This window comes from Gemmatimonadetes bacterium SCN 70-22 (assembly GCA_001724275.1).
Lineage (GTDB): Bacteria > Gemmatimonadota > Gemmatimonadetes > Gemmatimonadales > Gemmatimonadaceae > SCN-70-22.
In genome coordinates this window covers 230,687-271,198 of the sequence record MEDZ01000004.1, presented here as the reverse complement: position 1 = coordinate 271,198, position 40,512 = coordinate 230,687, and the positions used below count along the sequence as shown (strand labels likewise).

The window sequence follows — 40,512 nt, the reverse complement described above, 5'->3', positions numbered from 1 at the left end:
TCGCGAGGGCTTGGCAGCGCGCGGCGGGGGAGGGGAGGAGCAACGTGCAGAGTAACGTGTACCCGGAGAATGCCACCAGGGGGGGCGTCGTGTCAACCGACACGTCTCCACCGCTCGGGGCGACGTCACGCGGCTCGGCCGCCTGGCGCGCCGCGAAACAAGCCGCGATGGCCGCCCTCGCCGACGCGGAGGCGCGGCGCGAGGTCGAGCGCGCGCACCTGTTCGAGGATGTCGCGACGCGCGTGCTGCACGCGGCGCGGGCGGCCATCGCGTGCGAGGAAGACCTCTACGTCCTCGCCTATCAGACCCTCCGCCGCTCGGGCCGGACGCTGTGGACGGCAGACTGTCACCGTCTGCGCGAGGCGACCCGGCGCGCGTGGCACACGTTCGACCCGGGGGAGGCGCAGGAGGAGGCGCAGGAGGAGGCGCGGGGGGACGAGTCGTCCGACGGGATCGAGGAGGCGGCAACGGCCACTCCCGCGCTAGGAACCGGCGCGGCATCTCCCGGTGGCTCCACTGTCGTCGTAAGCGACGCGGCGGATGGGACCGCGCGCTCGTCCTCTCCCGCCGGCGACGGCCCCCGCAGCCCCCGCGGCCCCGACGGCGCAATCGACTATTTCGCCATCGGGATCGCGCTCACGCGCGCGCAGCAGCGCACCCTCGACGGCGAGGTGGCCCGATGACCGCCCTCCCGACCTGGCTCACCGACGACGCCGACGAGCGGGCGGAGCTTGCCGCGTTGGGCATCTCGGCCGACGTGTCGGCGACGCCCGACGATCAGGCCGCGCGCGATGCGCAGGCCTCGACGCTCCTCCGCGCGCTGGGCCGTGTGGAGGCGGAGATCGCCGAGCGGCAGCGCGCCCTGCGACTCGAGCGCGAGCAGCTCGAGCGCATCTACGGCTCCGAGATCGAGCGCCTCGAACGGCGTCAGTCCTTCCTCGCGGGCGCGATCGAAGCGCTCGCCGTGGTGTCGGAGTTCGGCCCCAAGAAGAAGTCCCGCGCGGTGGGATTCGGCACCTACGGGCTGCGCCAGTCGCCGCTCAAGGTCGAGGTCCTCGACGAGGACGCCGTCCTCGACTGGGCCATGCAGGGACTGCCTGAGGCGGTGTCCGCCACGGTCACCCTCACCGGCTCCGAGGTCAACCAGATCGTGGATGCGGGACTCGGGGAATGCGTCGCGCCCGCACGTCTCCGCTGGGCGCTGGCGAAGTCGCTGCTCAAGGGGCACGTCGAGTCGACGGGCGAGACCGAGATCCCCGGCATTCACGTCGAGTTGCCCAAAGACAAGCCGTTCGCGAAGGCGATGGCCCCGAAGGACGGTGCCCGGTGACGGGACTCGCGTCCACCGTGGCGTCGGGGCTCCCCGGCGCCACCAGCCCCCCCAGCACCCCCTCCGCCGTCAGATCGGAGGAGTACGTCATCATCCGCCTCGGACCGTGGCCGGTGCCGTTGACCGACCAGCAGCGCGGCTGCCTGGATCGGCTGATCGCGCGGGCCCGGATCCGGCAGTTGCCGTTTCTCTCCATCCTCGATGACCAGCGGCGCGAGTGCGTCGCGTTCGTGGTCGAACCCTTGCCGACCGTCGCCGTCGTGGCGACAGGAGTGACTCCATGAGTGTCCCGGCCCTTGCTCCGGTTGAGCCGACGGCCAGTCCGAGCACCGCGGTTGCGGCGCGTCCCTCGTTAGGGCTGCTCAAGCCCGTGGCACCGCCGGCGCAGATCATCGCGCAGCAGAACGAGATGCGCGCGTTCATCAAGGAAGTGCTGGAAGAGGGCCGCGACTACGGGCTCATCCCCGGCGTCGACAAGCCGTCCCTCCTGCAGCCCGGCGCGCAACGCATCAACGTCGGGTTCGGGGTGATCCCGCACTACACGACGCTCGAGGCGCAGGTCGACCACGACCGGGTCATCGAGTGGAGCAAGCGCAAGAAGATCTACAAGAACCGGGAGTGGACCGGCGACTGGTCGATCGAGAGCGGGACCTCGATCGGCGTCTACCGGTACGTCGTGCGCTGTGAGCTGGTGCACCGCGAGACTGGGATCGTCGTCGGCGAGAGCCTCGGCGCCTGCTCGACGCTGGAGTCGAAGTACATCGACCGGCCGCGCGACAGTGAGAACACGTGCCTGAAGATGGCGCAGAAGCGCGCGTTCGTCGGGGCGACGCTCACCGCGTACGGCCTGAGCGACGAGTTCACCCAGGACGTGGAGGACACGGGCGTGAGCAGCGGCGGTGACGACGCGAATGGTCCAGCGAAGGTCGCGGCGCCGATCTGCCCCACGCACAACGTGCCGATGCGGGATAATCGGGCGAGCAAGAAGAACCCGAAGACGCCGGACTGGAGCTGCAACAAGAAGAACGACGACGGCAGCTGGTGCAAGGAAGGGAAGTGGCCGGGGCAATGGCCGCCCAAGGACGAGACGCCGAAGGAGGAGGCGAAGGGCGAGGCGGAGGCGCCGAAGGAGGAGACGCCCCGCGCCGGGCACGCGCGGGCCGAAGACAAGAAGATCAGGGGTGTGCGACTCGGGGATCTCACCGACGCCGAGCTGACCGCGGAGCTCAAGGCCGCGATCGAGGCCAATGACCCCAAGTACAAGCCGTTGATCGCGGCGATCGAGACGGTCCTCGAGAACCGCCAGTTCAGCGAGTTCCCCAAGAAGACGCTCGAGCCCGACCCCGACGAGCTCCCTTTTGACTGAGCGACAGTGGCCATGAAGCGATGCTTCAAGTGCGGTGAGGTGCAGCCGCTGTCGCAGTTCTACCGTCATCCTCGGATGGCTGACGGTCACCTCAACAAGTGCAGGCGGTGCACGCGGAGGGATGTGCAGGACAACCGAGAGCGCCGCCTGCAACAGTACCAGCGATACGACCGTGACCGATACCAGTTCGACACCGTGCGTGCACTCGTCGCCAATCTCAATGGACTGAAGCGTGATCCTGTGAAGCTGCGAGCCATGCGTACGGTGGCGAACGAACTGAAAGCGGGACGCATGTCGAAAGGGCCGTGCGAGGTGTGCGGCGCATCGAAGGTGGACGCCCACCATCCCGACTACAACGAGCCGTTCGTCGTGGTGTGGCTCTGCCGAAAACACCACATGCAACTGCACCGCATCGATCTCGACCGTCGCCCCAGCGTAGCACTTCTCCCACAACCAATCGAGCCATGACCAAGCGGACGCTGCGCCTCAACGGGCACCACAGTACCGACACGATGTTGAACGACGCCCTGGCAGAGGACGCGGCGAAGCTCACCGCGTTCGCCGCCGATCCCGGCGCCACACTGGAAGACCTCGAAGACCTCGAGGACCTCGAGGACGCGGGGCCGCCGGACGCCGACGCGTCCGACGCCCTCGGGGACGGCGCGACCCTCGACCCGGACCAGCGCGAGCTGTCCGAGGATCCCACGCTGTTGCAGGAGCCGCCGAAGGAGTTCTCGCCCACGCTGGAGCTTCCGACGCCGCACCATTGGCGCCTGGTGAAGGTCGCCATCGTGGATCGTATCAGCGCGCTCAAGTCGATCGCGAAGAAGGTCTCGGACGAGGGCTACACGCGTGAGGCGCGTACGATGGAGCACGATGCCCTGGCCCTCTCCGAGGACGTGGCGCCACAGCTGGAGACGCAGGCGGAGATCCCGCTCGCGACCTCCGACGAGGTGCAGTCGGGGATCGCCAACGAGCTGCGCGGCCTCGTGCGGCGCCACGTGCGGCGCGATCGCGAGGATGTGGACGACGAGGCGATCCTGCTGCGCGATCTCGCCGCGAAGGTCGAGCGTTACGCGCTCGACATCGCGGATCGCGCGTACGCGGCCGGGTTCGTGGCGCGCGAGGCGACGGGCGAAGTGTTCGCGCTCAAGTCCCTCAACGCGCTGCGGTAGTAGGGCCACGCCATGAGCGTCTACAAGCCGACGCCCGGCTCCGACTGGGTCATCGACCGTGAATTTCGTATGGACGGGCGGGCGCTCCGCATCAAGGCGTCGTCCTGGACGGGGCAGAAGCGCGAGGCGCTGGTGCGCGAGGCCCTCCTCGTGGAGCTGCATCGCGCCGGGCGCTTCGCGCTCATCCGCGCCCTCAAGGCGGGGGAGATCACGATCCTCGATCTTGTCGCGGCCAAGGAAGAACGGCGCCTGTACGTCCCGGACGCGCTGCGCGAGATCACCGACCGGCGCAGCCTCTGGGATGTGCTGGAGGCCTGCATCGCCATGGGGACGGCGGGCGAGAAGACGAAGAAGCGCTACCGGCTCTCGCTGGCGAAGCTCAAGGGCACCGGGGTGTTGGGCGAGCACGCGAGCATGCGCACCCTGCAGGCGGTCAACTGGTCCGCCCTGCGTACGCAGTGGGGCGGGAGCGCGAGCGACTGGAACCACCTCGTGCGCATGCTCTCGCACGCGCTGACGCTCTACTACGGCGACGTCTACGCCCCCGAGCGGCGCCAGCTGGTCGCGAAGATCCCGAAGGCGCGGGAGCCGCGCTCGCGGCTGGCCATGCTCTCGTTGCACCTCTTCCGGCAGATGGTGGCGAAGACGCCGGCACTCGTGCGCCCCACATACTGGACGTTGCTCCTCACGGGCATGCGGGCGGGTGACGGCGGGGAGTACTTCCGCTGTACGCCGGCGAACCTCGACAAGGCCGAGCACTTGATCCTCGTGCCCGGCACCAAGACCGTCGGCAGCCGAGCGGCCGTCGCGGTGCACGCGGACGACTGGCACTGGGTGGAGGCCGGGATCCCGGCGCCGCGGCAGTACAAGTGGGTCCGGGAGCACTGGAAGCGCGCGGCCGAGGCCTGCGGGCGCCCCGAGATCCGCTTGCACGACATCCGGCACCTGAGCATTCGCCTGGCGCTGGACGGCGGGGCCCCGTTGGCCGACGTGCAGGCGCACGCCCGCCACGAAGATCCGACGATGACGATGGACTACGCCCGAATCGAATCGAGCCGACGGGCGGCTGATGCGATCCGGAAAGCGCTGGTGGCGGAGTGAGCGATCACCCCACCACCAGCCCCACCATGGAGCCTAACGCGATGTCCAAGACACCGGAATTACCCAGTGGGCCCTCTGGGGCTCGAACCCAGGACCGACGGATTATGAGTCCGCTGCTCTAACCGGCTGAGCTAAGGGCCCGCGCCAGCAAGGATACTCGCCACGCCACGCCGCGAGAAGAGTCCCGCCCGGCCGGGGGAGGCCGGCGCGGGCGCGGCGTCACCCCTCGCGCGCGTTCAGGTCGTACGCGGCGAGGATCTCCTGCGGGGTGACGGTCGCCGCCCCCAGCTTCCCCACCTCGACCCCGGCGGCGAAGTTGGCGACCACCGCCGCCTCCATCGCGGTGGCCCCGGCGGCCAGCGAGGTCGCCAGGTAGGCGGTCACCGTGTCGCCGGCGCCGACCACGTCGTATACCTCGCGCGCCGTCGTCGGGATGCGTTGCACCTGGCCGTCCGGGGAGACGAGCGCCATGCCCCGCTCGCCCAGCGTCAGGAGGAGGTGCTGGGCCCCGAGGCGCTCGAGGGTGGCGGGGAGGGCGCCCGCGTCGTCGAGGTGCACGGCCGCGCCTAACGCCGATTCGAGCTCGCGGCGGTTGGGCTTGAAGACCGTCGCCCCGCGGTAGGCGAAGAAGTTGCGGAACTTGGGATCGACGATGATCGGGACCCCCCGCGCGCGGGCGCGAGCGATGGCGTGGGCGATGACGTCGGCCACCAGCACGCCCTTGTTGTAGTCCTCCAGGACCAGGGCGTCGGCCGAGGTGAGGACGTCGTCCAGCACCGCGACGACCCGCGCGATGTCGGCCGGGGTGAGGTCGCGGTCGTCTTCCTCGTCGAAGCGCACCACCTGCTGCGAGCGCGCCACCAGGCGCGTCTTGGTCGTGGTGGGACGGGCGATGGCGATCAGCGCGCTGTCGTCGGAGCCCATCTCGCGCAGCATGCGGCGCAGGCGCTCGCCCCCGTCGTCGTCGCCGACCACCGCGACCAGCGTGCCGTGCGCGCCCGCGGCCGCGACGTTCTGCGCGACGTTGGCGGCGCCCCCCAGCGCATACTTGCGGTCGCGCACGCGCACCACCGGGACGGGGGCCTCGGGGGAGATGCGCTCCACGTCGCCGCGGAGGTAGACGTCGAGCATGGCATCGCCGACCACGGCCACGCGCCGGCCGCGCATGCGGTCGAGGAGCACGGCCAGGCGTTCGCGCGAGAGATGCGAGGCGGGGGAGGAGGAGGACATGGCGGGGGAAGCTAGGGCGGGGCGTCCCGATGGGTCAACGGAGGGTGGCGTCCGGCCCAGATCGGCTCCGCCCCCGATTATCTTCCGCGCATCCGGTCCGCTTCGACCGCTCGTTCCTCGCACCTCCCAGGGATGCAGACCTACCAGCTCGACGTCATCGTGAGTCGTGGCCACTCCATCGAGTCGCGCCACCGCGTGCACGCGGCCGTCTGGGACGCGACGTCGGGGCTGGTCGGGAGCACGCGCGACCCGTTCCTCGTGGCGCCGTGGCGCTCGTGCGCCAAGCCGTTCCAGGTGATGCCGCTCCTCGAGACCGGAGGCTTCGATGAGCTGGTGTGGGAGGACGACGAGCTGGCCCTGGCGTGCGCCTCGCACGGCGGCGAGCCGGAGCACGTCGCCGTGGCCGCACGCATGCTGGCGTCGATCGGGATGGAGGAGGGCGACCTGGCGTGCGGCCCGCACGAGCCGCTAGCGCGTCGCGGCGTGAAGCTCCTGCGCGAGGCGGGGCACGCCCCGTCCCGGCTGCACAACAACTGCTCCGGCAAGCACGCCGCCATGCTGGCCCGCGCCCACGTGTCCGGGTGGTCGTCGCACGGCTACGAGCGCGAGGGGCACCAGGTGCAAGCCGCGGCACTCGAGTCGGTGTCGCGCTGGACGGGCGTGCCCGCCGACCGGATCGAGCGCGCCGTCGACGGGTGCGGGGTCGTCGTCTTCGGGCTCCCCCTCGCGCACATGGCGCGCGCCTACGCGATGCTGGCCGCGAGCGCGACGCGCGGCGACGAGCTGGCGTCGCGCATCGCACGGGCGGTGCGCACGCGCCCCTTCCTGTTCGGCGGGACCGACCGCTTCGACAGCGTCCTGGTGGAGGAGACCTCCGGGCGCATCATCTCCAAGGTCGGCGCCGAGGGGATCCACTCCGCCGCGCTGCTCGAGCAGGGGATGGGGATGGTGGTGAAGGTGGAGGATGGGGCCTCGCGCGCCCAGTACCCGGCGCTCCTGCGACTCCTGCAGCTGCACGGCGCCCTCCCCGATCCCCTCCCGCCCCGGCTGCAGGAGTTCGGGCGCACCCGGATCCGGAACACGCGCGGCGAGGTGGTGGGCGAGCTCCGGGTGATTGATGCCTGACGACGTGCGCTCGATGCAATGCGATGATCCCGTCGGGAATGCCATGATGACGAACGACGAACCGTCCCTCGATATCGTCCACGCGCTCGATGCCGCGCACGTCGCGCTCGTCCGGCTGGCGGCGGCGATCGCCGCCGCCGAAGAGCTCGTCGTGCGCGGCGCCCTCGCGCGCGCGGCCGAGTGTTGCCCTCACGAGTGGGTGGAGGAAGTCATCCTGCAATCGTACCTGTTCGCCGGCTTCCCCCGCACGCTCAATGCCGCCCGCGAGTGGCGGAAGGTGTCGGGGCGCCCCGCTCCGGGGGAGGACGCCGGGGAGCGCTTCGACGACGCACCCCGGTGGAGCGAGGAAGGCCAGCGGACCTGCCGCATCGTCTACGGCGCCACCTACGAGCGGCTCCGGCACAACATCCGCACCCTCCACCCCGCGCTTGACGCCTGGATGATCGTCGAGGGGTACGGCAAGGTGCTGTCGCGCCCCCAGCTCGACCTGCGGCGGCGCGAGCTGTGCATCGTCGCGGCGTGCGCGGCCGCGGGGCAGGACCGCCAGCTGCACTCACACCTTCGTGGCGCCCTCAATGCCGGCGCCCCGCTCGCGGAAGTGTCCGCCGTTCTCGACGCCATCGTCGACCTCATGGCGCCGCAGAATCCCGAGCGCTATCGCCTCCTCCTCGCCCGCGTGGCCCAGCACGATGTTCATTGATCATGTGGTCGTTCGCGTGACGGCAGGGACGGGCGGCTCCGGCTGCTCGTCGTTCCGCCGCGAGAAGTTCTACCCCATGGGCGGTCCGGACGGCGGCGACGGCGGGCGCGGCGGCGACGTCATCGTCCGCGGCGACCGCAACCTCGCCACCCTGCTCGACTACACCTATCGCGACCACTGGGAGGCGGAGCGCGGCGAGCATGGGATGGGGAGCAACAAGACCGGGCGTTCGGCGGACGACGTCGTCCTCCCCGTCCCCCCGGGGACCGTCATCCGCGATCACGACAGCGGCGCCTTCATCGGCGAGGTGCTCGCGCATGGCCAGCAGGTCGTCGTCGCGAAGGGGGGGCGAGGCGGCAAGGGGAACGCCTTCTTCGCCACCAGCACGCACCAATCCCCGCGCGAGTGGCAGCCGGGTGAGGAGGGAGAGGCGCGGACCCTCGACCTCGAGCTCAAGCTCATCGCCGACGTCGGGCTCGTCGGGCAGCCGAACGCCGGGAAGTCGACGCTCCTGTCGGTGCTCTCGGCGGCGCGTCCCAAGATTGCCGACTATCCCTTCACCACGCTGCAGCCCAACCTGGGGGTCGTGGCGCTCAGCGACCACCGGACCTTCGTGGTCGCCGACATCCCGGGCATCATCGAGGGGGCGCACGAGGGGAAGGGACTCGGGCTCCAGTTCCTCCGGCACATCGAGCGCACGCGCATCCTCGCCTTCCTGGTCCCGATCGACGCCATGGACTGGCAGGAGGAGTACGACAAGCTCCGGCACGAGATCGCGCAGTACTCCGGCGAACTCGCCGCCAAGCCGCACTGCGTCGTCTTCACCAAGCTCGACCTGCTGGGGGAGGACTACGTCCCCGAGATCGAGGCGCCGGGCGCCTTCGGGAAGTACTCGATCAGTGCCGCCGCCCGCACCGGGCTCGACGCGCTCACGGCCGCCTGGTGGAGCCAGCTGCTCGCGCTGCGCAAGGCGGTGGAACGCGCCGAGCGCGAGGCGGAGGATGCCCACACGGCGAGCGCCGGCGCGGGCGATCGCGAGCCGCGAAACGGTGACGACGACGCGGGCGCCTGACGAGTCGCTGCACACGCTCGCCCTGGCCTGCATTCCGGGGGTGGGGCCGGCGAGGGTCCGGAAGCTGCTCGAGCGGCATCCTGTCGCCTCCGAGGCGCTGGCGCGGCTCGGCCTGGGGGAGCGCGAGGTGCAGGCGGCCCTCGCCACGGCCCGCTCCCTGCGCGACCGCTGCGCGGCGCGTGGCGTCGACGTGGTCACCTGCACCGAGGCGCGCTATCCCCAGGGGCTGCACCTCCTCGAGGATCCCCCCGCCGCGATCTTCACGTTAGGCGAGCTGGCGTGCGCGCGGCCCCCCGCCGTGGCGCTGGTCGGGTCCCGCCACGCGACCTCCTACGGGCGCCACGTGGCGCGCGACTTCGCCCGGGGGCTCGCGGCCCGTGGCATCTGCGTGGTCAGCGGCCTCGCGGCCGGGATCGATGCCGAAGCGCACGCCGGCGCCCTCGACGAGGGAGGGCCCACGATCGCCGTGCAGGGGACCGGGGTCGACGTCCCGTACCCGCGCGCGCATGCCGCGCTCCACGCCGCCATCGCCCAGCGGGGGCTCGTGCTATCCGAGCTCCCGCCGGGACGGACCGCGCACCCGGGGGCCTTCCCGCGCCGGAACCGCCTCATCGCCGCGCTGGCCGACGTGATCGTCGTCGTCGAGGCGGGGCCCAGGTCGGGAGCGCTGATCACCGCGCAGCTCGGGCGCGACCTCGAGCGCTACGTCGCCGCCGTCCCGGGGCCGATCGGCGTCGAGTCGTCGCTCGGCGCCAACACCCTCGTGCGCGACGGCGCGCACATCATCACCGCGTTCGACGACGTCCTCGCCCTTCTCGCCCTCACGCACCGTGGCCGCGAGGCGATGCGAGGGGGCGTTGCGGCCGACGGGGAAGGGACGCCCGCCCTCGCCCCCATCGCCCCGGCGAGCGGATCGCCCGAAGGGGAGGTGCTCGCCCTCCTGGCACACGGCCCCAGGTTCCCCGACGAGCTGCTCCAGGCGCTTGCCCTCTCCCCGCGCGCGGTGGGCGTCGCCCTGTCGACGCTCGCGCTGGACGGCACGGTCACCATCGATCCGTCGGGGCTCGTCAGGCGGAGCGATGGCGCGTTGAGCCGCCGCGCCACATGACGGCCGGGGGGCATGCCGGGCGGGGCGGCGTCACCTATCGCCATGCGTACGTCCACGTCCCCTTCTGTGCGCGCCGCTGCTCGTACTGCGACTTCGCCATCGCGGTGCGGCGGGTCACGCCGGTGGAGCCGTTCCTGCGGTCGCTGGCGGGCGAGCTCTCGATCCGCCTTGGTGCGACGGTCGCGGCGATTCCCCTCGCCACGCTCTACTTCGGCGGCGGCACCCCGTCGCGCCTGGGCGGCGAGGGGATCGCCCGCGCCATCGCGCTCGTCAGGCGCCATTTCACGCTGGCGCCCGACGCGGAGGTGACGGTCGAGGCCAACCCGGAGGACGTGGGGGAGGAGGCGGCGGCGCGTTGGGTGGAGGCGGGGGTGAACCGCGTCTCCCTCGGTGTGCAGAGCTTCCATCCCGAGGTGCTGGCATGGATGCACCGCACGCACGACGTCGCCGCGGTCCATCGGGCGGCACGCGTGCTGGCCGACGCGGGAATCCGGAACTGGTCGCTCGACCTCATCTATGCCCTCCCGCCCGAGGTCCCGCGCAATTGGCAGCACGACCTGGAGGAGGCGGTCGCCCTGCACCCCACGCACGTCTCGGCCTACGGCCTCACGGTGGAAGGGGGGACCCCGCTGGCCCGGTGGCGCTCGCGCGGCGAGGTGCACGACGCGGAGGAGGAGCGCTACGAGTCCGACTTCCTCATGGCGCATGAGCGGCTGGCGCAGGCGGGCTATCGTCACTACGAGGTTTCCAACTGGGCCCTTCCGGGGCGAGAATCGCGCCACAACTCCGCCTACTGGCGCGAGGTCCCGTACCTCGGCATCGGCCCGGGCGCCCACGGATTCGACGGCGAGGTGCGGCGGTGGAACGCGCGCGAATTCGTCGCCTGGCAGGAGCGCGTCGACCGTGGGGAAGATCCCGTGGGCGGGAGTGAGCGGCTCACCGCGCCGCAGCGTGAGCTCGAGCGACTGTACGTTGCCCTGCGGACGCTGCGGGGGGTGACGCTGGATCCGCGCGACGCGCCGGTGGTCGATCGCTGGATCGCCTCGGGGTGGGGGAGGCGTGAGGGGGGTCGCCTCGTGTTGACGCCGACCGGATGGCTTCGGCTCGATGCGCTGGTCACCGCCTTGACGGAGCACCGAAGTCGTTACTAGCTTTAGACTTATGGCGCTCCCTGAGCTATCGGAACGCGAGCGGCGCGTCCTCGAGGCCGTGATCCAGAGCTACGTCGAAACGGCGGAGCCTGCCGGATCACGCACCATCTCGAAGCGGTTTGGCCTGGGCGTTTCGCCGGCCACCATCCGCAACACGATGAGTGACCTCGAGGAGAAGGGGTATCTGTACCACCCGCACACGTCGGCCGGGCGGATTCCCACCGACATCGCGTATCGTCTCTACGTCGACTCGTTGATGCGAGCGCGCGCCATTCCGCGCGCGGAGGCGGAACGGATTTCGGAGCACCTCGCCACGGGCGGGGCGTCGGCCATCGAGGCGATCCTGCGCAAGGCGGCGCAGAGCCTTTCGATCGTCACGCAGGAATTGGGGGTCGCGCTCGGTCCGCGTCTCGACAACGCGGTGCTGCAGCGCCTGGAGCTGATCCGCGTGTCCAACGAGCGCCTCCTCCTGGTGCTCACGCTCCAGGGCGGGGCGGTCCGGACCATCTTCGTCGAGGTCGACAGCCAGATCGCCGAGAGTGCGGTGGCCGAGGTGATGCTGGTGCTGAACGAGCGCCTCGGCGGGCTGCCGTTGCGGACCATCCGCACGACGCTGGGCGAGCGGCTGCGCGATACCGGGGGGGCGTCGGGAGTGAGCGAGCTGCTGAACGTCTTCGTTCAGGAAGGGGAGACGCTGTTCGACCTGCCGACGACGGGCGAGGAGGAGGGGGTGGTGTTGGGGCAGGCGTCCGTGCTGGCCGACCAGCCCGAATTCGCGAGCGGGGACGGGATGCGGCGCCTCCTTGCGCTGACGGAGACGCGCGCGCACCTGGGGCAGTTGCTGCGGGGGCGCTCGACGTCGCCCGGGATCTCGATCACGATCGGGAACGAGCACGGGGATCCGCGCCTCGACAACTTCACCATCGTGACGGCGGAATACCGGGCCGGCGCGCTCAACGGCGTGATCGGGGTGATTGGCCCGACGCGCATGCCGTACGACAAGGTGATCGCACTGGTGCGGCACACGTCGCTCCTGGTCTCCGACATCCTTCACTAGCAGCACGAGGCCCATGGCCGATTTCTACACGACGCTCGGCGTCGCGCGCGGCGCGTCCGACGACGAGATCAAGCAGGCCTACCGGAAGCTGGCCACGAAGTGGCACCCGGACCGGAACAACGGGTCGAAGGAGGCCGAGGAGAAGTTCAAGGAGATCACGGAGGCGTACGACGTCCTGCGGGATCCGGAGAAGCGCGCGGCCTACGACCGGTATGGCGAGGCGGGTCTGCGGGGCGCGGGGGGGGGCGGCGGGTTCCACCACGTGGACCTGTCGGAGGCGCTGAACATCTTCATGCGGGACTTCGGCGGCTTCGCCGGGTTCGGCGACTTCTTCCAGCAGGGCGGGCGTTCGCGGAGCGGGCCCCGTGCCGGGCAGGACGTGAAGATCTCGGTCGAGCTGACGCTGGCCGAGGTGGCGTCGGGGGTGACGAAGACGTTCACCATCAAGCTCCTCGACGCCTGCGACAAGTGCGAGGGGACGGGGGCGGAACCGGGGACGAAGCCCCAGGTGTGCCACAGCTGCAACGGCTCTGGCGAGGTGCGGCGGGCGCAGCGTTCCTTCTTCGGGCAGTTTGTCTCGGTGGTGCCGTGCCCGACCTGCTCGGGCGAGGGGATCGTCGTCACCGCGCCGTGCAAGAAGTGCCGCGGCGAGGGGCGCGTGCGCGGGGAGCACACCATCCCGGTGCAGATCCCGGCGGGGGTCTCGTCGGGGCAGTACATGACGCTGCGCGGGGTCGGCAACGCCGGGCCGCGGGGCGGGGGACGGGGCGACATTCTCGTGGTGTTCGAGGTGGCGGACGACCCGCGCTTCGAGCGGGACGGGGAGGACCTCTACACCGAGGTGCTCGTCTCGTACCCGCAACTGGTCCTCGGGGCCGACGTGGACGTTCCCACGGTGACCGGGGCGATGTCGGTGCGCATCCCGGGCGGGACGCAGAGCGGCCAGGTGTTGCACCTGCGGGGGCGCGGGCTTCCGCGGGTGAACGCCTCGGGGGTGGGCGACCTGCACGTCCGGGTGCAGCTCTGGACCCCGGAGCAGGTGAGCCGCGAGGAGGAGGCGTTGCTCAAGCAGCTGGCGGCGGTGCAGGGGACGCCCCCCGAGCAGGGGCGCAACAAGGGCTTCTGGACCAAGATGAAGGAAGCGTTAGGCGCGTGACCTGGACTTCCCTTCGCGTGCACGCCGCCGGGCGTCGTGACGAGGCATCGGCGGCGCTCTTCGCGGCCGGGGCGCAAGGCGTGCTCGAGGACGGCGAGTCCCTGGTCACCCACTTCCCGCCGGAGACGGACGTGGCGGCGGTGATCCGCCAGGTGCAATCAGCCGTCCCCGGCGCCACCTGCGAGACCGCGCCCACCGAGGCGATCGACTGGTCGGTGCACTGGCGTGACAAGCTGCACGCCCACGCGCTCGGCCGCCTGACCATCGCCCCCACCTGGCTCGCCGACCAGTACGACCCGGCCGCCACCGTGGTGATCGACCCCGGGATGGCCTTCGGGACGGGCGACCACCCGACGACGCGCGGCGCGGTGCGCCTGATGCAGGAGGTCGTCCACCCCGGGCTGGTGGTGGCGGACCTCGGTGCCGGGAGCGCCGTCCTCTCCATCGCCGCCGCCAAGCTGGGCGCATCGCGCGTCTTCGCCATCGAGTACGACGCCGACGCGATTCCCAACGCCGAGGAGAACGTGCGACGCAACGGGGTCGACCCCGTCGTGCACGTCTTCGAGGGAGACGCCACCATCCTCCTCCCGCTGGTGGCGCCGGTGGACGTGATCGTCGCCAATATCATCTCGTCCGTCCTGGTGGACCTCCTCCCCGCGATGCACGCCGCCCTCCGCCCGGGCGGGCGGGCGGTGCTGGCCGGGATCCTGCTCGAGGAGCGCGCATCGATGCTCGAGGCGCTGGAAGCGGACGGATGGCGCGTGGAACGTGAAGACGTGGAGGACGTGTGGTGGAGCGTCACGATCGCGAGGGCCTAGCCGCCTTCTTCCTCCCCGACGAGCCGCTCGCGCCGGGCCTTTCCGCCTCGTTAGGCGAGGCCGTGCTGCACCACCTCAAGGTGCGGCGGCTGGGGATCGGCTCGCGGGTGGCCCTCCTCGACGGGCAGGGCCATCGGGCCGAGGGGACGCTCGTGCGGATCGCCAGGGCCTCGGCGACCGTCGAGGTCGAGCGCGTCGAGCTCCACCCCCAACTCCCCCCGGTCCACCTCCTCGTCCCGATCGCCGATCGCGACCGCATGCTCTGGCTCGCCGAGAAGTGCGCCGAACTGGGCGCCACCAGCTGGCGCCCCGTCCTCTACCGCCGCTCGCGCAGCGTGAAGCCCCGCGGCGAGGGGCCGACGTTCGCCGGCAAGCTCCGCGCCCGCATGGCGTCCGCCCTGGAGCAGAGCGGCGGGGCGTGGCTTCCGGCGATGTATCCCGAAGCTGCGCTGGCCCGGGCGATCGGCGCCCTCGCCGACGGCGCGCGCCTGCTGCTCGACGGGCGGGGGAGCGCAATCATGGGGCAGCGCATCAGCGCGCCGCTCACGATCGCGATCGGTCCGGAGGGGGGGCTGGAGGAGGAGGAGGTGCAGGAATTCGAGCGCGCGGGATTCACCCGCGTCGCATTGGCAGGGCACACCCTGCGCTTCGAGACGGCCGCCATCGCCGGCCTGGCCATTGCCCGGAGCGCGATCGCAACCGCAACCGCAACCGCTGAGGATGCCCATGGCAACTGACTGCCTGTTCTGCCGAATCGCGAGCGGCGAGATTCCCGCGGCGCGCGTGGCCGAGAACGCCCACTGCATCGCGTTCCGCGACATCAGTCCGCAGGCGCCCATGCACCTCCTCGTGATCCCGCGCGAGCACGTCGCCTCGCTGGACCAGGTGACGTCGGCGTCGGTGGCGGGCGAGCTCCTCATGCTGGCGGCCCAGGTGGCCCGGCAGGAGGGGATGGCCGGGTCGGGGTACCGTGTGGTGCTGAACACCAACGCTGACGGCGGGCAAACGGTGTATCATCTTCATGCGCACGTCCTCGGCGGCCGGGCCATGCACTGGCCGCCAGGGTAACCGACGGCGACCCGTCGCCCCCCTCCTCCGATGCTGTTGCCATGTCCTCGCTCGTCGACCGTGTCCAATCCGAACTGAACGTCGCCCGCAAGGCGCAGGAGAAGGCGGCGCGCCTCCTGCTCGGCACGCTCCTCTCGGACTTCCGCAATCGCGAGCTCGAACTGCGGCGCGCCCTCACCGACGAGGACGCGATCGAGGTGGTGCGCCGCGGCATCAAGCGGCGGCGCGAGTCGATCGAGATGTTCACGGCCGGGGGGCGCGGCGACCTCGCGGCGAAGGAAGCGGGCGAGGTGGGGCTGCTGGAGCGTTATCTTCCGGCCAGGGTCGATCCCGAGGAGATCCGTGCCGCGGTCCGGCGCGCGATCGCCGCGGGGGCGACCAGTGTCGGCGCCGTCATGGGGCAGGTCATGCCCGCGTTCAAGGGGCGTGCCGAGGGCGGCGAGATCAGCGCGATCGCGCGCGAGGAGCTGGCCGCTCGCGGATGACGGGCGAGCGCCGGCCCGTCGCCGCGCGCCCCCTGCCGCGCGCGGACGCCGACCGCGTGCCCCGATCCGAGTCCCGCACCTGCCGATGAACGCGCACGCCCTCTCCGTCCTCCAGTTCGACAAGGTCCTCGACGTCGTGGCCGGTTACGCGTCGTCGTCGTTAGGCGGCGCGCGCGTGCGGGCGCTGTCGCCCGCGACGGCGCTCGACGCGGCCGAGCGCGAGCTGGGGCGGGTGGCGGCCATGCGGTCGCTGGTGGCGAGCGACGAGGGGTGGTCGCCGGCCCCGATTCCCGACGTCGACCGTGCGCTGGCGCGGTTGCGCATCGAGGGGACCCGGCTCGACGGGCGCGAGCTCCGGCAGGTCGGCGTCCTGCTGCGATCGTCGCGGATGACGGCCGACGCCCTTCGCAGCGCCCGGCAGCCGGCGGTGGCGCTCTCGGTCCTGGCCCCGCTGCGCGAGCGGCTGCACGCGAACCGGAAGGAGGAGGAGGAGATCGACCGGGCGATCGACGACGACGGGCGGGTACGCGACGATGCATCGCCGACCCTGCGCCGCGTGCGGCGCGAGTTGCGCGGGGCCCAGGGCGAGCTGGTCGCGCTCCTGGAGCGCATCATGTCGCGGCTCGAGCCGCACCTGCAGGTGCCGGATGGGTCGGTGACGGTGCGGAACGGGCGCTTCGTGATCCCCGTGCGACGCGAGGGGCGCGGAGCGGTCGGAGGGATCGTCCACGACGCCTCGGGGACGGGAGCCACGCTCTTCGTCGAACCGCCGGCGGCGATCGAGGCGTGCAATCGCATCCGCGAACTGGAGGCGGAGGAGGTGCGCGAGGTGGACCGGATCCTCCTCGCCCTCGCCGACACCGTGCGTCCCGAGCAGCCGCTGCTGCGCGAGGCGCTCGAGGCGCTCGTGGTGCTGGATGCGCTGTACGCACGCGCGCGTTATGCCATCGCGTCCGCGTGCGGACAGGTGCGCCTGCGCGAGGCCGGGAGCGGCTTCCGCATCCTCGATGGCCGTCACCCGCTCCTGCTCGCGCAGGGGATCGGCGTAGTCCCGTTTTCGCTGGCCATGGAGCCCGGCGAGCGGACGCTGCTCATCTCCGGCCCCAACACGGGGGGCAAGACGGTTCTCCTCAAGGCGCTCGGGCTCCTGTCGCTGATGCTCCAGTCCGGGATTCCCGCGCCGGTGGGCGACGAGAGCGAGGTGGCGGTCTACGACGACGTCTTTGCGGACATCGGCGACGAGCAGTCCATCGAGGCCTCACTCTCCACGTTCAGTGCCCACGTGCGCAACCTCGGCGAGATCCTCCGCTCGGCGACGGCGCGATCGCTCGTGCTGACCGACGAGCTCGGATCGGGGACCGACCCGCTGGAGGGGGCCGCGTTAGGCGGGGCGATCCTCGAGGAGTTGACGCGGCGCGAGGCGATGACGGTGGCCACGACGCACCTCGGCGCGCTCAAGGAGCTGGCGACCGAGGTGCCCGGGGTGGTGAATGCCTCCCTGCAATTCGACGCCGTCGCCCTGGCCCCCACGTACCACCTCGTCAAGGGAATCCCGGGCCGCTCCTACGGGCTGAGCATCGCCCGGCGCCTCGCCCTCCCCGACCAGGTGCTGCAGCGTGCCGAGGAGCGCATCCCCACGGTGGAGCGCGACGTGAACGCGCTCCTGCAGTCGCTCGAGGCGCGCGACAAGGCACTGGCCGATCGCGAGCGCGAGGTGTCGGCGGCCCGGGCGCAGCTGCAGGAGCGCGCCCATCGCATGGCCGAGCGGGAGAAGGCGGTGCGGGAGCGTGAACGCACGGTCGAGCGCGAGTCGCGCAAGGAGGCCCGCAAGTACCTCCTCGAGGCACGCAGCACGATCGAGAAGACGATCAAGGAGCTCAAGCGCCGCGAGGGCGAGGCGCTCGACGAGGTGGCGAAGGCGGCGCGGCAGCAGGTGGAGCAGCTGGCGTCGCGCCAGGGGGAGCGGATCGACCAGCTGGACCGCGAGGCGGCCAACCAGCGCCGCCAGGTGCCGCGCCCGCGCGACGAGGCGCCGCTGGGGGCGGGCGAGTACGTGCAGGTCCTCCCGCTCGACGGCAAGGTGGCGCGCGTGCTCGAGGTGCGTCCGGACGACGTCCTCATCGCGTTAGGCTCGATGAAGCTGGCCTACCCGCGCGACCAACTGTGCCGCGCGACCGCGGACCAGCGCCCGTCGGTGGCGGCCGTCGCCTATACCGGCGACCTTCCCGAGGAGCGCGTCCCGACCGAGATCGACCTGCGCGGACAGCGGATGTTCGACATCGACGACGTGCTGATGAGCGCGCTCGATGCCGCCATCCGGGCCGACCTGCGCTCGCTGCGCATCATCCACGGGAAGGGGACGGGGGCGCTGCGCGACCGCGTGGCCGAGATGCTCCGCAAGGACACCCGGGTCAGGAGCTTCCGCCTGGGGCTCTGGAACGAGGGGGGATCGGGCGTGACGATCGCCGAGCTGTGATTCCGGACGACGAGGTCGAGCGCGTTCGTGAGGCGGCGGACATCGTCGCCATCATCGGCGAGTACGTCCCGCTCAAGGGGCGCGGGGGGAACTACCGCGGTCCCTGCCCGTTCCACCAGGGCGTGAACCGGAACTTCTCCGTCACCACCACCAAGGGGAAGTTCTATCACTGCTTCGTGTGCAAGGAGTCGGGCGACGTCTTCTCCTTCCTGCAGAAGCGGCTCGGGGTGGACTGGCCGACGGCGGTGCGGATGGTGGCGGAGAAGAGCGGGATCGAGCTGCACGAGGTCACGTCGCGGCGCGCCGGACCGGACCCGCGGGAACCGCTGTGGGAGGCGAATGCGGCGGCGCAGCAGTACTTCCAGCGCATCCTGTGGGAGGACGAGCTGGGGGCGGCGGCACGGGAGTACCTGGCATCGCGCGACATCGCACGCACGGTGGCCGAACGGTTCGGGCTCGGCTTCGCGCCGCGCGAGATCGGGCTGATGCGTGCGTACCTCAACGCGATCGGCATCGACGATGCGCGTCAGCTCGAGGCGGGGCTCCTCGTGAAGCGCGACGAGACCGAGGAGCCGCGCCCGCGCTTCCGCGCCCGCCTCGTCTTCCCCATCCACGACGTGGCGGGGCACATCGCGGGCTTCGGCGGGCGCCTGATCGCACCGGGCGAGCCGAAGTACCTCAACAGCGCCGAGTCGCCCATCTACTCCAAGGGGCGGCTGCTGTACCACCTGCACCAGGCCCGCAACCCCATCCGGCGCGCCGACCGCGTGATCGTGGTCGAGGGGTACGTCGACGTGGTGCGGCTGGTGTCGGCCGGGATCGAGACGGTCGTTGCGCCGTTAGGCACGGCGCTCACCGCCGACCAGGCGCAGCTGCTGGTGCGCTACTCCAGGAACGTCTACCTGCTCTACGACTCGGACCAGGCCGGGCTCAAGGCCACCTTCCGGGCCGGCGACGAGCTCCTGGCGGAGGGGGCCACGGTGCGCGTCGTCACCCTGCCCGACGGGGACGACCCCGACACCTTCGTGCGCGAGCGGGGGGGCGAGGCGCTCGAACGGCAGCTCCGCGACGGCATCGACGTCTTCGAGCGCAAGGTGCAGCTGCTGGAGCGTGGCGGGTGGTTCACCGACCTCGCCAAGCGGCGCACCGCCGTCGACCGGCTCCTCCCGACCATCCGCGTCACCCGCGATCCCGTGATGAAGGAGATCTACCTGGCGCGGGCGAGCCAGGCGTCGCAGGTGCCGCGGGAGGTGCTGCTGCGCGAGGCGGAGGACGGCGGGGCGCGTTCGGGCGGCGTTAGGCACGGCCCCGGGGGCGCGCCCCCCGGTGGCGGGCAGGGCGGGGCGGGGCGCGCGGCGTTTCGCGAGCGCGAGGGGCCCCCGCCGCGGGAGCCGGGTGAGCCCTGGGGGGGCGACTGGGGCGGGCCGTCGCCGCGAGGCGCGGGCGGCAGCGCGCGCGCCGACCACCCGGCTGCCCGCCCCCGCGCCATCCGGTCGCCGGTCGTCGCGGTCATGGCCGAGCGGTACCTCGTCACGGCCATGCTGCGCTCGGCGGCGGCGCTGGAACGCATCCTGGAACGGGTCGGCGCGGAGTCGTTCCGGGAGCCACGCCTGCGCGAGCTCTTCGAGGCATTGCGCGATGTCGGTTCGGTGGAGCAGGTTGACCAGGTGGCGGAGCGCCTCTCGCCTCCGGCCGTCGCCCTGCTCGACGAACTGCTGGGCGAGTCCGATGCGATCCTCGACGTGGCGCGCACGGTGGATGATTCCCTGGCGCGCCTCGAGGAACGCCGGCTCCAGGACCGCAATCGCGAGATCGACCGGCAGATGGGGCTGGCCAGCGACGAGGAGAAGACGGCGCTGATGCTGGAGAAGAAGGAGAACGCGCGCCAGATCCAGGAGCTGGCCGCGCTGCGAACGAACACCTAGCCAATTGCCGCAACCAGGAGGAGACGTGCACGCGGAGCTGGAAGCCCTGTTGCAGCTGCAAGCCGAGGATGACGTGGTGGATGCGCTCGTGGCGCGCCTCGAGGGCGTCACCCCACGCCTGGCCGCCCTCGATGCCGAGCGCGCCAAGGCCGCCCGCCAGCTCGAGCAGGCCCTCGGCCAGCTGCAAGCCGCCGAGCGCAAGCAGCGCGAACTGGCGCAGCTGGTCGCCGAGCACCGCCAGCGCCAGGAGCGCAACGTGGCGCAGCTCGACCTGGTCAAGCGGATGAAGGAGGCCACCGCCGCCATGGCGCAGGTGGAGGCCGGCAAGAAGCTGCTCCTCGAGGGCGAGAACGACCTCCGCGAGCTGGGGCACCGCGTCGACGCGATCCGGCAGGCGACCGAGGCGCATCGCGAGGCGCTGGCCGACTTCGACGCCACGCAGGGCGCGAAGCGCTCCGCGATCGAGGCCGAGCGCGGGGCGCTCGAGGCCGAACTGGCGGCGGCCCGCGGCAAGCGCGAGTCGGTGGCGCAGGGCGTCCCCCCGGCCATGCGCACGATGTACGACCGGATCCGCTCGCGGCGCCACACCCAGGTCGTCTTCCCCGTCCACGGCGGGGCCTGCGGCTCGTGCGACACGGCCGTCCCCGTGCAGCGCCGCAACCAGATGCACGCGAGGGGGACGCTCGAGTCCTGCGAGGGGTGCGGGATGCTGCTCTACGCAACGGAATGATGCGGGGACCGACGTCCCCCGAGGGTAGCGTGCGGCGATGACCGTCTCGACGTCGCGCCCACGCCTGGCGCCTCGCTGGCACCTGGCCACACCCCTCGATGACGCGCTCGTCGCGGCGCTCGCCGAGGCGCTCAAGCTCCCCCCCCTCGTGTGCGGGCTCCTGGCGGGGCGCGGCCATGCCGACCCCGAGGACGCGAAGCGCTTCCTGCGCCCGCGCCTCGAGCAGCTGCATTCGCCGGCGCTGATGCTGGGCATGGATCGCGCCGTCGAACGGCTGGTCGCGGCCATCCGCTCGGGCGAGACGATCCTCGTGCACGGCGACTACGACGTGGATGGCATCTGCTCCACCACCATCATGGTACGCATCCTCCGGCACCTCGGTGGGAAGGCCGTGCCGTTCCTCCCGCACCGGATCAGCGACGGCTACGACCTCGGCGAGGCGGGGGTGCAGGCTGCCGCCAACGCGGGGGCGCGTGTCGTCCTCACGTGCGACTGCGGGACCAGTGCGCACGACGCCATCGCGCGCCTCACCGCACTCGGCATCGACGTCATCGTCTCCGACCACCATCTCCCCAGCCGCCCGGTTCCCGAGTGCGTCGCGGTGCTGAATCCGCGGCAGCCGGGGTGCGGCTATCCCGACAAGGATCTCTGCGCGGCCGGCGTCGCGTTCAAGCTGTCGACCGCCCTCCTGCAGGCGCTGGGTGGGGGGGAGCACGTCGCGTTGCAGCTGCTGGACCTGGTGGCCCTCGCCACCATTGCCGACGTGGCACCGCTGCGCGGGGAGAACCGCATCCTGGTCCGCTTCGGGCTCAAGCTCATGGCCGAGTCGCGGCACGTGGGGCTGCGCGCCCTCATGGACGCGGCAGGGCTCGATCCCTCGGCGCTCACCGCCGGGCGCATCGGCTTCATCCTGGCCCCGCGCCTCAACGCCGCGGGACGGGTCGGGCATGCCATGCGCGGCGTGGATCTCCTGCTCACGAGCGATGCGGGCCAGGCCAATCGCATCGCCCGCGAGCTGGAGGAGCTGAACCGCGCGCGGCAGGAGCTCGATCGCGCCACGCTTTCCGCGGCGCGGACCCTGGCCGACCGGCTCGACCTCGACGAGACGTGGGGCGTGGTGCTCGGCGCCGAGGGGTGGCACCCCGGCGTGATCGGGATCGTCGCGTCGCGACTGGTCGAGGAGCTGGCGCGCCCTGTCCTCCTGGTGGCATTCGAGGGAGGGGTGGGGAAGGGTTCGGGACGGTCGATCAGTGCCTTCGACCTGCACGCCGGGTTGAGCGCCTGCAAGGACCTGCTCGTGCGCTATGGCGGCCACCGGGCCGCGGCGGGGATCACCATCCGGGCGGAGCAGATGGATGCCTTCCGCGAGCGGTTCAATGCGGTGGCGCGCGAGCGGCTCACCGCCGACGACCTGGTCCCGCGGGTGCGCGTGGACGTCGAGCTGTCGCTGGACGAGGTGACCCCCGAGCTGGAGGGGCTGCTGCGCCACTTCGAGCCGTTCGGCGTGGGGAACCCGGCGCCGGTGCTGGCGTCGCGCGGCGTGCGCCTGGCGGCGGCGCCGCGGGGGGTGGGGCAGGGCGGGCTCAAGTTGCAGCTGGCGAAGGCGGGCGGGACGCTCGAGGCGATCGGGTGGGGGATGGGGGACCTGGCACGCACGCTCTCGCCCGCCGCCCCGGTCGACCTGGCGTATCGCCTCGAGCGCGACACGTACGGCGGGGCGTCGCGCCTGGTGGCGCGCCTGGCCGACGTGCGCGCCTGACGACGCACCCGTGCGCATCATTGCCGGCCGGTGGCGCGGACGCACCATCAAGGCGCCGCGGGATGCGCGGGTCCGCCCCACGGGGGACCGCGCGCGCGAGGCGTGGATGAGCATCCTGCACCCGGCGATCCCCGGGGCCCGTGTCGTGGACCTGTTCGCCGGTTCGGGGGCCCTCGGTCTCGAGGCGCTGTCGCGCGGCGCCGCGTCGTGCGACTTCGTGGAGCTCGCCGCGCCCTCGCTGCGGGCCATCCGGGAGAACGTGGAGGCGCTGGGCGCCACGCCGCTCGTCACGCTGCACCGCGGCGACGCGCTGCGCTTCGTCCACAAGCTCCCGGCCGGGGCATACGACATCGCCTTCGCCGACCCCCCGTACAACCTGGGGCTCGCCCCGCGACTGGCCGAGGCATGGCGGGAGCTCCCGTTCGCGAACGTCCTCGGTGTCGAGCACGACGTGCACGAGGCGATGCCGCCGGGGGGCGACACGCGCACCTACGGCGGGACCGCAGTCACCCTCTATCGCCGCGCGCCCGTCCAGGACGATGGCGGCGAGGTCGGCGGGGGTTAGAATTCCCCGGCGAGATCGCCCTCCCAACCCCCTGCGCATGCCTCGCGTCGCCATCTACGCCGGCTCGTTCGACCCCCTCACCCGCGGGCACGAGGACCTGATTCGCCGCAGCCTCGGCTACGTCGACCGCCTCATCGTCGCCATCGCGGTCAACGTGTCCAAGCAACCGTTGTTCACCTTCGAGGAGCGCGCCGAGTTCATCCGGGCGGCCGTGGGGCACGATGGGCGCATCGAGGTGCACCAGTTCCAGGGACTCCTCGTCGACTTCGCGCGCCAGATGGGAGCGCGCCTCTTCATTCGCGGGCTTCGCGCCGTGAGCGACTTCGAGTACGAGTACCAGATGGCGCTCATGAACCGGCACCTCTCGCCGGAGCAGGAGACGGTGTTCATGGTCCCGTCGCTCGACACGACGTACATCAGCGCGTCGCTCGTGCGCGAGGTGGCGCGCTTCGGGGGGAACCTGGAGGGGCTCGTGCACCCCACGGTGGCCGAGGCGCTTCGCCGGAAGTTCGCCCAGCGTTAGGCATGGGCCGGGAGGAGTGGTTCGTCACCGCGCTGCGCCGCCGGGCGGCGGCGGGTCGGGCGCGCATCGCCTTTCCCGAGTCGGGCGATCCGCGGGTGTTGGCGGCGGCGGCGGCGCTGCGCGAGACGGGGATCGTCGAGCCCGTGCTGGTGCTGGACCCCGCCGCCGACCGCGGCGCCGTCGCTCGCCTGGGGGTCGAGGCCGTCGACCCGGCGACCGATCCCCGTCGGACGCTCACGGCCGATGCGCTGGCCGAGCGGCTGCGCGGGAAGGGCGTCCCGAGGGAGGAGATCGAGCGACTCGCCACGACGCCGCTTCACTTCGCCATGGGGCTCGTCAGGCAGGAGGCGGTCGATGGGTGCGTGGCCGGATGCGTCCTCACCACGGCCGAGGTCCTGCGCGCGGCGCTCCGGCTGGTGGGGACGGCCGAGGGGCAGCGTACCGTCTCGAGCGCCTTCTACATGGACGTCGCCCCGTTTCGCGGCGGCAACCGCGAGGTGCTGACCTTCACCGACTGCGCGGTGGTCCCGGCGCCGACCGCCGAGCAGCTGGCCGATATCGCGATCGCCGCCGCCCGCGACCGCGCGCGGATCGTCGGCGACGAGCCGGTGGTGGCGTTCCTGTCGTTCAGCACCCGGGGGAGCGCGGCGTCGGAGTCGGTGGATCGGGTGCGCGCCGCGCTGGCCCTGGTGCGAGAGCGGGCCCCCACGCTCACGGTGGATGGGGAGCTGCAGGGCGACGCCGCCCTCATGGCCGAGGTCGCCGCGCGCAAGGCGCCCGGGAGTGAGGTCGCGGGACGGGCCAACGTCCTCGTCTTCCCGTCACTCGACGCCGGCAACATCGCGTACAAGCTCGTCGAGCGGCTGGCGGGGGCGGCGGCGATCGGGCCGATCCTGCAGGGGCTGGCGCGCCCCTGCAACGACCTGTCGCGAGGCGCGTCGGTCGACGACATTATCAACGTTGCTGCGGTCACCGCATTGCAGGCGCGGCGTCCCGAGGCCGGCCGCGGCGGACTTCCTGGAGATCTCGCATGAGCTTCGCAATCAAGAAGCAGGGTGACGTGTGCATCGTGGATGTGGAAGGGCAGTTGATCGTCGGCAACCGGCAGGAACTGAAGCAGAAGGTGCTCGACGAGCTCGAGCGCGGTGAGCGCAAGTTCCTGGTGGATTTCAGCCAGACCGGCTACATCGACAGCTCGGGACTCGGTGTCCTCGTCTCCCTCTCCAAGAAGATCCGCGAGGCGGGAGGCGAGTTGCGCCTGGCGAGCCTCAACGAGGACCTCAAGACCCTGTTCGAGCTCACCAAGCTCGACACGCTCTTCCATATCGCCGGCAGTCGCGACGAGGCGCTCGGCAACCTCTGACCAGCCGGCGCCGGAGCTTCCCGGCGCCTCTCCCTCCGTTGCCGGGGGTCATCGGCGTGACCTCGGCCCCGCGACGCGCGTTTTCCCAGTGATGAGCGAGCTCGACGATTACGCGGCCCTCGACGACGTCCTCGTCGGGGCCGGCCTCCCCCTCGACGTGCGGATCCCTTCCGACCTGCGATACATCGAGCAGGTCGTGGGGGTAGTGGCGCGTGGGTGCGCGGAACTCGCCTTCCCGCCACGCGCGTACAACCTGCAGGTCCCGGTCGCCCTCACCGAGGCGATCGCCAACGCGATCCTCTATGGCAATCGCGAGGACGCCACCAAGGGGGTACGGGTCCGCGCCGCGGTGAGCGAGCGCGCCCTGGTGATGGAAGTCTCCGACGAGGGGAGTGGTTTCGACTTCGCGACCTGCTTCCACGACCCCACCGACCCGGAGCAGCTGGAGAGCGAAGCGGGGCGCGGGCTCTTCCTGATGACGCGCCTCATGGATCGCGTGGAGTGCTTCACCGATGGCGGCCAGGTCGTGCGCCTCACGCTGCACCGCCCGTGAAGGAACTCGTCCCGATCCTGGAGCGATTCCGGGATGTGACCGGCGTGAACGCCGTCGTCTGGACCCAGGTGGGTGAGGGCACGCCCATCGTCGCCGAGGTGGGCGACTGGCACGACGCCGTGCCGCGCGTGCTCGAGCTCCTCGTCCCGGGAGGGCCGCCGGCAGAGATCGAGACCGATGAGGGGATCCTCCTCGCCGGGGCGGTCCCCGGTCCGCGGCGCGCATGGGTGACGGTGGGGCCGTGCACGGGGCAGCGCACCGAACCGGCCGCGTGCCTCGAGTTCCTGCTGCCCATCGTTGGGCATTTCTTCCAATCGGCGCTGGAGGTCGAGCACGCGGCCTACGAGCTGGCCGAGCGATACGAGGAGATCAACCTCCTCTACACGACCAGCGAGATCCTGGGGCGCACGGTCTCGCTGGAGGAGGCGGCCTCGCGCATCCTGACCGAGATCTGCGAGACGGTCGGGGCGCGCCGCGCCGCCATCCTCGTGCACGACCGCGTCACCGACACCCTGCAGGTGGTGACTGCCCTCGGCTTCGAGGCCGGCGACGCCCCTCCGGTCGGGATCCACGACCCGACCAGCGTCTCGGCCCGCGTCTTCCGCGAGCAGCGTGCCCTCCTCCTCGAGGACGGCGACTCGCCGTGCGCGGCCGAGTCGCTCTACTGCCGCGGGGCGTTCCTCTCGGTCCCCATCCTCTGGACGAACCCCAATCCTCACGGGGCCATCCCCCTCGGGGTGGTGAACCTCGCCGAGCGCCGGAGCGGCGAGCCGTTCAGCGCCGGCGACGAGAAGCTCGTCACCGCCATCGCCACGCAGATCGGGACGGCGATCCAGAATGCGCGCCTGGTGCGGTCGTCGCTGGCCCAGCAGCGCCTGCAGCAGGAGATGCAGCTGGCGCACGACCTGCAAATGAAGCTCCTCCCCGACACCGCGCTCTTCGCGCCCGAGGCACAGGTGTCGGCACGCGTCGTCCCCGCCGACAGCGTCGGCGGCGATTTCTACCACCTCTTCCGCCTCGGGGGCGGGCGCACGGGGGTGATGATCGGCGACGTCTCGAGCCATGGCTACCGCGCCGCCCTCATCATGGCGCTCGTCATGAGCGCCTCGTCGATCCACGCCCAGACGACCGTCGACCCCGCCGAGATGCTCAACGCGCTGCTGGCCACGCTTCGCGAGGAGCTGGAGAGCACGGAAATGTTCATCTCCGTGTTCTACGCCGTGATCGATCCCGCGCGCGGGACGCTGCGGTACGCCAACGCCGGGCACCCGCACGCCTTCGTCGTCGCCGGCGACGGGACCGTGGAGCGCCTGGCCGCCCTCGATCCCCCGTTAGGCATGAGCGCCCAGCACCCGTCGGCGCTCGAGCGCCCCTGGCAGCGAGCGCAGGACCTGCTCCTCCTCTTCACCGACGGGATTTCCGATGCGCGCAACCGCCTGGACGCGCGCCTTGGCGAGCGGAAGGTGCTGGACGTCGTGCGCGCCGCCCGGCGCGAGCGCCCGGCGCTCGTCGTGGAGCGTGTCTTCGCCACGCTGCAGGCGCACACGGGCGACACGATCCGGCGCGACGACCTCACGCTCCTCATCGCGCGCAGCTAGCGCGCCACCAGCGCGCCGCCATGCACGGTCGCCGCCCCTCGCCGCTCCCCCCGCCGCGCAAGCGGTTGGGGCAGCACTTCCTCACCGACCGGCGCACCCTGGAGCGCATCGCCGACGCCGTCGATCCGCAGCCGGGGGAGACGATCATCGAGATCGGTCCCGGACGCGGCGCACTCACCGACCTCCTCGTCGACCGGGCCGAGCGGCTGGTGGCCATCGAGGTCGACACGCTGCTCGTCCCCGTGCTGCGAGCGCGATACGCGGCCAGTCCACACGTGCGCATCGTCGAGGGGGACGTCCTCGACCTGTCGCTCCCCGCGCTGGCGGAGGGAGCATGGGCGCTGGTGGGGAACGTCCCGTACTACATCACCACGCCGATCATCTTCCAGGCGCTTCGCTCCCCGCGTCCGTCGCGCATGGTCTTCCTCGTGCAGCGGGAAGTGGCGGAGCGCGTGGCCGCCCCGCCGGGGAGCGATGCCTACGGGGCGCTGTCGGCCAACGTCCAGGCGCTCGCCCGCGCGGAGCTCGTCGCCCGCGTCCCGGCCGGGGCCTTCCATCCGCGCCCCAAGGTGGATTCCGCGATCCTGCGCCTGACCCCGCGCCCCGACCCGGTCGTCACCCCCGAGGAGGAAGCGCCGTTCTCCCGCCTGGTGCAAGGGGCCTTCGGGCAGCGGCGCAAGCAGATGCGCCGCGTGGTACGCGCCCTGTACGACCTGGGGGGCGAAGGTGCGGAGGCGCTCCTCGGCGCCTGCGGGATCGAGGCGACGGCGCGCCCCGAGACGCTGGGGCCCGAGGCGTTCGCGCGGCTCCTGCGAGCCGCCGGCGCGCTCCCGCGTTAGGCGCGGCCCGTCGTCGGCGCCGTTGGTCGTCAGCGCGGTCCGTCGTCGGCGCGGTTGGTCGTCAGCGCGGTCCGTCGTCGGCGCCGTCAGTCGTCGGCGCCGTTGCGCTCGCGGTTGGCCAGCGCGTAGCTCAGCCCCTCGAGCTCCATCGCGAGGTTGACGTTGCGCACCGTCACCTCGCTGGGGAGATGCAGCTGGACGGGGGCGAAGTTGAGGAAGGCCTTGACCCCGGCGGCGACGAGGCGATCCGCGACCCCTTGGGCCTGTTCGCCGGGGACCGTGAGCACCGCGATGTCCGGGGGCGCCTGCACGAGGTCGCCTTCCACCTGGCGGATATCGCGCACGACGAGTCCGTCCCATGTGCTCCCGATCTTGCGCGCGTCCGCGTCGTACATCCCCACGATCTCGAAGCCGCGCTGCCGGAAGCCGTGATGCTGCACCAGTGCCGTTCCGATCTTTCCCGCGCCGATGATGATGACGCGCCAGGCGCGACCCAGGCCGAGGATGTCGCGAAGGGCGGCGGTGAGCTCCTGTGCCGGATAGCCGAGGCCGCGCTTGCCGAAGGAGCCGAAGAAGGACAGGTCCTTGCGCACCTGGGCGGAGGTGGTGCCACCCCGGCGGGCCAAGTCGTCGGACGAGATGGTCCGGATGCCGCGGGCGACCGAATCCTCGAGGAACCGGAGGTAGATGGAGAGGCGGCGGACCGTGCTGTCGGCGATGCGCTTCACGTGAACGTTCTGCGGGCTTGTGAATTCATTCACAAGCTACACGCGTTCAGGAAACCAGACTAGACGGGACGCGGCGACTTACTTTGTCCGCATGATCGTCCACGACGACTCGGCCAGCCGCGCGACCGGCACCGGTGCGACCGGCACCGGTGCGACCGGCACCGGTGCGACCGACAGCTGCGCCACGGCCAGCCGCGAGGCGCGCGGGTGAGGGGGGTCTCAGCCGTCACCCCCGATTCGCTCCTCCTTCTGCGCGCGCGAGAGGCGCTGGCAGGGGGCGCTCTCGATGCGGTGGCGCTCATGGAGCGTGTCTGTGCCCTCCCCAGCGCCCCGCCCCTGGTGGCGGAGCGTCTCGCGGAGGCGCTGTTCGGCCGCCATGCCGACTTCGCCCGTGATGCCGCGGGGCGATGGTCCCTGGTCAATTGCCAGGGGGATGCGACCAGCGTTGCGGCCGACGGCCTGGGGGCGGCACGTCCCGCGATGCTCTCCCCGCGGGCGCCTGGCCGCGCCCCCGCCGCGTCCGGACGCGCGCGCACGGTGCGCGAGCGCCGCGAGGAAGGGGCGGCCACGCGCGATGGGGACGACGTGGCCCTTGGCGCCCTGCGCTTCGCCGTCGTGGACGTTGAGACGACGGGGACGTCGCCCTCGCTGAGCGACCGGGTGACCGAGATCGCCATCGTGCACGTCGACCGGGGCGAGGTGACCGAGTGCTACGAGACGCTCGTGAATCCCGGGCGCCCGATCCCCCCGGCGATCGTCGCGCTCACGCAGATCACGCAGGAGATGGTGCGTTCCGCCCCGCCCTTTCCGCAGGTGGCGGGCGAGGTGGTGGGGCGGCTGCGCGAGCGCGTCTTCGTGGCGCACAACGCGCCCTTCGACTGGCGATTCGTGTCGCACGAGGTCCAACGCGCGGCCGGGGTGGTGTTGCGCGGCGAGGCGCTGTGCACCGTGCGCCTGTCGCGCGTGCTGTTGCCGCACCTCCCGCGTCGTTCGCTGGACGCGGTCACCCGTCACTTCGGGATCGACATCGGGGCGCGACACCGGGCCGCCGGCGATGCGCTGGCGACGGCCCAGGTCCTGGTGCGGCTGCTGCAGCTGGCGGAAGAGCGCGGGGCCACCACCTGGCAGGGGCTCCTGGCCCTGCTGCAGGCGGGGCGCTCGCGGGCCGCCCGGCGCCGCTCGGCCCTCCCGCGCGGCGTCGACGTCGATCCCACGACCTGAGCCTTTCGTCATGTCCGCGATTGCCGCATCCGTGCGCACCACCACGTTAGGCAGGTTCCGCATCCATGCCATCCAGGCCGGTGGGCAGAAGCTGGACGGCGGGGCCATGTTCGGCGTGGTCCCCAAGCCGCTCTGGGAGCGGCGGATCGCCGCCGACCAGCGCAACCGCATCCAGCTGGGGATGCGCTGCCTGCTGGTGGAGCACGATGACGGGCTGGTCCTCGTGGACACCGGGGTGGGGAACAAGGAGGGGGAGAAGTTCCGCGACATCTACGGGATCGAGAACGCGGGGCGTGACGGGCGGACCTGGCTCGAGGATGGGCTGGCGTCGCTCGGGTTCGCGCCGGGCGACGTGCGCGTGGTGATCAATACCCACTTCCACTTCGACCACGCAGGGGGGAACACCTGGGTGGATGGCGCGGGGGCGGTGCGTCCCGCCTTTCCGCGGGCGCGCTACGTGGTGCAGCGCGGCGAGCATCACTATGCGACCCACACCAACGAGCGCACCTCCGCGTCGTACTTCGCGCACAACTGGGAGCCCCTGCTGGCGGCGGGGCAGCTCGACTTCCTCGAGGGCGACGGGGAGGTGGTGCCGGGGATCTCGGTGGTGTCGAGCCCGGGGCACGTCCCCTATCACCAGAGTGTCCTGATCGCGGGCGGGGCGGGGGGCGTCGCCTGCTTCCTGGGCGACGTCTGCCCCACGGTGTCTCACCTCCCGCTCCCCTGGATCATGGGGTACGACGTGGAACCCCTGGTGACGCTGGAGTCGAAGCGGCGCCTGCTCGCGCGTGCGGCGGATGAGCGGTGGCTCCTGGTCTTCGAGCACGATGCGACGCACGCGTGGGGCTACGCTCGCCACGATGGGAAGTCGTACCAGCTGGAGGAGTACGTCGAGGGGTGAGGGAGGGCGGCGCGCGGCGGCGCGTAGGCGGCGGGTGGCCGTAGGCGGCGGGTGGCCGTAGGTGGCCGTAGGTGGCCGTAGGTGGCCGTAGGTGGCCGTAGGTGGCCGTAGGTGGCCGTAGGTGGCCGTGGGTGGCCGTAGGTGGCCGTGGGTGGCCGTGGGCCAAGCGGGGCGGGGCTCAGCGCCCCTCGTGGGGCGGAATGGGCAGGAAATGTGGTCGGGACCGTTGACCGCATAAGCCCATGTCGCTTAAGTTTTTCCCGACAATTCGGCAAGCAGAGCGTTTTCGGCTCTCACCCTCTGGCGCCCGGAAGCGGGCAGCTGCAGGAGTCTCCACACGGCGCCGCCCCGGACGACGGGGGCGGGTGTCGTATATGGCGGACTCCATGTGGGGTCCGCATTTGCTTTTCCGTGGCACGGTGTCGTCGTTAGGCACCCGGCCATCACTCTCTCGGAGGACCTGGGCCTATTCAGGACAATACGAAGCGCGTTCGAGTCAACCGCCAGATTCGCATCAGCCCCGTCCGCGTGATCGGGGCCGACGGCAGCCAGCTGGGGATCATGGAGGTTGATCGGGCCCTCGCCCTCGCCGAGGAGTCGGGGCTCGACCTGGTGGAAGTTGCCGCGACCGCCCGCCCGCCCGTAGTCCGCGTCATGGACTACGGCAAGTTCAAGTTCGAACAGGCGAAGCAGGCGCGGCAGGCGAAGAAGAAGCAGCACGTCATCGAGCTCAAGGAAGTGAAATTCCGTCCGGGCATCGAGGAGCACGACTTCGACACCAAAGTGCGGCACGCGCGCCGGTTCCTTGGCGAGGGAAACAAGGTGAAGGTCACGCTCATGTTCCGCGGGCGGCAGATCGCCCACCCGGAACTGGGGTTCGCCGTGGTCGAGCGAGTCTCGCAGCAGCTCGCCGACGTGGCGAAGACCGAAAGTTCAGCGAAGATGGAAGGGAAGTCCCTAACGATGATCCTGGCACCGAAGTGAGCTGACGATGCCCAAAATGAAGACCCACAAGGGCGCGAAGAAGCGCTTCTCCGTCACCGCGTCGGGGAAGGTTCGCCGCCTGAAGGCCAACAAGAGCCACATCCTCACCAAGAAGGACGCCCGTCGGAAGCGCCGGCTGCGCCGTCCCACCCTGATCGCCACCAACGGCGAGCAGAAGGTGATCAAGCGCCTGATCCAGGCGTAAGGAGAGAGAGCGATGCCACGCGTCAAGTCCAATGTGGTGCGCCTGAAGCGCAAGAAGCAGGTGATGAAGGCCGCGCGCGGCTATTTCGGCGCGCGCTCCAAGCTGTGGCGTCCGGCCAAGGAGTCGGTCGAGCGCGGCTGGCGGTACGCATACCGCGACCGTCGCAACAAGAAGCGCGACTTCCGCCGCCTCTGGATCGTGCGCATCAACGCGGCCGCCCACCTCAATGGCATGAACTACAGCACGTTCATGAACGGGCTGAGCAGGGCCGGCATCCTGGTGGATCGGAAGATCCTCGCCGACCTGGCGGTGCACGACGAGGCGGCCTTTACCGCGCTGGCCGAGAAGGCGCGCGCGGCGCTGGCGGCAGCCTAACGGCTCCCGCGGCGCGACTGCGAGGGGCGGGACGCCCGCTCCCTCGGGTCCGGTTTGAACCACCGGCGGCAGCGCGACCAACGGTCGGCTGCCGCCGAGTTGTTTGTGGTGCGTGCGCTGGATCGGCTGGTTGGGGCCCCCCCCCCGACAACCACGATACCCGATTCCCCGTCGCACCCCGCATCGTCCCCTTTCCCGCCGTACCGTTTCCTCGCCTCCCCGCACCGACCTCCCGTGACACTGCTCGAACTCCAGCAGGCCTGCGCCGCCCTGCGCGATGAGGCGCCCGCGCGCATCGCCGCCGCCGGGTCGCTCGATGCCTGGCACGAACTCCGCAACGCGCTCCTCGGCCGCAAGTCGGGGCGGCTGACCGAACTCATGGCCCTCCTCCCGCATCTGCCCGGGGAGGAACGTCGCGAGGCCGGGGCGGCAGTCAACGCCCTCAAGCAGGTGCTCGAGGAGGCGTTCGAGAAGCGCAAGGGAGAACTCGAGGCGGCGGCGTCACGAGGGCCGGCCCTCGACCTCACCATGCCGCCGCGCGCCATGTGGCGCGGCGCGGTCCACCCCGTCTCGCTCGTCATCGACGAGATCTGCGACATCTTCCGCGAACTGGGCTTCACCGTCGCCCTGGGGCCCGAGGCCGAGTCGCCCTGGTACAACTTCACGGCGCTCAATTTCCCGGACAACCACCCGGCGATGGACATGCACGACACCCTCTACCTGAAGGACGGAGGGGTGCTCCGCACGCACACGTCGCCGGTGCAGGTCCGCACGCTGCAGTCGTACGCGCCACCGGTGCGCATCCTCGCACCGGGCAACGTGTACCGTCGGGACTTCTTCGACGCCACGCACGCCCCGGCGTTCGCCCAGCTCGAGGGACTCGCCATCGACGAGGGGATCACCTTCGCCGACCTCAAGGCAACGCTCGCCCACTTCGCGCGCGCCTTCTACGGCCAGCGCACCCCCACGCGTCTCGTCCCGTCGTACTTCCCCTTCACCGAGCCCTCGGGACAGATGGAAGTCTTCTTCGACGTCGGCGACGGGCGCGGTGCGCGCTGGATCGAGATCATGGGGTGCGGCCTCGTGCACCCGGCGGTCCTCGAGTCGGCGGGGCTCGACAGCGAGCGCTTTTCCGGCTGGGCCTTCGGCATGGGGCCGGCCCGTATCGCCATGTCCCGCTACGCCATCTCCGACATCCGGCTCTTCTACGACTCGGATGTGCGCTTCCTCGAACAGTTCGCCTAGTCCCGAGTGATGCTGATCTCGCATGAATGGTTGCGGGGCTTCGTCCCGCACGCCCTCTCCCCCGACGCACTGCGCGCCCTCATCACCGCGCACGTGGCGACGGTCGACGGGATGGAGCGCCTGCGTGCCGACCTGGCCAGCATCGTGGTGGCTCGCGTGGTGAAGGCCGGCCGGCACCCCAACTCCGATCACCTGTGGGTCACCAAGGTGGACGACGGGAGCGGGGACCTGCTCGACGTCGTCTGCGGTGCGCCTAACGTCTCGGAAGGGGCGCTCTACCCCTTTGCCCGCGTGGGGACGGTCATGCCCACCGGCAACAAGGGCGGGATCCTGATCGAGCGCCGCAAGATTCGCGGTGAGGTCTCCAACGGGATGCTCTGCTCGGCCCGCGAACTCGGGCTCGGCGAGGACCACGACGGGATCCTCGCCCTCGACGTCGATGCCGCCCCGGGCACCCCCTTCCTCGAGGCCGTCCCGGTGGGCGACGTCTGCTACGACATCGACGTCCTGGCCAATCGCCCCGACCTCCTGTCGCACTACGGGATGGCGCGCGAGGTCGCGGCGCTGCAGGGGCTCGCCTTCGGCGATCCGCGCGAGCTGTTCGAGCTCGACCCCGCCACCGGCGCGCTCCGCTTCGGTGACGGCGTGCGCGGGCGCGTCCCCTCGGCCGGGGGGCAGGCGGTGCATGACATGACCCGCGCGACGAGCGGCGGGGTGACCGTCCAGCTGGACGACGCCGAGGGCTGTCCCCGCTACATGGGCGTGGTGATCCGCGGGGTGAAGGTGGCCCCGAGCCCGGAGTGGCTCGTGCGCCGGCTCTCGGCGCTCGGGCTCCGCTCCATCTCGAACGTGGTCGACGTGACCAACTACATGCTGCATGGCTATGGGCAGCCGATGCACGCATTCGACCTGTCGCGACTGGCGCAACAGACCGTGGTGGTGCGGCGCGCCCGCGCGGGTGAGACGCTGGTGACCCTCGATGGGGTCTCGCGCACGCTCGACCCGCGGATGACGGTCATCGCCGACGCGGAGCGGGCGGTGGCGGTGGCCGGCGTCATCGGCGGAAAGGAGAGCGAGGTCTCGGCCACCACCACCGACGTCTTCCTCGAGGTGGCGTACTTCACGCCGCGCCACGTGCGCCCCACGCGGCGGCAGCTCGGGCTCGGCACCGACGCCAGTTACCGCTTCGAGCGCGGGATCGACCCGGACATCGCCCCGCACGCACTCTCCATCGCCGCCCAGCTCATCACGATGCTGGCGGGCGGTGAAGTGGACGGCCAGGCGATCGACCTCGGGCGCGCTCCCGCGTCGCGCGCGAGCGTCGCCATCACCTCCCGCCGCGTGGAGCGGCTCCTCGGCCAGCGTGTCGATGCCGCCGAGGTGACGCGCCTGCTGTCGTCCGTTGGATTCGCCGTCGCCTCCCGGGGCGATGGCGAGGAGACGCTCGACGTCACGCCCCCCTCCTGGCGTCACGACGTGTCGCGCGACGCCGACCTGGTGGAAGAGGTGGCGCGGCTGCGGGGCTACGACGCGCTCCCCGACGTGGTCCTCCCGTTCCGTCCCGGCACCGTCCCCGACCATCCGTTGCACGTGACGGGGCGCCGCATCCGCGACGCGCTGGTGGGGATGGGACTCTTCGAGGTGCGCCCGCTCCCCTTCGTCGCCGGCGACGACGCGACGCACGCGCGCGTGGAGAATCCGCTCGCCGAGGACGAACCGCACCTGCGTGTCTCGATCCTCGAGACGCTCGCCCGGCGCGCCGAGTACAACCTGAGCCGGATGCAGGGGGACGTGCGCCTCTTCGAGGTCGGGTCGGTCTTTGCGCCGCGCGACGGACAGCTGCCGGTGGAAAAGGTGCGTGTCGGGGCCCTCGTGATGGGGAGCCGGCGTCCGCCGCACTTCACCGACCGCGCCAAGGAGGTATTCGACGCGTGGGACGCCAAGGCGCTCGGCGAGCGAATCGCGGAGCTGGCGTACCCCGGGATGCGGATCACGCTCGAGGCGGGCGACGGCGCCCCCGTGCTCTGGCGCATCTCGGCCAAGGGGGGCGAGGTGGGGACCGTCGAGCGGATGGCCCTGGACAAGCCGGTCTGGGCGCAGGACGCGTTCGGCGTCGAGGTCACCCTGGGACGGCTCCCGAATGCCGCGGTCGCGGCGCCGGGGGGACACGACTACGGCGCGGGGGGCAGCTCTCGCGCCCCGGCCAAGGGGCATGTGACCTACCGCCCCCTTCCCACCACGCCGCCCGCGGAGTTCGATCTCGCCCTGCTTGTCCCGGACGGCGTGACGGCGGCGCAGGTGGAGCAGCTGATCCGCCGGAGCGGCGGCGACCTTCTCGAACGCCTGGAGCTCTTCGACGAATTCCGCGGCGCCGGGGTCCCCGACGCTCACCGGAGCGTGGCGTGGCGATTGACCTTCCGTGACGCCACGCGCACACTTCGCGACAAGGAAGTCGATGGCCGTCGCCAGAAGATCCTCCGTACCCTCGAGACCGAGCTCGGTGTCCGTGCACGAAGCGCCTGAGTCGCCCGCATTCCGCCAACTCGAGCAGTTGGTGCACCACCTCGGCGAGGAGCTGGCCGGCTTCCGCCGCCGGGCGCTGGCGGCCGAGGCGCGGGTGCGGACCCTCGAGGTGGCGTTGCAGCAGGGGGGCGATGCCCCGAGCCTGGAACGCCTGCGGGCGCTGGAGTTGGAGAACGCCGACCTGAGGGCGCGCGTCGTCTACGCCACCGAGCGCACACGGCAGCTCCTGGCGCGCGTCCACTTCCTCCGCCAGCAGCAGGGGCGGGCGCTGCCGGGCACCACTACGGGGAGCGGTCGCGGATGAGCGAGAAGCGGCACCTGGTGAAGGTGATGATCGTCGGAGAGGAGTACTCGATTCGCTCCGACGCCTCGCCCGAGCACACGCGGGCAGTGGCGCAGTATGTCGACCAGTCCATCAAGCGGGTGCTCAACTCGGCGCCCGTGGTGGAGAACCACAAGGCGGCCATCCTCGCGGCACTGCAGATCACGGATGAGCTCTTCCGGGCCCGCGCCTCGGCGGCGTCGCTCGACGAGGCCATCGACAGTTTGTCGGGCGAGATCAGGCGGTGGCTCCCGCCGGCCAAACGAGGCGACACCGGGGAAGTCCAGGCGATCTGAGGTCGGGGGCGTCCTACCCACTCGGCTAATTGCCAAGTGCGCGCCCGGCAGGTAGCTTGACGGAGACTAACCCGCTGAGGCGTAGGTTGTAGCTCCTGCACGACTTAGCGCCTCCCATCCCATGCCCTACGTCGGCGTCGGATCGGAGGCCCCGGCGTCATGAGCTCCATGCGCGATCAGCCGTGGTTTCCCTCGACCTCGTGGCGCTGCCGCGATGGAGCATAGATCGACATGAATCCGACGTTTCTCGTCGCTGCGCTGGGCGTGCTGTGCGTTGCCGCCTCCGCAGCGTTCTTCGTTCTCGGGCGCCGCGCGGGACGCAGCGCCGAGGTGGGAGCACAGAAGCAGGCCAAGGCGACCGCCGAGGAGCTCTCCAAGCGGATCGTGGGCGACGCCGAGCGCGAGGCGGAGTCCATGCGGAAGAGCGCCGTCCTCGCCGGGAAGGAGGAGCTGATCAAGCTGCGCGAGGCGTGGGAGGTCGAAGCCCGCCACCGCCGCGACGAGGTGGAGCGCGAGGAGCGCCGCGTGGACGAGCGCGAGGCGCAGGTCGAGAAGAAGATGGACGTGCTCGACCAACGCGATCGTGATCTCGGTCGTCGCGCCAGCGACCTCGGGCGGAAGGAGAAGTCGGTGGCCGAGCGCGAGCAGGAACTCGAGCGGCTCATCGCCGACGAGCGGCGCCGCCTGGAGTCGCTGGCGGGGATGTCGGCCTCCGAGGCCAAGACGGAATTGATCGCCCGACTCGAGCGCGAAGCCGAGGCCGACGCCGCCAACCGGATCAGGGAAATTCGCGAGACCGCGCGGAAGAACGCGGAGCGCGAGGCCAAGAAGATCGTCGCGCTCGCGGTCCAGCGCATCGCCTCGGAGCACACGAGCGAGATCTCGGTGTCGTCGGTGGCGCTGCCGAACGACGAGATGAAGGGACGCATCATCGGGCGCGAAGGACGGAACATTCGCGCCTTCGAGCTCGCGACGGGGGTGGACGTCGTCATCGACGACACCCCCGATACCGTCGTGGTCTCGTGCTTCGATCCCATCCGGCGCGAGGTGGCGCGGCTCTCGCTGGAAAAGCTCGTCACCGACGGGCGCATCCACCCGGGGCGCATCGAGGAAGTGGTCGCCAAGTCGCGGAAGGAGGTCGACCAGCAGATCGTCGAACTGGGCGAGGAGGCGGCGTACGAGACCGGGATCCACGGGTTGCATCCCGAAATCATCAAGCTCGTCGGGCGCATGAAGTGGCGCACGAGCTACGGACAGAACATCCTCGATCACTCGAAGGAAGTGGCGCACCTTGCGGGGATCATGGCTACCGAGCTCGGGCTCGACGTGGCGATGGCCAAGCGAGGGGCGCTGCTGCACGACATCGGCAAGGTCCTGACGCACGAGCACGAAGGGACGCACGTCCAGCTCGGGGTCGAGGTCGCGACGAAATACGGCGAGCATCCGCTCATCATCAACGCCATCGCCGCCCACCACGACGACGTCCCGCACGAGAGCGAGATCTCGGTGCTGGTGCAGGCGGCGGACGCGATCTCGGGGTCGCGCCCCGGGGCGCGCCGCGAGGCGTTCGAGACGTACGTGAAGCGCCTCGAGGGGCTGGAGAAGATCGCCTCGAGCTACAAGGGGGTGGACAAGGTCTACGCCATCCAGGCGGGGCGCGAGTTGCGCGTGATCGTCACGCCGGACGGAGTGGACGACGTGCGGATGGGAGCGCTCGCCGACGAGATCGCGCGGCGCATCGAGGCCGAGCTGCAATATCCGGGACAGATCAAGGTGGTCATCATCCGAGAGACGAGGGCGGTGGATGTCGCACGATAGCACGCACCAGCTGGCGCAGCGCATCGATGGCGTGGCGGTGGCCCGCGCCGTTCGCGAGGACGTGGCGCGCGAAGTGGCCGAGCTCAAGGCCAGGGGAATCACGCCGGGACTGACGGTGGTGATCGTCGGCGAGGATCCGGCCAGCCAGTCGTACGTGAAGTCCAAGGAGAAGGCGAGCGTCGAGGCCGGGATGAAGGGGGAGACCATTCGCCTCCCCGCCGAGACGGCGCAGGCCGAGCTGGAGGCGCTCATCGATCGTCTCAACGCCGACCCGACGGTGCACGGCATCCTGGTGCAGAGCCCGCTCCCGAAGCACATGGACGCCAATACCGTCGTGCGTCGCATTGCCCCGCACAAGGATGTGGACGGCTTCCACCCGGTGAACGTGGGGAAGCTCCTCATCGGTGAGAAGGACGGGTTCGCCCCATGCACGCCGGCCGGGGTGCAGGAGCTTCTCGTGCGCTACGGGATCTCGACTTCGGGAAAGGACGTCGTGGTCGTGGGGCGCAGCAACATCGTGGGGAAGCCGATGGCGTCGCTCCTGATCCAGCAGGGTGCGGGAGGCGACTGCACGGTGACGGTGTGCCACTCCCGGACGCGTGACCTCGCGGCGCACACGCGCCGCGCCGACATCGTCATCGCGGCGCTGGGACGTCCGGAATCGATCACCGGCGACATGATCCGCCCGGGCGCGGTGGTGATCGATGTGGGGATCTCGCGCGTCGACGATCCCACCGACAAGCGGGGCTACCGCATCGTGGGCGACGTCCACTTCGAGAGCGCCTCGAAGGTCGCCTCGCACATCACTCCCGTCCCGGGCGGCGTGGGACCGATGACGATCGCGATGCTCCTCAAGAACACCGTGCGCGCGGCGCGGCAGGCGGCGCCGGCACAGCCATCGTGACACCGGCTCGGCGTTCGCGGGGGGCCGCGACGCCTCCCCGCGAGGCGCCGGACCTGTTTGCGCTGGAGGGCGAGGGGGGCGCCGCCATCCCGTCGACGCCCATGCGGGGGGGCGTACCGGCCGAGGCGCTGGGGGACGACGCCTCGCTGCTTGCACCTGGCGAGAGCCCGCTGGCGGCAATCTCGGTCGCGACCCTCACGCGAACCGTCAAGGACGTCCTCGAGGGGGCATTCCCGCCGCTGTGGGTCCGCGGCGAGGTGACGGACTTCAAGCAGCACCGCAACGGCCACTGGTACTTCACGCTGCGCGACCAGGAGGCGTCGGTGAGCTGCGTGGTGTGGTCGCGCGAGACGCGGCGCATTCCGGCCCCTCCCGACGAGGGGATGACGGTCGTGGCGCTGGGGCAGGTGACGCTGTATCCGGCACGCGGCTCGCTGCAGTTCTCGGTGAAGTCGCTCGACGCCGTGGGCGACGGGCTGTGGCGCAAGGCGTTCGAGCTCTCGCGTGCGCGCCTCGAGCGTGACGGGCTCCTGGACCCGGCGCGCAAGCGTCCGCTCCCGTTCTTCCCGCGCCGCATTGCCGTGATCACGAGCCCCGGCGGGGCGGTGCTGCACGACATCGTCTCGGTGACGCAGCGCCGCAACGCGCTGGTGGAGCTGGTGTTGATCCCGGCGGTGGTGCAGGGGGACGGGGCGCCGGCGTCGTTATGCGCGGCGC

Annotated in this window: 42 protein-coding genes, 1 tRNA gene and 1 pseudogene (1 of these 44 running past the window's edge); 41 read left to right on the top strand and 3 right to left on the bottom strand. The window is 71.3% G+C overall.

What is annotated here, in order from left to right; genetic code table 11:
* Positions 1 to 167 precede the first annotated feature (167 nt).
* The 7 genes from ABS52_04235 to ABS52_04205 all read left to right on the top strand — a co-directional run bounded on the left by ABS52_04235 (position 168) and on the right by ABS52_04205 (position 4,972).
* Positions 168 to 683, top strand: a complete 516-nt coding sequence (locus ABS52_04235) for a hypothetical protein (protein ODT04793.1) — start codon at positions 168 to 170, stop codon at positions 681 to 683.
* Positions 680 to 1,330, top strand: coding sequence for a hypothetical protein (locus tag ABS52_04230; GenBank protein ODT04792.1), 651 nt, complete (start codon positions 680 to 682; stop codon positions 1,328 to 1,330). Before ABS52_04235 ends, ABS52_04230 begins: the two co-directional genes overlap by 4 nt.
* Complete coding sequence (locus tag ABS52_04225) at positions 1,327 to 1,614, top strand: hypothetical protein (protein ID ODT04791.1); 288 nt, start codon at positions 1,327 to 1,329, stop codon at positions 1,612 to 1,614. The genes ABS52_04230 and ABS52_04225 overlap by 4 nt, the downstream gene beginning before the upstream one ends.
* A gap of 86 nt (positions 1,615 to 1,700) precedes the next feature.
* Entirely contained in the window at positions 1,701 to 2,696 is a 996-nt protein-coding gene (locus tag ABS52_04220) for a hypothetical protein (protein ID ODT04790.1), read from the top strand.
* Positions 2,697 to 2,771: 75 nt separating this feature from the next.
* Complete coding sequence (locus ABS52_04215; protein ODT04835.1) at positions 2,772 to 3,164, top strand: hypothetical protein; 393 nt, start codon at positions 2,772 to 2,774, stop codon at positions 3,162 to 3,164.
* Positions 3,161 to 3,871 carry a hypothetical protein gene (locus tag ABS52_04210; protein ID ODT04789.1) on the top strand — a complete coding sequence of 237 codons (711 nt, stop codon included), beginning with the start codon at positions 3,161 to 3,163 and terminating at the stop codon, positions 3,869 to 3,871. Before ABS52_04215 ends, ABS52_04210 begins: the two co-directional genes overlap by 4 nt.
* Before the next feature lie 12 nt (positions 3,872 to 3,883).
* On the top strand, positions 3,884 to 4,972 hold the full coding sequence (locus ABS52_04205) for a hypothetical protein (protein ODT04788.1): 1,089 nt from the start codon (positions 3,884 to 3,886) through the stop codon (positions 4,970 to 4,972).
* A 67-nt stretch (positions 4,973 to 5,039) separates the two neighbouring features.
* On the opposite strand, the gene ABS52_04200 is transcribed toward ABS52_04205, so the two are convergent.
* Positions 5,040 to 5,113, bottom strand: a tRNA-Met gene (locus tag ABS52_04200).
* Positions 5,114 to 5,191: 78 nt separating this feature from the next.
* Positions 5,192 to 6,202, bottom strand: coding sequence for a hypothetical protein (locus tag ABS52_04195; GenBank protein ID ODT04787.1), 1,011 nt, complete (start codon positions 6,200 to 6,202; stop codon positions 5,192 to 5,194).
* Between the two features lie 132 nt (positions 6,203 to 6,334).
* On the opposite strand from ABS52_04195, the gene ABS52_04190 reads away from it, so the two are divergent.
* The 22 genes and pseudogenes from ABS52_04190 (at position 6,335) to ABS52_04085 (ending at position 28,273) form a co-directional block, all read left to right on the top strand.
* Complete coding sequence (locus tag ABS52_04190; protein ODT04786.1) at positions 6,335 to 7,327, top strand: hypothetical protein; 993 nt, start codon at positions 6,335 to 6,337, stop codon at positions 7,325 to 7,327.
* A complete protein-coding gene (locus tag ABS52_04185) occupies positions 7,320 to 8,027 on the top strand; it encodes a hypothetical protein (protein ODT04785.1) in 708 nt (235 codons plus the stop codon). The genes ABS52_04190 and ABS52_04185 overlap by 8 nt, the downstream gene beginning before the upstream one ends.
* Positions 8,017 to 9,027: pseudogene (locus ABS52_04180) on the top strand (GTPase ObgE). Before ABS52_04185 ends, ABS52_04180 begins: the two are co-directional and overlap by 11 nt.
* 49 nt (positions 9,028 to 9,076) lie before the next feature.
* The gene (locus tag ABS52_04175; protein ODT04784.1) at positions 9,077 to 10,207 is read left to right on the top strand and encodes a DNA protecting protein DprA; all 1,131 of its coding nucleotides are present in this window, start codon (positions 9,077 to 9,079) and stop codon (positions 10,205 to 10,207) included.
* Positions 10,204 to 11,358, top strand: a complete 1,155-nt coding sequence (locus tag ABS52_04170) for a hypothetical protein (protein ODT04783.1) — start codon at positions 10,204 to 10,206, stop codon at positions 11,356 to 11,358. Before ABS52_04175 ends, ABS52_04170 begins: the two co-directional genes overlap by 4 nt.
* 10 nt (positions 11,359 to 11,368) lie before the next feature.
* On the top strand, positions 11,369 to 12,415 hold the full coding sequence (locus tag ABS52_04165) for a heat-inducible transcription repressor HrcA (protein ID ODT04782.1): 1,047 nt from the start codon (positions 11,369 to 11,371) through the stop codon (positions 12,413 to 12,415).
* A 13-nt stretch (positions 12,416 to 12,428) separates the two neighbouring features.
* On the top strand, positions 12,429 to 13,571 hold the full coding sequence (locus ABS52_04160; GenBank protein ID ODT04781.1) for a molecular chaperone DnaJ: 1,143 nt from the start codon (positions 12,429 to 12,431) through the stop codon (positions 13,569 to 13,571).
* 17 nt (positions 13,572 to 13,588) lie between these two features.
* A complete protein-coding gene (locus ABS52_04155) occupies positions 13,589 to 14,389 on the top strand; it encodes a hypothetical protein (GenBank protein ODT04780.1) in 801 nt (266 codons plus the stop codon).
* A complete protein-coding gene (locus ABS52_04150; GenBank protein ID ODT04779.1) occupies positions 14,359 to 15,126 on the top strand; it encodes a hypothetical protein in 768 nt (255 codons plus the stop codon). Before ABS52_04155 ends, ABS52_04150 begins: the two co-directional genes overlap by 31 nt.
* Positions 15,116 to 15,457, top strand: a complete 342-nt coding sequence (locus ABS52_04145; protein ODT04778.1) for a histidine triad nucleotide-binding protein — start codon at positions 15,116 to 15,118, stop codon at positions 15,455 to 15,457. Before ABS52_04150 ends, ABS52_04145 begins: the two co-directional genes overlap by 11 nt.
* Positions 15,458 to 15,498: 41 nt before the next feature.
* Positions 15,499 to 15,942, top strand: coding sequence for a hypothetical protein (locus ABS52_04140; GenBank protein ID ODT04777.1), 444 nt, complete (start codon positions 15,499 to 15,501; stop codon positions 15,940 to 15,942).
* Between the two features lie 85 nt (positions 15,943 to 16,027).
* The gene (locus ABS52_04135; protein ODT04776.1) at positions 16,028 to 18,418 is read left to right on the top strand and encodes a hypothetical protein; all 2,391 of its coding nucleotides are present in this window, start codon (positions 16,028 to 16,030) and stop codon (positions 18,416 to 18,418) included.
* Positions 18,415 to 20,343 carry a DNA primase gene (locus tag ABS52_04130; protein ID ODT04775.1) on the top strand — a complete coding sequence of 643 codons (1,929 nt, stop codon included), beginning with the start codon at positions 18,415 to 18,417 and terminating at the stop codon, positions 20,341 to 20,343. Before ABS52_04135 ends, ABS52_04130 begins: the two co-directional genes overlap by 4 nt.
* A gap of 25 nt (positions 20,344 to 20,368) precedes the next feature.
* Positions 20,369 to 21,073 (top strand): hypothetical protein, encoded by a 705-nt coding sequence (locus ABS52_04125; protein ID ODT04774.1) that lies wholly within the window; start codon positions 20,369 to 20,371, stop codon positions 21,071 to 21,073.
* Between the two features lie 37 nt (positions 21,074 to 21,110).
* The gene (locus tag ABS52_04120; protein ID ODT04773.1) at positions 21,111 to 22,832 is read left to right on the top strand and encodes a single-stranded-DNA-specific exonuclease RecJ; all 1,722 of its coding nucleotides are present in this window, start codon (positions 21,111 to 21,113) and stop codon (positions 22,830 to 22,832) included.
* Positions 22,833 to 22,842: 10 nt separating this feature from the next.
* Positions 22,843 to 23,397 (top strand): 16S rRNA (guanine(966)-N(2))-methyltransferase RsmD, encoded by a 555-nt coding sequence (locus ABS52_04115; protein ID ODT04772.1) that lies wholly within the window; start codon positions 22,843 to 22,845, stop codon positions 23,395 to 23,397.
* 37 nt (positions 23,398 to 23,434) lie between these two features.
* Positions 23,435 to 23,920, top strand: coding sequence for a pantetheine-phosphate adenylyltransferase (locus tag ABS52_04110; GenBank protein ID ODT04771.1), 486 nt, complete (start codon positions 23,435 to 23,437; stop codon positions 23,918 to 23,920).
* A gap of 2 nt (positions 23,921 to 23,922) precedes the next feature.
* Positions 23,923 to 24,954, top strand: coding sequence for a phosphate acetyltransferase (locus ABS52_04105; protein ODT04770.1), 1,032 nt, complete (start codon positions 23,923 to 23,925; stop codon positions 24,952 to 24,954).
* Entirely contained in the window at positions 24,951 to 25,283 is a 333-nt protein-coding gene (locus tag ABS52_04100; protein ID ODT04769.1) for a hypothetical protein, read from the top strand. Before ABS52_04105 ends, ABS52_04100 begins: the two co-directional genes overlap by 4 nt.
* Positions 25,284 to 25,374: 91 nt before the next feature.
* Positions 25,375 to 25,836: a hypothetical protein gene (locus ABS52_04095; protein ODT04768.1), complete on the top strand. Its 462-nt coding sequence runs from the start codon at positions 25,375 to 25,377 to the stop codon at positions 25,834 to 25,836.
* Complete coding sequence (locus ABS52_04090) at positions 25,833 to 27,434, top strand: hypothetical protein (GenBank protein ODT04767.1); 1,602 nt, start codon at positions 25,833 to 25,835, stop codon at positions 27,432 to 27,434. The genes ABS52_04095 and ABS52_04090 overlap by 4 nt, the downstream gene beginning before the upstream one ends.
* A gap of 20 nt (positions 27,435 to 27,454) precedes the next feature.
* Positions 27,455 to 28,273, top strand: coding sequence for a ribosomal RNA small subunit methyltransferase A (locus tag ABS52_04085; GenBank protein ODT04766.1), 819 nt, complete (start codon positions 27,455 to 27,457; stop codon positions 28,271 to 28,273).
* Positions 28,274 to 28,359: 86 nt separating this feature from the next.
* Here ABS52_04085 and ABS52_04080 read toward each other — a convergent pair whose 3' ends face one another.
* Positions 28,360 to 29,001 carry a redox-sensing transcriptional repressor Rex gene (locus tag ABS52_04080; protein ODT04765.1) on the bottom strand — a complete coding sequence of 214 codons (642 nt, stop codon included), beginning with the start codon at positions 28,999 to 29,001 and terminating at the stop codon, positions 28,360 to 28,362.
* 339 nt (positions 29,002 to 29,340) lie between these two features.
* On the opposite strand from ABS52_04080, the gene ABS52_04075 reads away from it, so the two are divergent.
* The 12 genes from ABS52_04075 to ABS52_04020 form a co-directional block, all read left to right on the top strand.
* Positions 29,341 to 30,222 carry a hypothetical protein gene (locus tag ABS52_04075; GenBank protein ODT04764.1) on the top strand — a complete coding sequence of 294 codons (882 nt, stop codon included), beginning with the start codon at positions 29,341 to 29,343 and terminating at the stop codon, positions 30,220 to 30,222.
* Positions 30,223 to 30,232: 10 nt separating this feature from the next.
* Positions 30,233 to 31,123: a hypothetical protein gene (locus tag ABS52_04070; GenBank protein ID ODT04763.1), complete on the top strand. Its 891-nt coding sequence runs from the start codon at positions 30,233 to 30,235 to the stop codon at positions 31,121 to 31,123.
* A gap of 468 nt (positions 31,124 to 31,591) precedes the next feature.
* Positions 31,592 to 32,107 carry a translation initiation factor IF-3 gene (locus ABS52_04065; GenBank protein ODT04762.1) on the top strand — a complete coding sequence of 172 codons (516 nt, stop codon included), beginning with the start codon at positions 31,592 to 31,594 and terminating at the stop codon, positions 32,105 to 32,107.
* Between the two features lie 7 nt (positions 32,108 to 32,114).
* Positions 32,115 to 32,312 (top strand): 50S ribosomal protein L35, encoded by a 198-nt coding sequence (locus tag ABS52_04060; GenBank protein ODT04761.1) that lies wholly within the window; start codon positions 32,115 to 32,117, stop codon positions 32,310 to 32,312.
* A 12-nt stretch (positions 32,313 to 32,324) separates the two neighbouring features.
* Positions 32,325 to 32,687 carry a 50S ribosomal protein L20 gene (locus ABS52_04055; GenBank protein ID ODT04760.1) on the top strand — a complete coding sequence of 121 codons (363 nt, stop codon included), beginning with the start codon at positions 32,325 to 32,327 and terminating at the stop codon, positions 32,685 to 32,687.
* Between the two features lie 240 nt (positions 32,688 to 32,927).
* Positions 32,928 to 33,932 (top strand): phenylalanine--tRNA ligase subunit alpha, encoded by a 1,005-nt coding sequence (locus tag ABS52_04050; protein ODT04834.1) that lies wholly within the window; start codon positions 32,928 to 32,930, stop codon positions 33,930 to 33,932.
* A gap of 9 nt (positions 33,933 to 33,941) precedes the next feature.
* Positions 33,942 to 36,455: a hypothetical protein gene (locus ABS52_04045; protein ODT04759.1), complete on the top strand. Its 2,514-nt coding sequence runs from the start codon at positions 33,942 to 33,944 to the stop codon at positions 36,453 to 36,455.
* Complete coding sequence (locus ABS52_04040) at positions 36,433 to 36,759, top strand: hypothetical protein (GenBank protein ID ODT04758.1); 327 nt, start codon at positions 36,433 to 36,435, stop codon at positions 36,757 to 36,759. The genes ABS52_04045 and ABS52_04040 overlap by 23 nt, the downstream gene beginning before the upstream one ends.
* A complete protein-coding gene (locus ABS52_04035) occupies positions 36,756 to 37,073 on the top strand; it encodes a hypothetical protein (protein ODT04757.1) in 318 nt (105 codons plus the stop codon). Before ABS52_04040 ends, ABS52_04035 begins: the two co-directional genes overlap by 4 nt.
* Before the next feature lie 231 nt (positions 37,074 to 37,304).
* A complete protein-coding gene (locus tag ABS52_04030) occupies positions 37,305 to 38,891 on the top strand; it encodes a ribonuclease Y (protein ODT04756.1) in 1,587 nt (528 codons plus the stop codon).
* Entirely contained in the window at positions 38,878 to 39,795 is a 918-nt protein-coding gene (locus ABS52_04025) for a bifunctional 5,10-methylene-tetrahydrofolate dehydrogenase/5,10-methylene-tetrahydrofolate cyclohydrolase (GenBank protein ODT04755.1), read from the top strand. Before ABS52_04030 ends, ABS52_04025 begins: the two co-directional genes overlap by 14 nt.
* Before the next feature lie 170 nt (positions 39,796 to 39,965).
* Positions 39,966 to 40,512 carry the start of an exodeoxyribonuclease VII large subunit gene (locus tag ABS52_04020; GenBank protein ODT04833.1) on the top strand. The gene runs 602 nt beyond the window's last position, so only the first 547 of its 1,149 coding nucleotides appear in the window; its start codon is at positions 39,966 to 39,968; the stop codon falls past the right edge of the window.

Bases quoted from the DNA above. Each gene is read 5' to 3' on its own strand.
- ABS52_04140 (ODT04777.1), top strand. From the start codon at position 15,499: ATGTCCTCGCTCGTCGACCGTGTCCAATCCGAACTGAACGTCGCCCGC.
- ABS52_04170 (ODT04783.1), top strand. From the start codon at position 10,204: ATGACGGCCGGGGGGCATGCCGGGCGGGGCGGCGTCACCTATCGCCAT.
- ABS52_04215 (ODT04835.1), top strand. From the start codon at position 2,772: ATGGCTGACGGTCACCTCAACAAGTGCAGGCGGTGCACGCGGAGGGAT.
- ABS52_04035 (ODT04757.1), top strand. From the start codon at position 36,756: ATGAGCGAGAAGCGGCACCTGGTGAAGGTGATGATCGTCGGAGAGGAG.
- ABS52_04235 (ODT04793.1), top strand. From the start codon at position 168: ATGGCCGCCCTCGCCGACGCGGAGGCGCGGCGCGAGGTCGAGCGCGCG.
- ABS52_04190 (ODT04786.1), top strand. From the start codon at position 6,335: ATGCAGACCTACCAGCTCGACGTCATCGTGAGTCGTGGCCACTCCATC.
- ABS52_04120 (ODT04773.1), top strand. From the start codon at position 21,111: ATGACCGTCTCGACGTCGCGCCCACGCCTGGCGCCTCGCTGGCACCTG.
- ABS52_04195 (ODT04787.1), bottom strand. From the start codon at position 6,202: ATGTCCTCCTCCTCCCCCGCCTCGCATCTCTCGCGCGAACGCCTGGCC.
- ABS52_04025 (ODT04755.1), top strand. From the start codon at position 38,878: ATGTCGCACGATAGCACGCACCAGCTGGCGCAGCGCATCGATGGCGTG.
- ABS52_04145 (ODT04778.1), top strand. From the start codon at position 15,116: ATGGCAACTGACTGCCTGTTCTGCCGAATCGCGAGCGGCGAGATTCCC.
- ABS52_04085 (ODT04766.1), top strand. From the start codon at position 27,455: ATGCACGGTCGCCGCCCCTCGCCGCTCCCCCCGCCGCGCAAGCGGTTG.
- ABS52_04205 (ODT04788.1), top strand. From the start codon at position 3,884: ATGAGCGTCTACAAGCCGACGCCCGGCTCCGACTGGGTCATCGACCGT.
- ABS52_04135 (ODT04776.1), top strand. From the start codon at position 16,028: ATGAACGCGCACGCCCTCTCCGTCCTCCAGTTCGACAAGGTCCTCGAC.
- ABS52_04045 (ODT04759.1), top strand. From the start codon at position 33,942: ATGCTGATCTCGCATGAATGGTTGCGGGGCTTCGTCCCGCACGCCCTC.
- ABS52_04030 (ODT04756.1), top strand. From the start codon at position 37,305: ATGAATCCGACGTTTCTCGTCGCTGCGCTGGGCGTGCTGTGCGTTGCC.
- ABS52_04230 (ODT04792.1), top strand. From the start codon at position 680: ATGACCGCCCTCCCGACCTGGCTCACCGACGACGCCGACGAGCGGGCG.
- ABS52_04105 (ODT04770.1), top strand. From the start codon at position 23,923: ATGGGCCGGGAGGAGTGGTTCGTCACCGCGCTGCGCCGCCGGGCGGCG.
- ABS52_04070 (ODT04763.1), top strand. From the start codon at position 30,233: ATGTCCGCGATTGCCGCATCCGTGCGCACCACCACGTTAGGCAGGTTC.
- ABS52_04185 (ODT04785.1), top strand. From the start codon at position 7,320: ATGCCTGACGACGTGCGCTCGATGCAATGCGATGATCCCGTCGGGAAT.
- ABS52_04110 (ODT04771.1), top strand. From the start codon at position 23,435: ATGCCTCGCGTCGCCATCTACGCCGGCTCGTTCGACCCCCTCACCCGC.
- ABS52_04055 (ODT04760.1), top strand. From the start codon at position 32,325: ATGCCACGCGTCAAGTCCAATGTGGTGCGCCTGAAGCGCAAGAAGCAG.
- ABS52_04160 (ODT04781.1), top strand. From the start codon at position 12,429: ATGGCCGATTTCTACACGACGCTCGGCGTCGCGCGCGGCGCGTCCGAC.
- ABS52_04095 (ODT04768.1), top strand. From the start codon at position 25,375: ATGAGCGAGCTCGACGATTACGCGGCCCTCGACGACGTCCTCGTCGGG.
- ABS52_04100 (ODT04769.1), top strand. From the start codon at position 24,951: ATGAGCTTCGCAATCAAGAAGCAGGGTGACGTGTGCATCGTGGATGTG.
- ABS52_04210 (ODT04789.1), top strand. From the start codon at position 3,161: ATGACCAAGCGGACGCTGCGCCTCAACGGGCACCACAGTACCGACACG.
- ABS52_04060 (ODT04761.1), top strand. From the start codon at position 32,115: ATGCCCAAAATGAAGACCCACAAGGGCGCGAAGAAGCGCTTCTCCGTC.
- ABS52_04165 (ODT04782.1), top strand. From the start codon at position 11,369: ATGGCGCTCCCTGAGCTATCGGAACGCGAGCGGCGCGTCCTCGAGGCC.